A 57,671-nucleotide genomic window follows, 5' to 3' on the forward strand; every position below is an offset into this window, starting at 1 on the left:
GCCGACCCGCCGCCGCGTGGGCAGGACGGCCGAGGCGACGACGGCCGCGACCCCGGCGAGCACCACGATCACGCCGAGCTGGGCGTAGCCGACCGTCAGCGCCAGCAGGACGGTGAGGAAGACGCCATAGAAGACGAACCGGACCCCGGCGCGGCCCAGCTTGCCGAGGCGCTTGCCCGGCGGCCGCGCGAGCCAGCCGCGCCGGAAGGCGTCCTCGTAGAGCGCGTCCGGTGCGACACCGACGTGCCGCCGCCGCAGTTCGGCGAGAGTCACCGGCTCGTCCGGCACGACCGCGTCGAAGACGGCCCGCTCGAAGGCCGTCAGGTGCTCGTCGGCCGGGTTGCGGCGGGCCAGGCGCCAGCCGCCGTCCTCCGCGCTCACCCAGAGGTAGTTGCGGACGGCGAGGTCGAGGACGGTCGCGGCCAGGTCGGCGGGCCCGGGCCCGCCGTGGAGGAGGACACCGGCGTGGCCCGGCAGGACGCCGGCCGGCGACGCGAATTCGCCGCCCTCGGAGACCAGCTCGGCCTTCGGCGGTTCCCCTCTTCCGGCGTCGCGACGGCGGGCGAGCCCGACGAGCCCGGCCGCCACCAGCAGGAACGCGCCGAAGGCCGCCCAGGCCCAGCCGACCGGAGCGGTGAGCACGAACGCACCGGCGACCGTCTTGGCCGGGACCAGGACCTCGTTGTCGGGAACGGTGCCCGCGGGCAGCTCGACGGTCGCCGTCATCCGCTGGCCCGCGGCGAGGTTCTGCTGGCTGAACCGGGTCAGCCCGGCGTGGTCGATCTGCGCGGCACCGCACGAGAAGTCGGAGTCCGCCGGCCCGGCGAGGCAGTCGACGGCCGTCGGGATCTTCGGCGCCGCGAAGGACGCGCGGACGAACTTCAGCTCGGTGTTCCAGCCACCGGCGAGCTCCCAGGTGACCCGGTTCCCGGCGACCGCACCGTCCACTGTGTACCGGATGATCGACGTGCCCGCGGTGAGGTGGACGGTGAAGGCGCCGGAGTCGACGTTCGCCGTCCCGCTGCCTTCGAGCACGACGTCACGGACGCCGTAGACGCGGTCGCGGTGGTGCGGCGCCGGAACCCGCAGCGCGACCCGGCGGTCCATGGTCGCGCCCTGCGGCACCGAAATCGCTTCGGCGACCGACAACGAGCCGTCGCGCTGCACCTTGAGCTGGATCTCGGCGCTCTGCGCCACGGTCGGCAGCGGCGGCTGGTCCACGGGCGCGGCGGCCAGGAAGAGCGCGAGTACCGCCGCGGCGAACACGGTCAGCGCGTCGCGGCGGCGCGGCCGGACTCGGTGAGCAGCCCGTCGAGCGCGGTCAGGAAGGACGGGAAGTGCGTGCCGAACCGCCGCAGGTCGTGCTCCGCTTCCATGCCGCCGTACCAGTACAGCCCGGCCGAGCCGTCGGACGCCGGGTTGAGCCCGGCGAAGGCGCCGAGCCAGCGCTCGGTGTCGCCCAGCACCACCGCGTACGGCAGCGACCGGGAGAACACCAGCTCGCGGTCGGCGGGCGGGATGTCCTCGGCCTTCGCGGTGTGCAGGTAGTCGAGCAGGCCGCGGACCTGGCCGGCCAGCGCCCGGCCGCGCGCCGTGCGGGATGGTAGCAGCGCGGCCGCCGCGGCGACGGCGAGCCCGGCCAAGGCGACGGCGACGCCGAGCAGCGCGTCGCCGACGGTGAAGGTGAGCACCGCGGTGGCGGCGAGGCCGAGCGCGAAGATCCCGGCGCCGAGCCAGGTCAGCCGCCCGCGCGCGGTGTCCGGACGCCGGGAGAACCAGCGCTTGGTGACGACGTCGGCGTACATCGCGTCGCTGATCCGGCGCAGGTCGAGGCCGCCGCGGGCACGCAGCTGCGACACCAGCACGCTGTCGGTGCCCTCCGGCAGCAGGGTCTCGTAGACGGCGCGCTCGAAGTCGTGCAGGTGCTCGTCAGGCGGGTTGCGGCGGGCGATCTGCCAGTCGTGGCCCGGGACTTCCGCGAGCCACAGGTAGTTGCGGACGGCCAGGTCGACCACGGTGGCGCTGATGTCGACGACGTCGACGGTCTCGTCGACGACGGTGCCGACCTGGCCGGGCAGCACGCCGTCGGGACTGGCGAAGAAGACGCGGTCGCCGTCGCGCAGGAGGACTTCGACCGGGCCGGTGGCGGTCAGCAGCGCGCCGGCGTCCTGCTGGCGGCGCCGCCGGACGAAGATCGCGCCGGCGACGAGCAGGACGAGCAGGACGGCGAAGACGATTCCGGTCAGCGGCGTCAGCGCGAAGGCGTTGGCGAGCAGGCCGATGTCGGCGAACTTCGCGTTGGCGGGGACGGTGTTCGCGGGCAGGCCGACGAGGAGGTCGACGCGGTCGCCGGGCCGGACATCGTCCTGTTCGAGCCGGACCACGCCCGTGTGGTCCAGCTCGGCGAGGGTGCAGCGCTGGTTCGAGCCGACCGGACCGGCGAAACAGTCCACAGGGGACAATCCGGGCGACGGGGCGATGAACGACGCGGTGAGCTTCTCCAGCGGCGCGTCGAAGCCGCTCCCCACCTGCCAGCGCGCCTGCCGGCGGCCGCTCTGGTCGGCGATGGCACCGTCCACTGTGTACGTGACGGTCGAGGTGCCGCCGGTGAAGGTGAGGACGAGCTGGTCGCCGGTCAGCCGGCTGGTGGCGGCGCCTTCGGTCTTGACGTCGCGGATCCGGAAGACGCGGTCCTGGTCGTCGCTCGCGGGGACTTTGAGGGGAACGCGGGAGGTCAGCTGCTTGCCGCCGGGAACGGTGACCTTCTCGGTGACGGAGAGAGTGCCGTCGCGCAGGACCTTCAGGGCGACGTCGGCGACGGTGCCGTCAGCCCGCTGGACGTCCTGCCCGGTGAGCAGCTGAGGTTTCTTGGCCTGGTCGGCGGGCAGGTCCGGCAGCACGGGCCCGGCGGAGGGCCCATCCTCGGCGACGGCGGTCCCGGACGTGACCAGCACGCCCGCGGCGACGGCGGCCGCTGTCACCCATTTCCTCGACACAGCACCACACCCTAGAGCACCCGATCTATGCTGACGCCCGGAACGGCGCGATCCGCGCGGGTAGGCCGTTTCTTTCAGGGGAAAACGCACGGGGGGTCCATTTCGATGACGCACGGCCCGCAGGGTCCCGGTCCGCACGACCCGCGCCGCCCGCTGCCGCCGCCCGGAAGACCGCCGCTGCCCCCACCGGCCGCGCGGCCACTGCCGCCGCCGGTGATCCGGCCTCTGTCGCAGGGACCCGTGGGTCCGCCGCCGGGGCGCCCCCCGCAATTCCCTCAAGCCCCGGCCGGGCAGCCGGGTCGTCCCGGCGGATTCGGCACACCGCCGTTCGGCTACCCCGCGCCGCCGCCCGCGCGGGCTCCGCTGCCGCCGCCGGCCGTCTTCACCCCCGGCTATGCCGGGCCGCCTTCCTTCGGTCCTCGCTTCGCCCCCGGCTACACGCCCTACGTCGCCAAGAAGTCGAACGCCGGGGTGATCGTCGCGGTGGCGATCTTCGCGATCGTCGCCGTGGCCGGCGGGCTCGTCGCGGCCGTCGCGCTGAGCGGTGGCCAGTCGCGGCACGTCGCCGACGCCGGCTACTCCAGCACCGAACCCACCGACACCTACTCCCCGACGTACACCACGGAGGAAGCCACCTCCACCACGTCGTCGACCTCCGAAACGACCACCACGCGCACGTCCGAGCGCGAAACGCCGACGTCGCAGACCCCGTCCGGGCCCCGCTCGGTCGTGGCCACCGGCGACAACCCGCTGTTCGGCCAGGCGGATTACGGGCTGCAGAACATCCCGTGCTCGCTGAGCCGCTGGGCGGCCGACCAGAGCAGCGCCACGCGGTTCTTCCAGTCCGGCATCGGCTGCCTGGACGCGGTGTGGTCCCGCATGCTCGGCGCGGCGGACCTGCCGTTCCGGACGCCGAACCTGGCCGTGCCCCAGTCGCTCTCGGAGGCTTCGACGCCGTGCGGCAGCGGCGGCACGACAACCGGCGTCACGCCGTTCTACTGCCCGTCGAACAACACGATCTACCTGCCGATGGACCGGATCGAGATCGACGTGTGGGGCAACCACCCCGGCCCGTACCTGTCGATCCTGGCCCACGAATACGGCCACCACGTGCAGAACCTGGCGGGCATCACCGAGGCGTTCGGCGAGCAGCGCTACGACGCGGGCGCCGACTCGGCGGCGGGCCTGGAACTGTCACGGCGCATGGAGCTCGAGGCGCAGTGCTTCTCGGGGATGTTCCTCGGCTCGTCGTCGATCTCCGGCGGTTCGGTGGACCGCAACATCTACAACGAGGCCTGGAACGCCCAGGACCGCGGCGACGACTACGCCCGCAACGGCAAGCGCGACCACGGCAGCGCCAAGCACAACATTTCCTGGTGGCAGCACGGCGCCACGAAGAACCGGAACCAGCAGTGCAACACGTGGCTCTCGGCCTCGGCCGAGGTCTCTTAGCCCGGGCCCAAAGCGCCCCAATGTGGCGTTGGGTGCGTCCAACGCACCGAACGCCACATTGGGGCGCTTGAGAAGCGGGTCAGCTCGGCGGGGTGAACGGGTTTTCGGGCGCCGGTGCGGTGGCGGACCCTGCCGCCGGCGGAGGAGGCGGCGGAGCTTCGAACCGAGGCTGCGCCATGTAACCGGGGCCAGGCGCGGGCTGAGCCGGCCACCCCGGGTGAGGCTGCGCCGGGTAACCCGGCGCAGGCGGCTGACCCGGCCCGAAAGCCTGGTACGCCGGGAACGCCCGGGCGTGGTCACGGTTGCGCCGCTCGGCCAGCACCGCCGCCAGGAACGCCCACGGCGGCACCCCGGGCGGCACCGGCGTGCCCAGCGCGTTGCCGACCTGCTCCGCGAGGCTCCAGCCGAGCGCGTGCGACGCCTCCGGGCGCAGCTGGCCGAACCGGCCGAGGAACTGGCGGCTCGCCAGGGCGAGGTCGTCCGGGAGCCGGGTCAGGTCGAGCTGGGCCGCCCAGCCTTCGAGGCCCGGTGGCATGGCGATCGCCGGGTAGCCGGCGCTCTGCGGCACCCGCTCGCGGACCACCAGCGTCCCGGCCAGGAAGTCGCCGACACGGCGGCCGTCGGACGAGCACAGCGACACGATCACCGCGACCGCGCCGAACAGCCCGAGCGTCCAGAAGTCCACGATGAACCCGGCGAGCCCGCGCACCAGCGCGTGCCGGAACCGGATCGGGCCGCCGTCGACGCGCACCACGCGCAGCCCGACCGCCAGCTTGCCCAGCGACCGGCCGCGCGAGAGCGTCTCGAACACCACCGGGTAGCCGACCATGACCAGCACCAGGAGCACCAGCAGGATGGCCACGCCGAGCGCTTCGTCGATCCCCGGCAGCGTGATCGCGAGCACCATGAACGCGCCGAACAGCAGGGCGAACTGGACGAGCACGTCCAGCGCCATCGCCAGGGCCCGGCTGGCGAGCTTGGCGACGTGCAGGTCCAGGACGACGGCTTCGCCGGTGACCAGCTCGGATTCCTCGTGCACGACGCCAAGGGTAACGACGGATAGGGTGGTCACGTGGATGTGGACGTCTTCGTCGCGGCGCACGCGGCGGAGTGGAACCGGCTCGGCGAGCTGACGCGCCGCGGCGGCAAGCTGACCGGGCCCGAGGCCGACGAGCTGGTGACGCTCTACCAGCGGACCGCGACGCACCTGTCGATCGTCCGGTCGGTCGCGCCGGACCCGGCGTTGGTCGGGCGGCTGTCCGGGCTGGTCGCGCGGGGCCGCTCGGCGGTTTCCGGAGCGCACAACCCGGCTTGGCGCGAGGTCGCGCTGTTCTTCACGCGCCGGTTCCCCGCCGCGGTCTACCTCTCGCGGCGCTGGTGGATCCCGGCCGCGCTGGCGTCCATCGCGGTGATGGTGGTGATCGCCGTCTGGGTCGCGGGCGACCCGCACGTGCGCGCGGCGATCGCGACGCCGGAGGAGCTGAACGCGCTGACCAAGCCCGGCGGCGAAGCCGAGAGCTACTACTCGACCTCGCCGGCGACGTCGTTCGCGGCGCAGGTGTGGACGAACAACGCGTGGGTGACGGCGACGTGCCTGTTCCTCGGCATCGCGCTGGGCCTGCCGGTGATCGGCGCGCTCTGGCTGAACTCGCTCAACGCCGGCGTCATCATCGGCGCGATGAGCGCGGCGGGCCGCGGGGACGTGATGATCGGCCTCCTGCTGCCGCACGGCCTCCTGGAGCTGACGGCGGTGTTCGTCGCGGCGGGCACCGGGCTGCGGCTCGGCTGGACGGTCGTCGACCCGGGCCGCCGGTCCCGCACCGCGGCGCTGGCCGAGCAGGGCCGGTCGGTGGTGATCATGGCGATGGGGCTGGCGTGCGTGCTGTTCGTCTCGGGGGTCATCGAGGCGTTCGTGACGCCGTCGGGCTGGCCGACGTGGGTCCGCGTCGGCATCGGCGTGCTCGTGGAAGTGGCGTTCCTGACTTACGTCTTCACGCTCGGCCGCCGCGCGGCCCGCGATGGGGAGGTAGGCGACCTCGACGCGCGCGACGCCGGAGACGCCCTGCCCGAGTCCGCCTAGAGCCGTCCCGCGGCTTTCAGCGCCAGGTAGCGGTCCGCCAACGCGGGCGGCAGTTCCTCCGGGACCGCGTCCACCACGCCGACTCCGTGCCGCGCCAGCCGTTCGGTCACGCGCAGGCGCTCGGCCACCGTTCGCGAGGCCGACGCCGCGTCGTAGACCGCTTCCGCGTCCTCACGACCGGTCAGCATCTCCGCCACCCGCGGGTCCGCCACCGACGCGACGATCAGCTCGTGCCGCGCGGTCAGCGAACTGAGCACCGGGAACAGCCCTTCCTCCAGGGGCGCCGCGTCCAGTCCCGTCAGCAGGACCACCAGCGCGCGGCGGCGGGTCCGCCGGAGCACCTCCGCGACCATCCCCCGCGCGTCCGTCTCGATCAGCGACGGCTCCAGCGGCGCCATCGCGTTCACCAGTGACGTCAGCAACGCCGCGCCCGACGAGCCCTGCACCGCCGCTCGCAGCCGCCGGTCGTAGGCCAGCAGGTCGACGCGGTCGCCGGCCCGGGACGCCAGTGCCGCCAGCAGCAACGCCGCGTCCATCGCCGCGTCCAAGCGCGGCGCGTCACCCACCCGGCCCGCCGAAACCCGGCCGGTGTCGAGCACCAGCACGACGTGCCGGTCGCGCTCGGGACGCCAGGTCCGGACCATGACGTCGGCCGCCCGCGCGGTCGCCCGCCAGTCGATCGACCGGACGTCGTCGCCGATGACGTACTCGCGCAGCGAGTCGAATTCCGTGCCCTGGCCCCGGATCAGCACCGCGTTGCGGCCGTCGAGCTGCTGCAGCCGCGCCAGCCGCGAAGGCAGGTGCTTGCGGCTGTGGAACGGCGGCAGCACGCGCACCGTCCACGGCACCTCGTGCGAACCCTGCCGCGCGGCCAGGCCCAGCGGCCCGACCGACCGGACCGTCACCCGCGCCGCCGTCCGGTCGCCGCGCCGGGTCGGCCGCAACGCCGTCACCAGCGCACGCCGTTCCCCCGCCGGGACGCGCACCGCGTGCCGGTCGGCGGCACCCGCGCTCGGCGGCCACGCGTCACGCAGCTGCCCGCGCACCGGGTGGCGGCCGGGGTTGGCCACCACCAGCGTCACCTCGCACGGCTCGCCGAGCCGCACCGACGTGTCGCCGGAGCGCGAAAACCGCAGCGGCCGGACGCTTCCGGCCAGCACCAGGTCGACCACGACCAGCACCAGCAGGGCCCCGCCGACCGCGAGGATCCCGGTGTCCGACGGCACGAGCAGCCCGACCACCAGCGCGCCGAACAGCGCCAGCAGCCCGAGCCTTCCGGTGACGGCCATGTCAGCGCGGCACGGGCACGGACGCGAGCACGCGGTCCAGCACGCCGTCCGCGGTCACGCCCTCCAGCTCGGCCTCCGGCCGCACGTCCAGCCGGTGCCGCAAAGCGGGGCGCGCCAAGGCTTTCACGTCGTCGGGCGTCGCGTAGTCGCGTCCGGCGAGCCAGGCCCAGGCCCGCGCGACCGCGAGCAACGCCGTCGCGCCACGCGGTGAGACGCCGATCCGCACCGACGGCAGCTGCCGCGTCGCCCGGCACAGGTCGACGACGTACCCGATCACCTCGGGCCCGATCGTCACCCGCGCCACCGCTTCGCGCGCCGCCGCCAGTTCCGTCGCGCCCGCGACGGATTTCAGCCCCGCCGCCGCCAGGTTGCACGGGTCGAAACCCTGCGCGTGCCGCCACAGGATGCCGATCTCGTCCTCACGCGACGGCGTCGGCATGGTCAGCTTCAGGAGGAACCGGTCCAGCTGCGCCTCCGGCAGCGGGTAGGTGCCTTCGTACTCGACGGGGTTCTGCGTGGCGATCACGATGAACGGGTCCGGCAGCGGCCGCGACTTGCCGTCGATCGAGACCTGCCGCTCCTCCATCGCCTCCAGCAGCGACGACTGCGTCTTCGGCGGCGTCCGGTTGATCTCGTCGGCCAGCAGCAGGTTCGTGAACACCGGGCCTTCGCGGAAGGAGAACTCGCCGCTGTGCGCGTCGTAGACGATCGACCCGGTGACGTCGCCGGGCATCAGGTCCGGCGTGAACTGCACGCGTGTGGTCTCCAGGTCCAGCGCCGCGGCCAGGGCCCGCACCAGCAGCGTCTTCGCCACCCCCGGGACGCCTTCGAGCAGCACGTGCCCCCGGCAGAGCAACGCCAGGATCAACCCGGTGACGGCGGCGTCGTTGCCGACGACGGCCTTGCCGACCTCGGCGCGCAGCGCGATCAGCGCGTCACGGGCCCCCGTCGCGTTCTCGGTAGCGCTGCTCAAGTTCGTCCTGCCTCTCGTTCCACCCTGTCCAGTTCGCCGGCCAGCCGGACCAGCGCCGGGTCGTCCGGCACCGGCGGGCCGTACAGCACCGCGCCCACGTCGTTCGCCGCGCGTCCGGTGCGCGTGCTCACCGCGGTGACCAGCGCCGTCGCGTCGGCGTCGCGGGGCAGGCCCAGCGTCGTCCGCAGCCGGGTCCGCGCCGCTTCCCGCAGCGTCTCACCCGCGTGCCCGGCCGCTTTCGCCCGCCGGTACAGCCGGGCACGGCCCTCGGCGGTTTCGGCCGCCCGGACGACGATCGGCAGCGGCTCGGTGACCACCGGGCCGAGCCGCCGCGCCCGCCACAGCGCCAGCAGCGCGACCGCGATGAACGCCTGCGCGACGCCGTAGTACCAGCCGTCCGGGATGAGGTCGAAGAACGACTTGCGGGAGTCGTCCAGCCCCGGGTCCGACGCCGCCGGCAGGTACCAGACGAGCGTCGGGTGCGCCCCGAGCAAGCGCAGCGCCAGCGCCGCGTTGCCTTCTTCGGCGAGCCGCGCGTTGGTCAGCGGCGCCGCCGAACCGAGCAGCGTCGTCGTGCCACCCGCGTCGGCGAGCTGCAGCAGCGTGCCGCCGCCGTCCTCGCCGGGGTAGCACGAGCGCGCGCCGGGCGCGGAGTAGCCGGCCCCGCCCAGCGTCACGTTGCCCGCCGCGACCGCCGCGGCGACCGTGCACTGCGGGCTCAGCACGGCGATGGCGCTCTGGCCCGCCTTCTGCACCAGCGGCAGCGAGTCGTGCAGCGTCCGCTCCCCCGGCGTCACCAGGACGACGTCCGCGGCACGCGCCCGCAGCGCATCGAGCCGCTTCGCCGGGACCAGGTCCGGCTGGGTGACGAGCAGCGTGGCGCCTTCGCCGAGCTGGTCGTCCGCCTCGGCCATCGTGCGCGCGGTCCGGACGTCGACGCCCTGGTCTCCCAGGAGCTTCGCGAGCGCGTGCGCGCCGCCCGGTTCGTAGGAGCCGGGTTCGAGCGCGCCGTAGGCCTGCTCCCCGCGGCCGAGCAGGAGCAGGGCGCCGGCGCCGAAGATCAGGGCGACGAGAGCGAGCGGGACGCGGGCGCCGCGCCAGATCCGGCGCAGGTCCGGCGAGACCGAGGTACTCACGAGCCCGCCATGGCGACCGGCCGCTCACGGCGGCAGCGTTCGTCCAGCTCGGTCAGCGCGCGGTACGCCGCTTCGGTGCCTTCGCGGCCGCCGTAGTGGACGTCGTCGAAGAGCCGCGCGCCCTGCCGCAGCTCGTCCGCGACGTTCGGCAGCAGCACTCCGGCCTCGGCGGCGGCTTCGTCGGCTGTCCGGCCCGAGCGGGCGTCGAGCAGCGCGCGTTCCTCCAAGGCCCGCACGACGGCGCGGAAGCGGTCTCGGACGGCGTCGCCGTAGCGGTCCGCGGCCGCGGCTTCGGCGGCCGAGCGGCGGTAGTCGTCGGCGCTCTGGCGTTTCCCGCCGAAGACCACCCGGTCGGCGTGGGACGCGCGGGCGACTTTGCCGGTGCGCAGCCGGATCACGACGCCGAGCACGATCAGCAGGACGACGAGCAGCAGCAGCCCGAAGGCGCCGCCGGGGACCACCGAAGACACGCTGTTCAGCAGCTTTTCCACTTGCTCGCCGAGCCACTGCGCGGCTTCTTGCAAGGGGCTCGGCCGCGCGTCCCGGTACTTCGGGTCCGACAGCTCCTGAGCCGCCGCGCGCCGCGCCGAGTCCCGGTCGATGTCGACCGGGACGTCTCCGAGCAGCAGCGTCACCATGCCTGCGGCGGCTGGACCCCGGCCGCGCGCGCCAGCTCGATGTCCATGCCTTCGCGGCGCATCCGCTGGTCGAGGTAGACGATCACGGTGACGAGCGTGACGAACGGGATCGCGATCGTGCCGGAGATGATCTGCCCGGCCGACTGCAGCAGCAGGTCGCCGGTGCTCGGCACGTACACCTTGCCGGGGTTCATGAACTGGCTGAACAGGCCGGCGCCGACGTTGAACGGCAGCTGGATGATGCTTTCGAAGAACGACTGGATGATGTAGGCCAGGAAGAGGACGCCGAACACGCGCCAGAACGCGCCGGAGACGAGCTTGACCGACCGGGAGAACGCCTCCTTGAACGTCCCGCGTTCGAGCACCAGCGCCGGGGCCGCGAGCGCCCAGAACACCCAGGCGAGCACGCCGGGGATGATGCAGAGCATCAGGCCGACCGTGGTGCCCAGCGCGTAGACGACCGCCACGCCGAACAGCGGCAGCAGCCGCGGCCGCACTTCGCGCCACGCGATCGCGAAGGAGACTTCGCGGCCCAGCGCGGCCTTGCCCATCACCGCGGCCATCAGGCCGGTGGTGATCGTCATCAGCAGCGCCGAGACCAGTGCGGCCGGGATGGCGACGAAGAAGAGGTCGCCGAGCGCGCCGAACATGGCGTTCCACACCTCCGCCGGGGTCGCGCCGGGGCCGGGCGCGGCGGTCGAGGCGAGGCTCTGGAGGTCGGCGAGCAGGAACTTCTGCGTGAGGAACGTGAGCCCGGCCGTGATCACCGCCATCACCGCGCCGATGCCCAGCACGAGCAGCGGGTGACGGCGGATCGCGGTGATCGCGCCGTCGAGGATGTCGCCGATGTTGAGCGGCCGCAGCGCGATCACGCCGGGTTTGCCGAGCCCGTGCGGGCTCCACCGCGGCGCCTGCGCGTACTGCGGGCCGCCGTAGGGCGGCTGTCCCGGCGCCTGCCAGCCGGGCGGCGGCGTGGCCTGCTGTCCCGGTGCCTGCCAACCGGGCGGCGGAGCGGCCGGGGAGTCCGGGGCCTGCCATCCCCGCGGCGGGGTCGCCGATGACGCGGCGTGATCTTCGGCCGGTTTCGGTTCACCCGATCCAGGGGCGGGAGCCTGGGGGAAACCCTGGCTCGGTGTCGGCGTGTCGGCGCCCTCTCCGCCGGGCGCGCCACCGGTGTCTGTCATCGAAGCCCCTCGCCTGCAGTACCTGCTTGACGACACTCTCTCAGAGCCGGTCACACCCGGCCAGACCTGGGGTGACGTCCGCGGGCCGTGACCGCACGCGCACGGATGGGTGCGAGAGGACCCATTCCCCCGATATGCTGAACGGCGGATCGGGTACCCCCGGTCCGTACCGAGACCCTTCGGGACTGCCTAGATGACGCAACCGCCCCACGGCCAGGTACCGCCTCGCGGAACCGTCCAGCCGCCGCCGGTGCCGGATGCGCAACCGGATCTCCCGTGGCTGGGCCGTCCTCACACCGTGTCCGCCCCGAAGCGCCGTTCGCCGGCGGCGGTGATCGGCGTGTGCCTCGGCGCGGTCGCCGTGCTGGTGCTCGGCCTGGTCGCGATCGTGGCACTCAACCGCGCCGAGACGCCGCTGGCCAATGCGAACTTCCGCGACGCCCCGACGTCCCAGGACGTCCCTTCGCAGCTGCCCGGCGGCGCGGGTGCGCCGGCGTCCGGGCCGCCCAGTCCCTCGGCCTCGCTGTCGGCGCCCAGCGCGACCGGCCCGCAGAAGATCCTCAAGCTCGCCGACCACCCGATCCTGCAGGACCCCAACGCCGGCCTGCAGAACCGCACCTGCACCCTCCCGGCCTGGCAGAGCACGCAGGCCGGCGCGGAAGCGTTCTTCACCGCCGCCAGCAAGTGCCTCGACGCCGCGTGGGGCCCGTTCCTCGAGGCCTACCACCTGCCGTTCACGCCGCCGGCGCTGCACTTCCCGACCGGCGCGAGCTTCGAGACCGAGTGCGGCACCATCCAGGTCGGCATCGCGACCGCCGCGTACTACTGCGAAAACAACCTGTACGTCCCGTTCCGCGGCCTGCAGACCGACCAGTACGGCAACAACCCCGGCGTCTACCTGGCCCTGTTCGCCCACGAGTACGGCCACCACGTCCAGGAGGTCGCCGGGCTGATGGACGCGGCCTGGCAGAAGATCTACGAGGCCGGCCAGAACAGCCCGGCCGGGCTCGAGATGTCGCGGCGCAAGGAGCTGCAGGCCCAGTGCTTCTCGGGGATGTTCCTCGGCGCGCACGTCGACCAGGGCGGCACGATCAGCCGCGACATGTACAACAAGGCCTGGAACGACCAGGAGACCCGCGGCGACAACACCTCCCGCAGCCACGACCACGGGACGAACGCGCACTACGCGTCCTGGTGGCGGGCGGGCGCGACGAGCAACCGGATCGCCGACTGCAACACGTTCGCGGCGCCGTCGTCCGAGGTCAGCTGACCTTTGCGGGCTTCGGCCTCGCTGTTCCGGGACGCAGCGGGATGCTCAGCCAGAGGTAGACGAACATCCCGCCGGAGAAGCAGGCGAACACCAGCAGCGCGAGCCCCAGCGGGCGCCGCGCGTCGGACGAGCCCGTCGACGTGTCCGCGGCGGTGACGGTGACCGCGCCCTGGTCCGGCAGCACGTCGGGCACGCTGACCTCGACGCGTTCGTCCTGCCCGTGCCCGCAGCCGTTGAGCCTGCCCTCGTGGGTCTTCCCGGCGACGGTGAACTTGACGGTCTCGACGGCGTCCGGCCGGTCGCACGGCGCCGGCTTGGTCACCTCGGCCTGCACCGGCGCGCCGGCGACGTCGCTCGTGATACCCAGCAGGCCGGGTCCGGCCAGCCAGGCGAGCAGCACGACGAGCACGCCCGCCGCGGCGGGGATCGCCACCGTGGGCCACTTCAGGGCGAGGGATCGCGGGGGCACTTCGCCATGGTTCCAGATCCCGCGGCCAAAACCCAGGTGCCCTGGTCGGACGTCAGCGCTGCGCTATTTTGTCCGTCTGCGTCACCTTTTTGACGTACAGGAGCTTGTCGCCGGGCTCGATGGCGTCGGCCTGCGGGGCGTCGACGCGGTAGAGGACGCCGTCGCGGACCACGCCGAGCACGAGGTCCGGCAGGTGCCGCGGCGACCCGCCCTCCTCCGACGGCTCGACCGGCCGCTCGGCGATCGCCAGCCCGGACTCGGGCGTGAGCAGGTCCTCCATGATGTCCACGACCAGCGGCGTCGACGTCGCCATGCCGAGCAGCCGCCCGGCCGTCTCGCTGGAGACGACGACCTGGTTGGCCCCCGACTGCTTGAGCAGGTGGACGTTCTCCGCCTCCCGCACCGACGCGACGATGTGCGCCTTGGGCGCGAGCTCACGCGCGGTCAGCGTCACGAGCACCGCCGTGTCGTCCCGGTTCGGGGCGACGACGACCGCGCGCGCGTGCTGCACCGCGGCGACGCGCAGGACGTCGGACCGGGTGGCCGAGCCGTGCACGGCGACGAGGCCGAGCGCGCTCGCCGCGTCGAGGGCCTGCTGGTCGGTGTCGACGACGACGATCTGGCCCGGGGCGACGTTCTCGTCGCCGAGCAGCGCGTTGACGGCGGACCGGCCCTTGGTGCCGAACCCGACGACGACCGTGTGGTCGCGCACCTTCGTCCTCCACTTCTGGATCTTGAACGCCTGGCGGGAGCGCTCGGTGAGCACTTCCAGGGTGGTCCCGACCAGGACGATGAGGAAGAGCACCCGCAGCGGGGTGATCACCAGGACGTTCACCAGCCGGGCGGACGCCGTGACGGGCGCGATGTCGCCGTAACCGGTCGTCGACAGCGAGACGGTGGCGTAGTACAGGCTGTCGAGCAGGGACAGGCCGTCGCCGTTCGCGTCGCGGTAGCCGTCGCGGTCGACGTAGACGATGATCACCGTGGCCAGCAGCGCGAGCAGCGCGCCGATGATCCGCTTCACGATCGAGCGGAGCGGGCTGACCGTCAGCTCGGGCATCCGCAGGACGCCCACGAGCTCGTGGTCCGGCCGATCGGTCAGACTGCCCAGCGGCAACCGTTTCAGGGCTTTCATGCTGGCTCGTGTCGAGCGTCACTCACGCCCGGAGGATAGCCGAACCGGACACCGCGCCGCCGCGTGAAACGATGAGTTCATGGCAATCTCGCAACGGCCCGCGCACTTCCTCGCCGGACTGCTGACCGTCGGCGGTCTCATGCACTTCGTGAAGCCGAAGCCGTACGACGCCCAGATCCCGAAGCAGCTGCCGGGTTCCCCACGGACGTGGACCTACGCCTCCGGCGTCGCGGAAATCGGCGTCGCCGCGGCGATCGCCGCACCGCGCACCCGCCGCCTCGGCGGGCTGGCCGCGGCGCTGCTGTTCGTCGGCATCTTCCCGGCGAACGTGAAGATGGCCGTCGACGCCCACCGCAAGCAGGCCCCGGCGAAGCTCCGCGCGATCACCCTCGGCCGTCTCCCCCTCCAGTGGCCCCTGGTCACCTGGGCCCTGAAGGTCCGCGACAACGCCTGAGCTGTGATTGAAGCGCCAACTCGCGTGATTGGAACGCCAACTCGCGTGATTGGAGGGTCGACACGGCCTTGGCCCGAAACCCGCGCCGTGTCGTCGCTTCAATCACGCGTGTCGACTCCCCAATCACGCATGTCGACGCCCTGATCACGCCTCGGGGAGGTCGCGGAGGAGGCGGCGGAGGGCTTCGGGGTCGAGGAGGTCGGCCGGGCGGATCGTTCGGTTGGCGCGGACGTAGTGGAAGGCCGCGCGGACCTGGTCCACCGGGACGTTCTTCAGTGCCGCCCACGCCATGCGGTACGCCGCCAGCTGGACTGACAAGGCCGGGAGACGCGACTCCGCCGGGACTCCGCCGGTCTTCCAGTCGACCACCGTCCAGCCGCCGTCGGGGTCGGCGAAGACCGCGTCCATGCGGCCGCGCAGGGTGATGCCTTCGACGTCGGCCGAGAACGAGACCTCCACCGCCACCGGCACCCGCGACGCCCACTCGCTCTTCTCGAACTCCGTTCGCAGCTCCTCGAAGTCCGCGTCGGGCGCTTCGCCGAAGTCGGCCGCGCCCGGGAGGTCGTCGATCTCGATGAGCTGGTCGCCGGCGAACCGGCGTTCCAGCCAGCCGTGGAACTCCGTGCCCCGGCGGGCGAAGCTGTTGGGCTCCACCGGAAGCGGACGGCGCAGGTCCGCCGCCAGCCGGCCGGCGTCGTCGGCCAGGGCGACCAGCTGGCTCACCGAAAGCCGCGAAGGCAGCGGGACGCGGTTGACGTGGTCGTCCTTGCGCGCCCACTCTTCCAGCAGGACGTCGGTGTCCGTCATCCAGCCGTCCGGATCGTCCTCTTCGGACTCTCCGGACTCGTCGGGTGCCTCGGCTTCCGGCTGCGCGGCGAGCGCTTCGGACACCAGTTCCACCCCGGTCTGCATCCCGGTGCGCCGGTCGGCCAGGGGATCCACCGGCCACCGGGACGCCCGCGAATCCGACACGAGCGGGTTTTCGTCTTCCTTGTCGGGCTCCGGTGCCCACTCGGCGAGCTGCCCGACGCCGGTTTCCCGCAGCACGTCGGCGATCTCCGTCAGGAACTCCGACGGCCCCTTCGCCCGGCTGCTGCTTTCGTTCCACCAGTGCCCGGACACGATCAGCGCGTGCTCCGACCGCGTCAACGCGACATAGCAGAGCCGCCGCTCCTCCGCCTGCTCCCGCTCGACGAACCCGGCTTCGTGCAGCTCGAGTCCTTCTTGGACTTCCTTGCGGTCGTAACCCTCGGCGATCCGCAGTTCCGGCAGGTCCGCGGCGTCACCCCGCAACGCGGCGGGCAGCGACGTCGCGGTCCGCAGCCACGACGACGACCGCCGCCGTCCCGGGAACACCTCGTGCACCAGGTGCGGGACGGCGACGACCTCCCATTCGAGCCCCTTCGCCGAGTGGACGGTGAGCACCTGCACCCGGTCCGGGACGACCTCGACCTCGCCCGGGGTCAGCCCGTCCTCGGCGTGCGCGGCGGTGTTCAGATAGTCCACAAAGGACAGCAAGGTCGCCGTCGGCGCCGTCTCGGCGTAGTCGGCGACGACTTCGGCGAACGCGTCCAGGTGCGCTCGTCCCGCGGATCCCGGCCGCGCCAAGGATTCCACGTCCAGCAGCATCGTGCGCTCGACGTCGGCGACGAGCTCCGGCAGCGACTGGTCGAGCCGCCGCCGCAGCGCGGCCAGCTCCCAGCCGATCCGCCGGATGCGTTTGTAGCCCTCTTCGGAATACCGCGCGGGATCCCCGGGCTCGTCGATCGCGTCGATCAGCCCCGCCTGTTCGACGCGTTCCACGACCAGGTCCGGCGTGTCCGGCTTCTCCGGGCTGGAAAGCTCCCCCGCCCGCCGCCACAGCGCGGCGACGTCGGCGGCCGCGAGCCGCCAGCGCGCACCGGTCAGCAGCCGGGCGGCCGCACTGCCGGACAACGGGTCCGCCAGCACCTTCAACGTCGAAACGAGGTCGGCGACCTCGGGTTCGTCCAGGAGCCCGCCGAGTCCGACGACCTCGACCGGCAGCCCGCGCGCCCGCAGTTCGGCGGCGATCGGTGCCATGTCGGCGCGGCGCCGCACCAGCACCGCGGCGGTCGGCGGCTTCCCGGCCCGCTCCTGGTGGGCGTACCAGCGCCGGGCGAGCGCGTCGGCCACCCACGCGCGCTCGGCGCGGACGTCCGGCAGCAGCGCGCACGCGAGGTCCGCGGGCCCGGCGCCCTCGCGTGCCCGCAGCCGTTCGACGCCGAGGCCGCGGGCCCGCAGGGGTTCGGCGATCGCGTTGGCGAGGTCGAGGATCTCCGGTGGGTTGCGGAAACTGGTCAGCAGCCCGAAGTCGTGCGCGGGGACGAGCCGTTCGCCGTCGAAGCGCGGGAAGTCCGTGGTGAACCGGGGCAGGTTGGCCGCACTGGCGCCGCGCCAGCCGTAGATCGCCTGCGCGGGGTCGCCGACCGCGGTGACCGGCATCGGCGGGTTCTCGACGCCGCCGAACAGCGCCCGCAGCAGCACGCGCTGGGCGTGCCCGGTGTCCTGGTACTCGTCGAGCAGCACCGCGCCGAAGCGCTCGCGCTCGCCGCGTACGACCGACGGGTACCCGCTCGCCAGCTGCGCGGCCAGTGACATCTGGTCGGCGAAGTCCAGCGCGCCTTCGTTGCGTTTGCGCCGGTGGTACTCCTCGACCAGCGGCAGCAGCGCGAGCCGGAAGTGCTGCGCCGCCATGACTTCGGTGAGCTTCTGCGGCAGCGCGGCCCGCTGTCCCTTGACGCGCGGCGCGTTCTCGATGACGCGGCACATCCACGTCGTGTACTCGGCGAGCTGTTCGGTGGAGATCAGGTGCTCGCCGAGCTCGCCGGCCAGCTGCAGGACATCCGCCGTCACCGTCGGCGGGACGCGGTCGGTGTCGAGCTCGTTGTCCCATGTGGACACCACGCGGTGCGCGATCTGCCACGAGGACGTCTCGGAAAGCAGCCGGACGCCGGGTTGCACGGGCAGCCGGAGGCCGTGCTCGGAAAGCAGCCGCCCGGCGTAGGCGTGGTAGGTGAGCACTGTCGGCTCGCCGGCGACCACAGTGGACCGCAGCCCGCCGGTGGGGTCGAGCCGGTCGAGCAGCCCGGACCCGGCGAGCCGCCGCAGCCGCGCGCGGACGCGTTCGCCGAGCTGGCGCGCGGCCTTGCGGGTGAAGGTGAGGCCGAGGACGCGGTCGGGGCTGACGATGCCGTTGGCGACGAGCCAGACCACGCGCGCGGCCATGGTTTCGGTCTTGCCTGCCCCGGCCCCGGCGACGACCAGCGACGGCTCGACCGGCGCGGCGATCACCGTGGCCTGCTCGGGCGTCGGCCGGTGCAGGCCGAGCGCGTCGGCGAGTTCGGCGGGCTCGACGGGGTTGGCGATGAGCAGCGGGCTCACGCGTCCACCTCGACCGGTCGTGAGTGAGAAACAGTGTTAGAACACCGTTTCTCACTCACGACGTCTTTGGCCTGGCTCATGGGCCCGGCACCTGCCGTCCCTCGGGGCGCAGCGGGCAGCAGCCACGGGCCGGGCAGCGGTCGCAGTCCGGGTTCTCCTGGGCCTGGTAGTCCGGACCGGTCGCCGACTCGGCGGCCCCCCGCACCAGATCCAGCCACTGCTTCCCGCCCACCTCGTCGAGCGGCGGCTGCGCCCGTTCGGTCGCCCCGGTCTTGTTGTTGGCCTTCGCCACGTACACCAGCCGCGCGCCGCCCGCCTCGGTCCGGCCCTCGATCGCGCCCAGCAGCACCGCCAGCTGGTACGCCGCCAGCTGCGGGTGCGCCTCGGCCTCCGCGCCGGACACCGGGACCTTGCCGGTCTTGATGTCGACGATCACCGGCCGCCCGTCGGAGTCCAGCTCGACCCGGTCGACGCGCCCGCGCAGCAGCACCCGGACGTCGTCCTCACCGCCGACCGGCAGCTCGACCTCGATGTCCTGCTCGACGCCGGCTTCCTTCAGCTCCGCCCGGCTCTGCTCCAGCCACGTCGTGAAGTTCCGCAGCATCTGCTCGACGCGCCGCCGCTCGCGCCGGGAGAACCACGGCGCTCCGGCGTCGACGCGCACCCAAGCTTCGTCCAGCGCGGCCTGCAGCTCGGGACCAGTGCTGCCGGACGCCACCGCCTGCGCCAGCCCGTGCACCAGCGTCCCGGTCACCGCCGCCAGCTGGGCCGGGTCGCTGCCGCCGTGGCGCTCGATCATCCAGCGCAGCGGGCACTTCGTCAGAATTTCCACTGTGGACGGTGAGATCCGGATGAGGTCGCCGGGCGGGTGCACCGGCTCGTCGCTGGATGCCGGGAGCAGGCCGTACCACGTCGAAGGGTGCGCGCCGGGTACCCGAGCGTCGGCCAGGCGCGCCAGCTGTTTCGCCGCGCGACGCCGCCGCGCGGGGTCGGCCTTGTCGTCGCAGACGACCTCCCGCAGCTCCCCCACCAGCTCGGCGAGCACCAGCGACCGGCCCGGCGGCTTCATCCGCGAGTCGAGACCGCCGTCGTCGGCGCCGTTCTCCTCCAGGTCGTCGAGGAACCGCGACGGCTGCTCGTCCTCCCCCGACACCGCCGTCACCAGCAGCGTCTGCTTCGCCCGGCTCATCGCGAGGTAGAACAGGCGCCGCTCTTCGGCGAGGATCGGCGCGGTCTGGGAGACGGCGTCGTCGTCGACGCCGGCCATCAGGTCCTTGAGCCGTTCCACGCCCAGCACCGACCCCCGCAGCCGCAGGTCCGGCCAGGCGCCTTCCTGGACACCCGCGACCGCCACGACTGTCCACTCGCGACCGGCGGCGGAGTGGGCGGTGAGCAGCGAGACGCCGTCGGACGGGACGGCGGCCGGCGCCAGGGTGTCGCCCGCGATCCGTTGCGCGCCAAGGTAGTCCGCGAAGGAAGCGACGCTCGCGCGGGGCAACCGGTCCACGTACCGGCCGGCCGCGTCGAACAGCGCCACGACGGCGTCGAGATCACGATCGGCCTGCGCGCCCAGTGATCCGCCGCGCCCGGCCTGCTTGAGCAGCTTCTGCTCCAGCCCGCTTTCCCGCCACAGCTGCCACAGCACCTGCTCGACGCCGTCGCCGCGGGCCACGGCCTGGTGCGTGAGGCGCAGCAAGCCGCCGACGCGCCGCACCGGCTCGGCCTCGGCGTCGGCCAGCCCGGCGAGGATGTCCCCGCCCCGCAACGCTTCCACGAGCAGTTCGTCGCTCGACCGCTGCCCGCCGCCGGCCAGTTCCAGCCGGCGCAGGCCGCGCCGCAACCGGCGCAGCGCCAGGGGATCCGCGCCGCCGAGCGCGGACGACAGCAGCATTTCGGCGAGGTCGACGTCGAGGAGTTCGGGTGCGGGCGCGAGCTTGAGCACGGCCAGCAGCGGCCGCACCGCCGGCTGGCGAGCCAGCGGCAGCTCCTCGGTGGCCGAGCCGATCGGGACGCCGGCGGCGCGCAAAGCCCGTTGCAGCACCAGGAAAGTCCGCGCCGGCGACCGGACGAGCACGGCGATCTCCGACCACGGCACGCCGTCGACGAGGTGCGCGCGGCGGAGCTGGTCGGCGATCCAGCTCGCCTCGGCGGCCGGGGTCGGCATCACGCGGACCCGCACGTTTCCCCCGGAGGCACCCGCGGGCGGGAGGATCTTGCGGTGCGGCGACGCGCCCGGCAGCGTCGCGCCGATCTTCGCCACCGCCAGGCGGACGGCCGGGGCGAGCCGGTGGGCCGTCGTCAGCGTGACGGTCCGGCTGCCGTCCGGGTCGGCGTCGGCGAACAGGCTCGCGTCGGCGCCACGGAAGGAGAACACGTTCTGATCGGGGTCACCGGCCACGACGAACTCGGCGGCGGTGTGCCCGATCACCCGGACCAGGCTGGTCTGCAGCGGGTCGAGGTGGTGGGCGTCGTCGACGAACAGGTGCCGCACGCGGGTGCGCTCGCGTTCGCGCAGCTCGTCGTCGTCCTCCAGGGCGAGCAGCGCGGAGGTGACCAGCTCGGCGGCGTCCAGCGCGGGCGCGCTCGCCACGCCGAGGGCGTTGCCGCCCGCGCCCTGCAGCTGCGTGACCTCTTCGTACTGCGCCCAGAACTGCCCGGCGGCCACCCATTCCTCGCGGCCGCGGCGGCGGCCCAGCTCGGCGAGGTCCTCCGGTCCGAGCCCGCGCTCGGCGGCACGCATCAGCAGGTCGCGCAGCTCTTCGGCGAAGCCGGGGACCATCAGGGCGGGCCGCAGCTGCTCCGGCCAGTACCCGGCGCCTTCGTCGAGGTCACCGGCCAGCAGCTCGCGGACGACGACGTCCTGCTCGGCGCCGGCGAGCAGCCGGGGCGGGGGGAGCTCTTCGGCCATCGCTTCGAGCCGCAACAGCGAGTAGGCGTAGGAGTGCACGGTGCGCACGAGCGGTTCGCGGACGGTCCGGGGCAGCGGCCGGGCCTGGTCGGGATCGGCGGTGAGCCGGCGCGTGATGTCGGCGCGCAGCACGTCGGCGGCCTTGCGGGACGTGGTGAGCACGAGCACGCTCTCCGGATCGGCGCCCTCGGCGATCCGGCGGGTGGCGGCCGAGGCCAGCAGCGACGTCTTGCCGGTGCCGGGGCCACCGAGCACGCGGCGGAACCCGCCGGGCGCGGAGAGCACCCGCCGGGCGCCTTCGTCCCAGGTGAACGTGGGTGCGTCCGGGAGCGGGGTGCGCACCAGCCGCGCGTCCGCCTGCGCCGTTCGCCTCCCGTTCACCCCGCGATGGAACCACGCCCGCTCCCCCGTGTGGTGCACCGGCACGGCTTAGCGGGGGTGCGTTCGGCGAAGGTGTCGCTGCGTGCGCCGGGCGGCGACGGAAAGTGTCGTACCCGTGCGGCAGAGTGTCGGTATGGACGACGTTCTGCACGAGCGCGTGCGGGAAATCATCGAGTCCGTGCCACCCGGTACGGTCGCGACGTACGGCGACATCGCGGCGCTCGCCGGAGCACCCTCACCGCGGATGGTCGGCGCGATCCTGGCCGAGGACGGGCACGACCTGCCGTGGCACCGGATCCTGCGCGCGAACGGCACCCCGGCGCCGCACCTGGTCCACGACCAGCTCGAACGGCTGCGCGCGGAAGGCGTGCTGGCCGACGGCCAGCGCGTCGACCTGCGGAAGTACCGCTGGAAACCGGACGGGGAGGAGGACGACGGCCCCGAGGGACTGTTCTAGGACTGCGCCGCGCCGAGGGCCGTGACCAGCAGTTTCACCAGTGCCCCCAGCCGCTGGCGCTCCGGCTGCAGGGTCTTGACGCCGGCCTCCTCCAGCGGCGCCGCCGTCACCGGCCCCACGCACGCGCACACCAGCGGCCCGCACATCGCGGCCAGCAACTCGTCGTAGCGTCCGTAGGACCGGGCCAGCGCCAGGAAGTTCGCCGCCGCCGGGGCGCTCGTGAACGCCAGCGCGCCCAGGTCACCGGCGATGGCCGCGTCGATCAGCTCGTGCACCGGCCGCACGTCCGGCGGGGAGTACCACCGGTACGGCTGCACCTCCAGCAGCGTCGCCCCGGCCGTCACCAGCGGCGAAGTGTGCTCGGGCAGCGGCGTCCCGTGCAGCTGGACGGCGACCCGCGCGCCGCTGATGTCCGCGGCCGCCAAGGCACCGAAGAGTTCGGCGTTCGATTCGGACTCGGCCGAATAGGACTCGCGCAGCCCCGCGCCGCGGATCGCGCCGACGGCCTTCGGGCCGCGGGCGTAGATCCGGGACTCGCCCAGTGTGGACAGCAGCCGGTCGCGCAGGCCCCAGTCCTCCGCCGCGGCGAGCCAGCCGCGGAAGCCCGCGCCCGTCGTGACCACCGTGAACCCGATCGGCGCGGCGAGCACGGCTTCGGTGCCCGCCCGCAGCTCGGGGTCGCTGTCCAGCGGCACGATGGTGATCGTCGGCGCGTGCCGGACCTCGGCGCCGGAGCGTTCGAGGGCCGCGATGAACTCGCCGGCCCGGCGTTCGGCCGTGACGCCGATGGCGATCCCGCTCAGCTCACCCATAGATCGCGCTCATCTCCTCGATCGCTTCCGCCAGCTCCGCCCGCAGGTCCGCCGGTTCGAGGACCTCCAGGTGCGGCCCGAAGCGCAGCAGCTCGCCGATGGCCGGTTCGCCCGGCTCCACCGGCAGCTCCACGGTGAGCCAGCCGTCCGCGTCGGGCTCGTTGCGGCACTCGCGCAAAGCGCGGGTGCCGACCGAACCTGCGTAGAACGGTACGAGAGCCTGCGCACGCGGCGACAGCCGCACCACCGCCACGCGCGGGAACATCCGGCGTTCGAACTGCTCGGACCACTCCTGCCAGTACCGCGCGAGGTCGAACCCGGCGGGCCGCTCGAACACCTCGCCGAGGTCCGTCAGCTCCAGCACCCGGGAGATCCGGTAGGTCCGGTCGGTGCCGTCGCAGCGGCCGGCGAGGTACCAGTTACCCGCCTTCAGGATCAGTCCCAGCGGCTCGACCTCGCGCTCGACGACGCGCTGCCCCCACCGCTCGTAGCGGATCCGGATCCGGTGCGACGACCAGACGGCGTCGGCGACGGCGGACAGCGCCGGCAGGCTTTCGATGCCGCGGTGCCAGCCGGGAACGTCCAGGTAGAAGCGCTCGGCGACGCGTCCGGCGCGGTCGCGCAGCTCCGACGGCAGCGCGGCGTACAGCTTGAGCTGAGCGGCCGCGAGGACCGTGCCGAGCCCCAGCTCGGCCGCGGCCACGGGCAGCCCGGCCAGCGACAGCGACTGGGCCTCTTCCTCGGTCATCCCGGTCAGCCGCGTCCGGTAGCCGTCGACCAGCCGGTAGCCACCGGTCCGGCCGCGGTCGGCGTACACCGGGACACCGGACGCCGAGAGCGCGTCGATGTCCCGGTAGACCGTGCGCACCGAGACCTCGAGCTCCTCCGCCAGCTCCTCGGCCGTCATCCGGCCGCGGTTCTGCAGCAGCAGGAGGACGGTCAGGAGGCGGCTCGCGCGCATGGTCCGATTCTGGCAGAAATACCTGACACAAGCTGACAGGTAAGCCCGGCAGAGTGTCCCCCATGAACGCATTCACCATGAAGAACTGGGACGAGAAGATCGTCAGCGGCACCGAAGGTGGCCCCCGGGTGGCGTACGCGCACGCCACGATGGCGTACGACGGCGTCATCGAGGGTGAATCGATCTGCGACCTTCTGCTGTACTACGCGGGCGAAGGCTACGAGAGCGGCACGACGACGTCGCCGAGCTTCGAGCGCTTCGAGGGCAAGATCGACGGTCGCGAAGGGACGTTCGTCGTGCGGCACGAGTACACGTTCGACGCGAAGGGCATCGCCTCGACGTTCACCGTGGTCCCCGGCTCGGCCACCGGCGAGCTGGCCGGGCTGACCGGCAGCGGCACCGTCGGCGGCGCGATGGGCGAGGAGAAAATGGGGTACACCTTCGAGTACACGTTCTAGGAGTCGCACGTGGACCGTCGCCAGGTACTCGCCTACCGCATCGCCGAGCACGGCCTGCACCGGACGGCGCGGGACGCGGCCGAACTGGCCGTCGTCCGGGCCGGGCTGCAGGACAGCATGCGCGACACCGCGCTGCTCGCCCTGGTGGCCCGGCTCGACGGCCCGGTGTCCCTCGAGGAGGACGACCGGCTCGTCCTGGCCTGGACGTTGCGCGGCGCGCCGCACTACCACCTGCGTTCGGACCTGCCCGAGGTGATCCGCGCGCTGGTGCCGCTGGACGACGCGGACGCGCTGGCGCGGATGCTGTGGCAGCGCAAGGAGATGGCGGCGACGGGTCTGTCCGCGCGCGAAGTGGTGTTCACGGCGGCGGCCGCCATCCGGAAGGTGGTCACGGAACCGATGACGAAGGGCGCCGTTTCGGGGGCGGTGACGAAGGTGCTGCCGCCGTCGTTCTCACGGTGGTGCCGGGGCTGCAACGCGACGCACATCCAGGAGCAGCTGATGCGCATCGCGGCCCCGCACGGCGGCGTCCGCCTGGTCACGGGAGCATCCCCGGCGACGCTGGCCCCGCTGGAGGGCCGCGGCCGGCTGCGCCGCACCCCGGATCCGGCGGCCGCGACGGCTTCCGTCTCGCGGTACCTGGCCCTCAACGGCCCGGCGACCCCGGGTGAAGCGGCGGAGTACGTCGGGACGGCTCGCGCGGTGGTGGACCGGACGTGGCCACCGGACCTGGCGACGGTGAAGGTGGAGGGCAAGGTCCGCCACCTGCCATCGTCCCGGCTGGCGAACTTGGAGAACCCCCCGGAGCCGGACGTGGTCCGGCTGCTGCCACCGTGGGACCCGTTCATCCAGGCCCGCGACAAGGCCCTGCTGGTCCCGGACCCGGCACGGCGCAAGGAAGTCTGGAAGATGCTGGGCAACCCGGGAGTCCTGCTGGCGGACGGCGACATCGCGGGAACGTGGCGCACGAAGAGCAGCGCCGCGAAGCTGACATTCACGGTGACGGCGTTCGACCCGCTACGCCCGGCGGTCCGCGAGGAAGCGGAGGCCGAGGCGGCCCGGGTGGCGGCGGCGCGGGGGTTCGAGAAGCACACGGTCACCTGGGTCGGCTGAGCCGGCCCCCCGGCCCCACCGTCGCGAACGGCACGCCGAAGACACAACCGGCACCCCACCCAGACCCCTCCCCGCAACCCCGATACGAAGCCGAAACACGGACGGTAGTGCCGGGTCAAGGCACGCTTTCCCGCCTTGACGCGGCACTACCGTCCGTAGTCACAATTGGGCTTCGGGGTGGTGGGTCTCAGCACGCAAAGCCGCTCAGGCGTCCACCGCCAGCCGATACCCCCGCTTGACCACCGTCTGCACGACCTTCCCGCCCCCCAGCGAAGTCCGAAGCCGCCCGATGGCCGTCTCGACCGCGTGCTCCTCACCGCCCCCGGGCAACGCCGCGATCAGCTCACGCCGTGACACCACCCGACCCGGCGAAGCCGCCAGCGCCCGCAGCAGCGCCATCGGCGCCGGCGCCACCTCTCGCCACTCGCCGTCCACAATGGCCGCCTGGCCGCGAAGCTCGATCGAGTGCCCTCCGGCCCGCAAGCGCGGCGACCGCGCCACCAAAGTCTCCGACACCGTCCGGGCCAGTGCGCCGATGCGGGCCCGGTGCGGCTGGACCGTGGGCACCCCCAGTGCCGCCAGCGGTGCCGCCGTGATCGGGCCGACGCACGCCGCCACCACCGGGCCCGACAACGCCGACACCAGGCCCGCCAGCCGGCCCGTGCGGCGGGCCAGTGCCACCAGCGAAGCCGCCGCCGGGGCGCTCGTGAACGGCAATGCGTGGATCGATCCGTCCAGGACCCCGTCCAGCAGCCGGTCCACCGGGCCCGGGTCCACCGGGCCGACCCAGCGGTACACCGAGATCTCGATGACCTCCGCCCCGGCCGCCCGCAGCGTGTCCACGAAGTACGGCAACGGCTCGCCGTGCAGCTGCACCGCGATCCGCATCCCCTCGACCCCCGACGAGAGCAGGTGCTGCAGCAGCTCCGCGTTGCTCTCCGACGCCGGTGAGTACGACTCCGAAAGCCCTGCCGCGCGGATGGCGCCCGTCACCTTCGGACCGCGCGCCAAGAGTGAAGACGCCGACAAGCGCGAGACCAGCGCGTCTCCCAGCCCCCAGCCCTCGGCCGCCTCCAGCCAGCCTCGGAAGCCGATGCCGGTGGTCGCGACGACCGCGTCGACCGGCGAGGAAAGCAAAGTGGTGGTCGCCGCGTGCAGCTCGGTGTCGTCCGTCAGCGGCACGATCCGGATCGCCGGGCCGTAGCGGACGCTCGCCCCCTTGCGCACCAGCAGCGCGCCGAGCTCGTCAGCCCGGCGCGCCGCGGTGATGCCGATCACGAAACCGGCCAGTGGGAGCACATCGGTCATGGACTCTCCACTTCGACCACGCCCTCTCGCACGCGCACCTCGTACACCGGCACCGAAACGTCCGAAGCGTCCAGGCACTGTCCACTGTCGAGCGCGAACCGTTCCTTGTAGACCGGCGAGGCCACCACCGGAACGCCGCCCGCGTCGCCGACGATGCCCCGCGAGAGCACCGCCGCGCCGCTGCACGGGTCCCAGTTGGACAGTGCGTACCACCGGTCGCCCGGCAGCCGGAAGATCGCCACCTGCACGCCGTCCAGCAGCGCGGCGACGCCCGAGTACTCCGGCACGACGTCCGCCGCGCACACCGCCGTCCAGGTTCGTTCGATCGACGTGGTCATCGCCGCACCTCGCTGTTCGAAAATCCAGGAACTCCCAGCATCACGGGGACTTTCTGCGCCCGCTCCTCGCGGAACGAGATGGCCGGGTCGGGCGCGCCCGGCGCGTTGACGAAGGACGTGAAGCGGGCCAGCTTCTCCGGGTCCTCCAGGACGCCCTTCCACTCGTCGGCGTAGTTGTCGACGTGCTTGGCCATCGCCGCGTCGAGGTCTTCGCAGATGCCCAGCGAGTCGTCGACGATCACCGCGCGCAGGTGGTCGAGCCCGCCCTCCATCTCCTCGATCCACGGCGCCGTGCGCTGCAGCCGGTCGGCGGTGCGCACGTAGAACATCAGGAACCGGTCGATGGTCCGGATCAGCGTCTCGCTGTCCACATCGGACACCAGCAGGTCGGCGTGCCGCGGGGTCGTGCCGCCGTTGCCGCCCACGTAGAGGTTCCAGCCGTTCTCCGTGGCGATGATGCCGAAGTCCTTGCTCCGCGCCTCGGCGCACTCCCGGGCACACCCCGAAACGGCCGACTTGAGCTTGTGCGGCGAGCGCAGGCCGCGGTAGCGCAGCTCCAGCTCGATCGCGAGCCCGACGCTGTCCTGGACGCCGTAGCGGCACCACGTCGACCCGACGCACGACTTCACCGTGCGCAACGCCTTGCCGTACGCGTGCCCGGACTCGAACCCCGCGTCGACGAGCCGTCGCCAGATCAGCGGCAGCTGGTCCACCGTGGCCCCGAAGAGGTCGATCCGCTGACCGCCGGTGATCTTGGTGTACAGCCCGAAGTCACGGGCCACCTCACCGATCACGATCAGCTTGTCCGGCGTGATCTCGCCGCCGGGGATCCGCGGCACCACCGAGTACGTGCCGTTGCGCTGCAGGTTCGCCAGGTACCGGTCGTTGGTGTCCTGCAACGTCATCTGCTCGCCGCCGAGCACGTGCCCGTTGCCGAGGGTGGCCAGGATCGACGCCACCGCCGGCTTGCAGATCGCGCAGCCGCTGCCCGAGCCGTACCGGCCGATCAGCTCGCTGAACGTCGTGATCCGCGTGGCCTGCACGATCTCGAACAGCTCCGCGCGCGACTGGGGGAAGTGCTCGCAGAGCGCCTTCGACTGCTCGACACCGGCCGCGCTGAGCAGCCTGCCCAGCAGCGGGACGCACGAGCCGCAGGCGGTACCCGCGCGGGTGCACGCCTTCAGCTTCGGGACGGTGTCGCAGCCTTCCTCGTGGATGGCCTGGTTGATCGCGCCTTTGGACACCGCGTTGCACGAGCAGATCTGCGCCGCGTCGGGCAGCGCGTCGACGCCGACCGCGGCGCCGCCGCCCGCCGGGGCGAGGATCGCGCCCGGCTCGGCCGGCAGCGGGCGGCCGACCAGCGCCCGCAGCGTGTTGTACTCGGTCGCGTCGCCGACGAGCACGCCGCCGAGCAGCGTCTTGCCGTCGTCGGTGACCACGAGCTTCTTGTACGTCCCGGCGACCGCGTCGTTGACGGCGACTTCCAGGGCACCTTCGGTCTGAGCGTGCGCGTCACCGAAGGAGGCGACGTCGACACCCATCAGCTTCAGCTTCGTGGACGTGTCCGGCTCGGGGAACGTCCCGCTGCCGCCGGTGAGCTGCGCGGCGACGATCTCCGCCATCGCGTAGCCGGGCGCCACGATGCCGTACACCTTGCCGTCGACCGACGCGCATTCGCCGATCGCGTAGATCGACGGGTCGCTGGTGCGGCAGGACGCATCCGTGAGGACACCGCCGCGCGGGCCCAGCTCCAGGCCGGACTGCCGGGCGAGGTCGTCCCGCGGCCGGACACCGGCCGAGAACACGACCAGGTCGACGTCCAGCTCGGTGCCGTTGCCCAGCTTGGCCAGCAGCCGCGAGCCGTCGGCCTCGATGGCGTCGGTCGAAGTTCCCGTGTGGACGGTGACGTCGAGGCCGGTGATGAGGCGCCGCAGCAGCGAACCGCCGCCCTCGTCGACCTGCAGCGGCATCAGCCGCGGCGCCATCTCGACGACGTGCGGGGAGAGTCCCATGTCCCGCAACGCCTTCGCGGCTTCCAGGCCGAGCAGGCCACCGCCGATGACGACGGCCGAGCGGCGGCCGCGTCCCGGCTTTTCGACCGCGGCCGCGCGGATCGCGTCGAGGTCCTCGATGGTCCGGTAGACGAAGCAGCCGGGCAGGTCGTGCCCGGGCACCGGCGGTACGAACGGCCGCGAGCCCGTGGCCAGCACCAGGGCGTCGTACGAGACGACCGCGCCGGACGCCGTGGTGACCGTGCGAGCGTCCCGGTCGACTGAAACGGCCAGCTCGCCGAGCCGCAGGTCGACGTGCGAATCGCCCGCGTAGTCCGAGCCGGGCAAGGCCAGCGCGGCCGGGTCCCAGGTGTCCACGTAGGAGGTGAGCGCCACCCGGTCGTACGCCGGACGCGGCTCCTCGGACAGGACGACGACGTGCCAGTTTCCTTGGGGGTCTTCCGCGCGCACCGCCTCCACGAGCCGATGGGCGACCATGCCGTGTCCGGCGACGACCAGGGTGGGCATCTCAGACCTCCGCTCCCGCGAGCGCCAGACCGCGCTCACTCGTGGGCTGTTCGGCGGGCTTGCGCAGGTAGACCGCCCAGGTGACGGCGAAGCACAGCCCGTAGAAGACCAGGAACCCGATGAAGGCGGGCACGCCGCTCTTCGCGTCGGCGAAGGACTGCCGGAACGCGAGGTTGATGAACAGGCCGCCCTCGGCGCCGATCGCGCCGGCCAGGCCGATCAGCGCGCCGGAGAGGCGACGGGCCTTGAGCAGCTCGGCCGCTTCCTCGGCGCCGTTCGCGATGGCGATCTTCGCCTTGGCGCGGAAGATCGCCGGGATCATCTTGTACGTCGAGCCGTTGCCGATGCCGGCGAGCACGAACAGCACGATGAAAGCGACCGTGAACAGCGTCAGGGACTTCGACGTCGACGCCAGGATCAGCACGACCGTCGCCGCCGCCATCCCGATGAAGGTGGCGAACGTGATCTTGCCGCCGCCGATCCGGTCGGACAGCCAGCCGCCCGCCGGCCGCGACAGCGAACCGAGCAGCGGGCCGAGGAACGTCACCGCGGCCGCCTGCAGCGGGGTGCGGCCGAACTGGTTCTGCAGCACCAGCCCGAAGGCGAAGCTGTAGCCGATGAAGGACCCGAACGTGCCGACGTACAGGAACGACATGACCCAGGTGTGCGGTTCCTTGACGACTTCGCGCATCGCCTTGGTGTCGCCCTTGACGGTGGCGAGGTTGTCCATGAAGAAGTACGCGCACAGCGCGGCGATGACGATCAGCGGCAGGTAGATGAAGAGCACCAGCCGTGGCGCGGTCGCGCCCGCCGTGCCGATCACGATGAGCCCGATCACCTGGATCGCCGCGACACCGAGATTGCCGCCGCCGGCGTTGAGGCCCAGCGCCCAGCCCTTGTGCTTCTCCGGGTAGAAGGTGTTGATGTTCGTCATCGACGACGCGAAGTTGCCGCCGCCGACGCCACCGAGGGCCGCGACCAGCAGGAACGTGCCGAGCGAAGTGCCAGGGTGCAGCACGATCGCGGCCAGCGTGGTCGGGATCAGCAGCAGCAGGGCCGACACGACCGTCCAGTTGCGGCCGCCGAACTTCGCCACGGCGAAGGTGTAGGGCAGCCGCATCAGGCCGCCGATCAGCGTCGGCGTCGAGACGAGCAGGAACTTGTCGGCGGCGGAGAAGCCGTAGTCCTTGCCCATGAACAGGACGATGACCGACCAGAGTGTCCAGATCGAGAAGCCGATGTGCTCGGCGAAGACCGAGAACCAGAGGTTGCGGCGGGCGACCTTCTTGCCCGTGGATTCCCAGAACTCTTCGTTCTCGGGTTCCCAGTGTTCGATCCAGTGCTTTCCTTGGTGGGCCACGGCGTTCTCCTTCGTGCGGCGGTTCGTGGTGGTCATTGCGCGGCGAGCCAGTTGGCGATGCCGCCGACGGTGTCGGAGCACCCGCCGCATCCCGTGGTGGCTCGCGTGGCCCGCGCCAGTGCGGGAGTGTCGGTCGCCCCGGCCTTCCAGGCCTCGATCAGCCGGCCCTTGGTGACGTTGTTGCAGCGGCAGATCACCGCGGCGGCCGGCAGGTCGGCCGGGCTGGCCGCCGGGGTGGCGCCGGTGGGCAGTGCGCGGCCCAGCAGGACGCCGAGCCGGTCGTCGGGCAGCAGCGTGCCGCGGTCGTGGAACTGGGTGATCGTCGCGGCCGCGTCGGGCAGGCCGAGCAGGATCGCCCCGGTGACACGGTTTTCGCGGACGACGAGCTTGCCGTACCGCCCGCCGGTGGGGTCGTTGAACGTCAGCACCTCGGCGCCGCCGTCGGACGCTTCGAGCTGGGTCTCGCCCAGCGCGGCGAGGTCGATACCGCGGGCCTTGAGCCGGGTCACGGCTGTCGTGCCGCGGTAGCGGGCGGCCGCGTTCGTGCCGGTCAGGACGTCGGCCAGCACCGACGCCTGTTCCCATGCGGGCTGGATCAGCCCGGCCGGGGCGCCGGGGTGGCGGGCGCAGTCGCCGAGGGCGTGGATGCGGCCGTCGCTGGTGCGCAGCGTGTCGTCGACGAGGATGCCCATGTCGACGTCGAGCCCGGCTTCCGTGGCCAGGCTCGTCTCGGCGCGGACGCCGGCGGCGACCACGACCAGGTCGGCCGGGACGAGGCTGCCGTCGTCGAGCTTGAGCCCGTCGCCGGGCAGGTAGCGGGCGGCGGTGGCACCGAACTTGAACGTCACGCCCATGTCGGTGAGCTGGCGGGCCAGCACGTGCCCGGCGGCCGGGTCGAGCTGGCGTTCCATGACGTGGCCGAGCGGGTGCACGACGGTCACCTGGTTGCCGCGCCCGGCGAGGCCGCGGGCGGCTTCGAGGCCGAGCAGGCCGCCGCCGAGCACCGCGACCGGCGCGCCGAAGCGGGCGGCGTCGAGGATCTTGGCGCAGTCGTCGAGGCTGCGGAAGGCGACCACGCCCGGGCCGGCTTCGAGCCCTTCGACCGGCGGGATCCACGGGTTGGCGCCGGTGGCCAGGACCAGGGCGTCATAGTCCACTGTGGACCCGTCGCCGAGTTCGACACAGCGCTTCTCGCGGTCGATCCGGGCGACGTCGACGCCGAGCCGCAGGTCGATGTTGTGCCGCTGGGCCCACTCGTCGTCGTGCAGGCGGACGCTTTCGGCGCTCATCCCGCCCGCGACGACCGCGGACAGCAGCACCCGGTTGTAGGCGGCGTGCTTCTCCGCGCCGAGCACGGTCAGCCGGACGCGCTCGGCGATCGGGTCACGGCGGCGGATCTCGTCGGCGAGCCGGGCGCCGGCCATGCCGTAGCCGACGATGACAACTTCACGGGGGCTCATGCGGCACCATCCACGGTAGACAAGGACACGGCACACACCTTGAACTCCGGCATCCGGCTGACCGGGTCGAGCGCCGGGTTGGTGAACAGGTTGGCGCGCTGCTCACCGGGGAAGTGGAACGGCAGGAAGACCAGGTCGGGCTTGAGCGACTGGGCGAACCGGACGCGTGCCACCGTCTCGCCGCGCCGGGAGCGGACCACCGCGCGGTCGCCCTCTTCGAGCCCGGCGCGCTTGGCGGTGTCCGGGTGGACCTCGACGAACGCCTCCGGGACGACCTCGTTGAGCTCGCCGATCAGCCGCGTCTGCGCGCCCGACTGGTAGTGCTGGAGCACGCGGCCGGTGGTGGCCTGCAAGGGGAACTCGTCGTCCGGGACCTCGGCGGGACCGGTGTGCTCGACCGGCACGAACCGCGCGCGGCCGTCGGGGTGGGCGAACGCCTCGAGGAACATCCGCGGGGTGCCGGGGTGGTCGTCCTCCGGCACCGGCCAGTGCAGCGCCTCGCCCGCGCGCAGCCGGTCGTAGCTGACGCCGGAGTAGTCGGCGATCCCGCCCTTGGACGCGATCCGCAGTTCTTCGAACACCGTCTCGGCGTCGGCCGGGAACCGGCCGTCGGGCTGGCCGAGCCGCTCGGCGAGCCCGGCCAGGACGTCCAGGTCGGACCGGACACCCGGCGGCGGGTCGAGTGCCTTGCGGCGCAACAGGACCCGGCCTTCGAGGTTGGTGAGCGTGCCGTCCTCTTCGGCCCACTGGGTGACCGGCAGGACGACGTCGGCCATCGCCGCGGTTTCGGACAGCACGAAGTCGGCGACGACCAGGAAGTCCAGCGCGGCCAGCCGGTCCTGGACGCGCTGCGAGCGCGGCGCCGAGACGACCACGTTGCTGCCGAACACCATCAGCGCCTTCGGGCCGTTCTCCTGCCCGAGCGCTTCGAGCAGTTCGGTCGCCGAACGGCCGGGGCCGGGCAGGCTGTCCGCGTCGACTCCCCACACGCCGGCGACGTACTCGCGGGCGGCCGGGTCGTCGAGCTTGCGGTAACCGGGCAGCTGGTCGGCCTTCTGGCCGTGCTCGCGGCCGCCCTGGCCGTTGCCCTGCCCGGTGAGGCAGCCGTAACCGGAGCCGTTCCGGCCCGGCAGGCCGAGGGCCAGTGCGAGGTTGATCCAGGCGCCGACGGTCGCGGTGCCAGTGGCGTGCTGTTCGGTCCCGCGAGCGGTGAGGACGTAGGCGTTGCGCGCGTTGGCGAGCTTCGCCGCGGCGAGGCGCATGTCGGCGGCCGACACGCCGGTGACGCGCTCGGCGCGTTCCGGCCACCAGCTCGCGGCGATCCGCCACATTTCCGCGAAGCCGCTCGTCCGGTCGTCCACATAGGACTGGTCGAGGTGGCCGTCGGCGACGACGGCGTGCAGGATGCCCAGCGCCAGCGCGAGATCCGTGCCCGGCGCGGGCGCCAGGTGCAGGCTCGCCAGCTCGGCGGTCGGCGTGCGCCGCGGGTCGACGACGACCAGGTCGACCCCGCGCAGGTGCTGGGTGAACGGCGGCATCGTCTCGGCCGGGTTCGCGCCGGCGAGCAGCACGACGTCGGCGTTCTTGAGATCCGTGACGGGGAACGGCATCCCGCGGTCGGCCCCGAAGGCCTTGATCCCCGCCGCGGCGGCCGACGACATGCAGAACCGGCCGTTGTAGTCGATCTGCGAGGTGCCGAGCGCGACGCGGGCGAACTTGCCGAGCAGGTAGGCCTTCTCGTTGGTCAGCCCGCCGCCGCCGAAGATCGCGGTGGCGTCCGGACCGTGCGCGTCACGGATTTCGGCGAGTTTCCCGGCCACGTGGTCGAGGGCGAAGTCCCAGCTGACGGGCTCGAGCGCGCCGTCCACCCGGATCATCGGGGTGGTCAGGCGCTTCGGCGACGTGAGCAGGCTGCCGGAGGTCCAGCCCTTCTGGCACAGGCCGCCGGCGTTCACCGGGAAGTCCCGCGGCGTGACGCGAGCGCCGTCGAGGCTCATCCCGCACTGCAGCGCGCAGTACGGGCAGTGGGTGTCGACCTGCGGCATCGGGCACCTCCTCGGCGTTTCGGGCGTGCCCTGACGCTAAGGAGGCCGTGTTAACCGGATTCGACCGAATGTTTCAGGCAGTTGACATTGCGGCGGTTTACGCGGCGCCCGGCCGGTGAGATCGGCGTCCACGGACCGGGACTCCGGAGGTCAGCGGCGCTTTACCCGAGATGTCCCGCGATCTTGCGACCTCGGTCACAAGACTCCGGACACCTCGCGCGCCGCCGCGCGCAGACCGTCCAGCGATGCCTGCGTCGACCTCGGATTCAGCGCGTTGGCCGCCAGCCGGAACAGCACCGCGCGCAGCAGCAGCTGCGGCCACTCCGGCAGGTGCGCCCAGCGCTCCAGGAGGTCGCGGCCCGCGCCGCCCCAGGCGAGCGCGTCGACCGCGACGATCGCCGCGCCGTACTCGCCCGGCCGGTAGTACGGCACGAAGTCCACCACGCCGGGGACGTCGTCGCCGTCGAACAGGAGCGCGGCCAGCAACTCGCCGTGGGCCACCTGCGACGGCAGCCGGATGGGGCGGCGGGCGCCGGCGAGGACCTCGAACCAGCGGCCGCCCTTGGTCTCCTCGAGCGGGACCTCCAGCTCCTCCCAGGCGATGCGGTCGGCGACCGCATCGACGTCGGTGCGCGCGTCGAGGAAGTCCGGCCGGGGCAGGCCGACCGTGGCCCGGTGCAGCTTCACCGCCGCCAGCACGGACGCGTCACCGCGGTGCTCCGGCGTGCCGGGGACGAACCGCGACGCCGTCCAGCCGCCGACGATCCAGCGGCCGTCGGTGGACCGGACCGGCTTCGCGACGCGCAGTCCCGGCTCGCGGACGTAGTCGAGCGCGTGAGCGGTCCACAGCGTCCTGACCTTGTCCGTGACCGGCTTGAGCACGAGGTCGCCGCAGCGCCACGCCGCCGAGTCCGGCAGGCGTTCGCCGCCGTCGGCCGGGCCGCCGAAGGCCGCGCAGACGTGCGCCGGAGGACGTTCGAGGGTTGACCGCACGGCCGTGACGTTACCCGGCCGGGTGTTCCACGATCGAGAAGACGCGCTGGTCACACACGGTTTTGCCGACGGCCCGAAATGCCGTGAAGGCCGCCTCCGGAGCCGGAGACGGCCTTCACGGGCGCCACTGTCAGTAGGTCGGCAGGCTCGGGTCGATCTGCTTCGCCCAGGCGAGCACGCCTCCGCCGAGGTGCGTCGCGTCCTTGAAACCGGCCGCGTGCAGGGCGGCGAGGGCCTCGGCGGACCGGGCGCCGGACTTGCAGTGCAGGACGATCGGCTTGTCCTGCGGCAGCTCCGCGAGGGCCTCGCCCGAGAGGATGCGGTCCTTCGGGATCAGCGTCGCGCCCTTGATGTTGACGATCTCGTACTCGTGCGGCTCGCGGACGTCGATCAGCGCGAAGTTCTCGCCGCTGTCGAACTTGGCCTTGAGCTCGGCCGGGGTGATCGTGCTCCCCGACGCCGCCTGCGCCGCCTCGTCGGAAACGACACCGCAGAACGCCTCGTAGTCGATCAGCTCGGTGATCTTCGGCGTGTCCGGATCCTTGCGGATCTTGACCTCGCGGTACTTCATGTCCAGCGCGTCGTAGCTGATCAGGCGGCCGAGCAGCGGCTCGCCGATGCCCGTGAGCAGCTTGATCGCCTCGGTCACCATGATCGAGCCGATGGACGCGCACAGCACGCCCAGCACGCCACCCTCGGCGCAGGAGGGGACCATGCCCGGGGGCGGCGGCTCGGGGTAGAGGTCGCGGTAGTTGAGGCCCTTGCCGTTCGGCGCGTCCTCCCAGAACACGCTGACCTGGCCCTCGAACCGGAAGATCGAGCCCCAGACGTACGGCTTGCCCAGCAGCACCGCGGCGTCGTTGACCAGGTAGCGCGTGGCGAAGTTGTCGGTGCCGTCGACGATCAGGTCGTACTGCTCGAAGATCTCCAGCGCGTTCGACGAGTCCAGCCGGTCGGTGTGCAGGTGCACCTTGACCAGCGGGTTGATCTCCGCGATCGACTCCTGCGCGGACGCGGCCTTGAGCTTGCCGACGTCGGACTGGCCGTGGATGACCTGGCGCTGCAGGTTCGACTCGTCCACGACGTCGAAGTCGACGATGCCGAGCGTGCCGACCCCGGCGGCGGCCAGGTACAGCAGCGCGGGGCTGCCGAGGCCGCCGGCCCCGATCACCAGGACCTTGGCGTTCTTCAGCCGCTTCTGCCCGTTCACCCCGACGTCCGGGATGATCAGGTGACGGCTGTACCGAGCCACCTCTTCCTTGGTGAGCTCGGCAGCCGGCTCGACGAGCGGCGGCAGTGCTGACATGGGTCCTCCATCTCGCGCGTATCGCGTCCATCCCACTATGCACAACGCGCGGGGGCAAATATGCCTTCCCGCGTCCGGATGCTGGGACTCGCTAGGAAGCCGGCTTGGGGTTCGGCCACGCGTTGGGCACGCAGGTGCGGCCGTCCTTGGCGACCTTGCCCTTGTCACCGCCGGGGATGTCGTTGAGCATCGAGACGTAGTCGTCGGAGACCCCGAAGGACTGCTGCATCATCACCGGCGCGGGCAGGCCGTCCCCGCCGCAGCCGACGTGCTGGTTGCCCAGGGCGTGCCCGACCTCGTGGTTGATGGCGTACTGCCGGTAGCCGGTCATGTCGGCGTTGAACGCCTTGGCGCCGCGCACCCAGCGAGCCAGGTTGATCAGCACCCGGCCGAGGCTCTTGCGATAGCAGGAGGCCTCGAACTTGATCTGGAACCCGCAGGCGTCCGGCCGGTGGGTGGTCTCCGGCGTGGTGAGGCTCACCTTGAAGGACGGGTTCGGGAAGTTGCCGTCCACCCGCTGGAACGCGATCTTGCCGTCCCACGTCCAGCCCTGGGCCGGGTTCGACAGGGTGCCCTGGACGGTGGCCGCGAAGGCGTCGTCACCGGCGTAGCTCGACGGGTCGATGCCGTCCTCGACCTCGATGGTGTACGTGTACAGCTTTCCGGTGCCGACCTTCGGGCCGGTGCCCGGGATGACGTGCCACTTGCCGGTGCCCGCCTGGGTGAACGGGATGCCCTCGGGCAGGTCCGCGGTCGGCACCTTGAGGTCGACCGGGGTGGCCGGGTTCTCCGGGATGGCTTGCTCGCCGTTGCCGTCGATGGCGCCGCCGGAGCTGTCGCCGCCCGCCGATTCGACGCCGGCCGCGGTGCCGCCGGTGCCGCCCTGCTCGGCGATCGGCTGGGCCGGGCTGTTGGCGGTGTTGACCACGACGAGCACGGTCAGCACGACCAGGATCGGCAGCGCGTAGACGCGCCAGCCGTAGGTCTTGGTGAGCTTCATGAGGCCGGACTTCGGCGGCGGTTCCGTCCGCTCCGGCTTGTCCGGGACCTGCGGCTTCCACGACGCGCTCAGCGGCTCGGCGGTGGTCCGCCGCCCACCCGGGCGGTAGCGGTCGTCGTCGACGCGCTGGGCAGGTGTCTTGGACGGGCGGTACTGGCCGGTGCGAGGGTGGTCCTCGGTGCCGGGCGTCCGGCGGGCCGACGCGCGGTGGGGCGTCCGGCGATCCTCGCCTCGCGCGTCCTGCTTCACCCGGTCCACCGCACCAGGGTGCCACAGCGCCACCGAACCGTTATCGGCGACTGGCGGATCATCGAGTGAACTCACCGTCCCCCGATCGGGCTACCAGGTGCCCGCTTCGACGTGCTCCCACATGCCCAGCACGGCCTTCGCGACGACGACCGGGCGTTCCATCTGGGCCACGTGCCCGGTCCGCGGGAGCACTAGCAGCCGGGCCCGTGGGATCGCCCGGGCGGTCCGCACGGCCCGCTTCACGGAGATGACGCGGTCGTCGCGGCCCCAGACGACCAGGGTCGGCGCCTCGACCCGCGGCGCGACCGACCACAGCGACGCCTTCCCGAGCGTCGACCACGCCCGGAAGATGGCGAACGTGCTGCGCGCCATCGCGGGCGCGGCCCAGGCGAACCCGGCGCGAGCGCCGTGTTCCTCGGTCAGCTCGTCGAGCCGGCTTTCTGGGAACCGCGAGGGGTCCGCGAAGCACAGCTTGATGACCTGCGCGGCGCGTTCGCGCGGGCCGAGCGCGGCCAGCTGGGCCCGCACCCGCGCGCCGACCAGCGGCAGGTAGGCCAGCGCCATCCGCGGGTCCGACAGCCGACGCGGGTCGGGCCGCCGGTCGGGCACCGCCGGCGAAATGAGCGTCAGCGTCTTCACCAGTTCCGGCCGCTGGGCGGCGACCAGCAGCGCGATCGCCCCGCCCATGGAGTTGCCGAACAGGTGCACCGGAGCGCCCACGGCCTCGATGTGCCGGGCCACGACATCGGCGTGCGCCTGGAGCGTGAAGTCGAAGCCCTCTTCCGGCTCGGAGCAGCCGAAGCCGGGTAGGTCGGGCGCGGTGCCGCCGGCGACCGGCGCGAGCAGCGCGGCCAGGTCGGTCCAGTTCGTCGACGAGCCGCCGAGGCCGTGGACGTACACCGCGGGCACGTCGTCCGGCCCCGGCGTCCGGCGGACGTGGAGCCGGGCCGTGCCGACCTCTTCGAAGGCCGCCGGCCAGGGCGGCGGGACGGGGTCGAGCGAGGGCAGCGCCCTGTTCGAGAGCGGCACCTGGGTCAGCGGCGGCCGGGCCCGCACGGGGGTCTTCACGGGTCCAGAATGCCCGACCCTTGGCGCGGCACACGTACCGGCGAGTAATCTTCAGGGCGACTTCACGCGGTGGCGACCCCGCCCGTCGAAGAAACGATGACGGGAGGACGAGCATGACGGAGATGACGCGGCTGCAGCAACGTGGGGTGCGGCTGCCCCGGACGGAGCGCCGGGCCCAGCTCCTCGCCGCGGCGCAGCGGGTCTTCGCCGAGAACGGCTACCACGCCGCCGCGATGGACGAGATCGCCGAGGTCGCGGGCGTCTCGAAGCCCGTGCTGTACCAGCACTTTCCCGGCAAGCTCGACCTCTACATCGCGCTGCTGGAGAGCCACGTCGACGAGCTGGTCAAGCGCGTCCAGAACGCGCTGGACTCGACGACCGAGAACAAGCAGCGCGTCCCGGCGACGGTCGGCGCGTTCTTCGACTTCGTCAGCAACGACGCGGGCGCGTTCCGGATGGTCTTCGAGTCCGACCTGCGCGGCGAGCCGTCGGTGCAGGAGGCGGTCGACCGCGCGACGTCGGCAAGCGTGGACGCGATCACCGAGACGATCACCGCGGACGCGGGCCTCGACGAGGACAAGGCGCGGCTGCTGGCGGTGGGGCTGGTCGGGATGAGCCAGGTCAGCGCCCGGTTCTGGCTGCAGCACCACCAGTCGATGAGCCGCGAGGAAGCCGTGGCGTTGACGGCGAACCTGGCCTGGCGCGGCATCGGCGGCGGCTTCCCCCTCAAAGACTCCTGACCCGGACCAGCGCGCTGATCCGGCGGGCGACCTCGAAGGGACGCTCCTGCGGCAGCATGTGCCCGGCGCCCGGGTACCGCACGAACTCCGCGTGCGGCAGCTCGTCCGCGATCACCTTCGCGTGGCCGAGGGGGCAGAGCCGGTCCTTCTCCCCCGCCAGCACCACCGACGGCACGTCGCACAGCGCGCCGAGGCCGCCGACGCCGCGGTGGGACGCGATCGCGTCCAGGAACATCCCCGCGCTGGCCGGGTGCGCGCACAGCAGCTGCTCGACGACGCTGTCGACCTGCTCGCGCCCCGGGCGGGCACCGAACACCAGCCGCCGCGCGACCGAGCGGACCAGTCCCGGCCGCAGCCGCAACGTCTCGCTCCGCAGGCCCGCCAGCAAGCGCGCCAGCCTCGGCTCGACGCGCGTCACGCTCTTGCCGACCAGGCCCGGGAACCCGAGCGTCAGCTGGTCCATGTCCCCTGACGACGTCGCCACGAACGCCGCGCCCGCCAGCCGCTCCCTGACGAGGGAAGGGTGCCGTTCGGCGAGGACCATCAGCGTCATCCCGCCCATCGAGTGCCCGGCCAGGACCAGCGGGCCGTCCGGGACGCGGGCGGCGATCAGCTCGGCGAGGTCGTCGGCGAGCCGCGCGATCGTGGCACCGCCGGGCCGCGCGGGTGCCGAACCGCCGTGTCCGCGCAAGTCGTAGCGCAGGACCCGCAGGCCGGGGTCGAGGTGTGGCAGCACGAAGTCCCACGTCCGGTGGTCCTGCGTCCAGCCGTGGACGAGCACCAGCGTCACGGCGGAATCGGCCGGTCCCGACAGCGAGACGTGCAGCGCGGCGCCGTCGCTCGCGACGAACCGGCGCCCGGGCGAGAGGACGGTCGTCATCGGCTCGCCGGGAGCAGGAACGACTTGCGCCAGAAGTACTTCCCGGGCAGCCCGACCAGGCCGGACTCGGCCAGGAACGGCATGATCTTCTCGCCCGCCCACGCGATCGTCCCCTGCCAGTGCGGGTTGTTCAGTGCTGCTTCGACGCCGTCACGCGGCCGGATGCCGACCGCCTTGTAGACGTCCGGGTTGATGAACGCCCGCGTCACGAAGTACGAGATGAGCGCGATGATGAACTGCTGGTAGCCGATCTCGGCCTTGGACAGCTTCGCCATGCCGCGGGTGACCTCTTCGCGGGCGAAGGTGACGTGCCGGGCCTCCTCGAGCACGTGGATCCGGTTGACCATCCGGACCAGCGGCTGCACGCCTTCGTCGTTCATCTGCTCGCGCTGCAGCCGGTCCAGGACTTCCTCCGCGACCAGGATCGCGCCGTAGCGCGCCGGGCCGTAGGAGATCGTCGGCATCAGCTTCGCCAGGCGCCGCAGCCACGGCACCGGGCCGTACGCGGGGCAGCCGATCCGCGACGCCATCCGCGCGAACATCGTCGAGTGCCGGCATTCGTCGGCGATCTCGGTGAGCGCGAACTGGGCGTGCGCGGACGTCGGGTCCTCTTCGTAGACCTCCTTGAGCAGCATCTGCATGAGGAGGATTTCGAACCACAGCCCGGTGGCGGCGACGCTGGCGACCTCGTGTTTGCCCAGCTCGATGCGCTGTTCGGGGGTCAGCTTGTCCCAGAGCTCGGTGCCGTAGAGCGAAGAGCGCTCCTCCAGGATGAAGCGCTTGCCTTCGACCAGCGGCGCGCCCCAGTCGATGTCCACGTCGGGGTCGTAGAACTTGTTCGCCGACGACTTCAGCAGGCGGTCCGCGGTCTTCTCGCGATCCGGTTCCTTCAGCGTCCGCGTCATTGCCGACACCCCTTCCGCGACGTGTAACTTGAGGTAACAGTTACCTGTGCGTAGCATGACTCTCGTGATCGAACGTGTCAAGCGCACCAAGCAGGCCGGAAAGTCCTCCCGCGACGAGGAGGCGACCGGCGACGCCCGCCGCGACCGCTGGCGCAAGCACCGGATCGCCCGGCGCAAGGAGTTCGTCGAGGCGGCGCTGCGGGCGCTCGACACGCACGGCCCCGACCTCGGCATGGAGGACGTCGCCGCGGAAGCCGGCGTCACGAAGCCGGTGCTCTACCGGCACTTCGACGACAAGGCCGACCTCTACGTGGCCCTCGGCCAGCGCGGCACGGAAATCCTGTTCGAGCGGCTGATCCCGGCGATCAACGCCGAGCTGGCGCCGGTGCCGCGGATCCGGATGGCGCTGGACGCGTTCTTCACCGTGATCGAGGAGCACCCGAACCTCTACCGGCTCCTGGCGCACGGCCGGCCGGAGAAGCCGGTCTCGTCGGACGTCGTGGCGGAGGACAAGGAGCTGATCGCGACGGCGCTGACCGCGCTGCTCGGCGACTACATGCGGATGTTCAACATGGACTCGGGCGCGGCCGAGCCGTGGGCGCACGGCATCGTCGGCATGGTCCAGAACACCGGCGAGTGGTGGCTGGACCGCCGGTCGATGAGCCGCGACGCGGTCGTCGAGTACCTGACGCAGATCATCTGGGCGGCCATCGACGGCCTGACCAGGCAGCACGGCGTGGTCATCGACCCGAACCTGCCCCTGGAAGTCAACAAGGTGGTCCAGCTGGGCCGCGCGGATTCGCTGAAGGAGACGTCATGAGCGGGCACGACGAAGACGGCTACAGCGGCGAAGCGACCCTGGTGGTCGACGGCGTCTCACTGAGGGCGACGGTCGAGCTGCGCGGCTACTTCCAGCCGATCGACGGCTATTACCGCTGGTACGGCCGGGTGGCGGCGAACGACGAGCTGACCCGCCTGGCGGGCGGCAAGAAGAAGCCGGTTTCGATCCAGGCCGGCACGCACTCGGCGACCGGCGAGCTGTCGGACCCGGACCCGTGGGGCCGCTACCGGATCACGGGCACGAGCACCCCGCCGTTCCACGTCCCCACAACTCTCGAAGAACTTAACGCCTGACCCAAACGCCCCAATGTGGCGTTGGTTGCGTCCAACGCACCCAATGTGGCGTTCGGTGCGTCCAACGCACCGAACGCCACATTGGGGCGCTCTTGTCTGTCAGTCGCCGACGCCGAAACCGACCTTGCGGACGTCGGACGGGGCGATCTCGACGTACGCGATGCGGTCGGAGGGGACGATGTACTTGCGCCCCTTCTCGTCGTTGATGCGGAAGAGCCCGTCACCGGCCGTCAGGGCCTCGGCGACCAGCTTCTCCACCTCTTCGGGAGACTGGCCACTGGACACCACCAGCTCGCGCGGCGTGTCCTTGATGCCGATCTTGACCTCCACGTGGGACCTCCGCTGGAAATTCGTAAGGGATGTGCCGGCCAAGGCTAACCGAACCGGCTCGTTCCGGTGGCGCATGTCCGCGCCCGACCGCGTCGTCACTTCCGGGTACTCCATCGGGTTCAGCCCAGGCCGAGCGCCTGCATGCGCTTGGTGTGCCCCTGTTGCAACCGCCGGAACAGCGCGGCGATTCCGGAGAGGTCGCCCGAGCCGTTGATGATGAGCTCGGCCAGCCCGTCGCGCTCGGCGACGACGTACTGGGCCTGGGTCAGGGCCTCGCCGAGCAGGCGGCGGCCCCACAGGGCGAGCTTGTCACGGGTCTTGGGGTCGGCTTCGATGCCGGCCGCGACTTCGCGTTCGGCGAACGCGGAGTGGCCGGTGTCGGCGAGCACGGTGAGCACGAGGTCCTTGGTCTCGGGGTCGAGCCAGCTGGCGATCTCACGGTAGAGGTCGGCGGCCAGCCCGTCACCGACGTAGGCCTTGACCAGCGACTCCAGCCACGACTTCGGCGGCGTCGAAGCGTGCCAGGCGTCGACCTGGGCCACGAACGGCGCCATCGCGTCCTCGATCTTGACGCCGTGCGCGGCCAGGTGCGCCGACAGCAGGCCGTAGTGACCGATCTCGGCGGCCGCCATGGTCGCCAGCGCGCCGCGGCCGGCCAGCGTGGGCGCGCTGCGCGCGTCCTCCGCCAGCCGGTCGAACGCGGACAGTTCGAGGTAGGCGATCACACCCAGAAGGTCGACTACGCCTTCTGAGATCTCTTTCGGCTCGGTCACGGGGGCAGGGTATCGCCGAAGCGCCCGGGCGTGCCGCGACGAGACCGATCACACTGGTTCCGGCGTGCCGGGTACTGTCGAAAAACTGCTGACCAGGTACACTGGCGTCCGATATCAAGCTTCCGTACGCCATACCGGCGTCGGGAACAGGCAGGTCACGCGGCTTGCCGACGTACTGCAATGTGCGTGCACGCCTCTTCCGGCATTCCCGGGACGGACCGGTTCCGCGCTCCAGTTCAGCGCCAGGGACCAGGGTTTACTCCCGGTCGAGTGTCGAGCGGACCCACGGCTGTGCGCGCTGGTCACGAGAGAGGCGATCACCCTGACCGCAGAAATTCCCACAACCGAACAGACCCCCGCCGTCGCGCTGGAGCACAGCGAGACCGGCCCGGCCGCGCTCGACGTGTCGCACCCGCTGCAGGCGGGTGTCGAGGTCGAGCCCGAAAACCCGACCTTCGCGTCCTTCGGCGTCAAGCCGGAGATCGTCAAGGCCCTCGCCGAGGCCGGCATCGAGCGGACCTTCGCGATCCAGGAGCTCACGCTGCCCCTGGCCATGGCCGGCGACGACCTCATCGGCCAGGCCCGCACCGGCATGGGCAAGACGCTGGGCTTCGGCGTCCCGCTGCTGCACCGCGTGGAGGTCCCCGGCGACGGCACCCCGCAGGTGCTCGTCGTGGTGCCGACCCGCGAGCTGTGCATCCAGGTCGCCAACGACCTCAAGGGCGCCGGCAAGCACCTCGGCATCCGGACACTGGCCATCTACGGCGGCCGCCCGTACGAGCCGCAGATCGAGGCGCTCCGCAAGGGCATCGACGTCGTGATCGGCACCCCGGGCCGTCTCCTCGACCTGGCCGAGCAGCAGCACCTGGTGCTCGGCAAGGTCCGCGGCCTGGTGCTCGACGAGGCCGACGAGATGCTCGACCTGGGCTTCCTGCCCGACATCGAGCGCATCCTCCGGATGGTGCCGGACGAGCGGCAGACCATGCTGTTCTCGGCCACCATGCCCGGCCCGATCATCACGCTGGCCCGCACGTTCCTGAACCAGCCGACGCACATCCGCGCCGAGGAGAACGACGCGAGCGCGATCCACGAGCGCACCGCCCAGTTCGTCTACCGGGCGCACTCGATGGACAAGCCCGAGGTCATCGCCCGCGTCCTGCAGGCCGAGGACCGTGGCCTGACGATGATCTTCAGCCGCACCAAGCGCACCGCCCAAAAGGTGGCCGACGACCTGGTCGAGCGCGGTTTCGCCGCCGCCGCCGTGCACGGCGACCTGGGCCAGGGCGCGCGTGAGCAGGCGCTGCGCGCGTTCCGCTCGGGCAAGGTCGACGTGCTGGTGGCGACCGACGTCGCGGCCCGCGGCATCGACATCGACGACGTCACGCACGTGATCAACTACCAGTGCCCGGACGACGAGAAGACCTACGTCCACCGCATCGGCCGCACCGGCCGCGCGGGCCGGACCGGCGTCGCGGTCACCCTCGTCGACTGGGACGAGATGCCCCGCTGGAAGCTGATCTCGGACACCCTGGGCCTCGACAAGCCGGAGCCGGTGGAGACGTATTCGTCGTCGCCGCACCTGTTCGAGGACCTGGGCATCCCGGAGGGCACGAAGGGCCGGCTGCCGCTGGCCAACCGCACCCGGGCAGGCCTGGCCGCCGAGGAAGAAGAGGACCTGGGCGGCAAGCGCCGCGGCCCGCGTGGCCGTGGCAAGCCCGACGAGGCCGCTTCGGAGGACGCGCCGCGCAAGCGCAGCCGGACCCCCCGCAAGCGCACCCGCGGTGGTGCGCGGTCGGCCGAAGAGGTCGAGGCCGCGGACAACGCGGCCGCTTCCTCGTCTTCGGAAGAGGCTCCCGCCTCCGAGGGCCGCACCCGCGCGCGTCGCCGCACCCGCGGCACCGCGCCGGAGGCGACCGGCCCGGCCACCGAGAAGGAGGCCGGCGACAACGCCGAGCGTCCGGCCCGGCGGCGCCGCCGTCGCCGTCCCGCCGCGACGTCTGATACACCTGCGTCGGCAGACTGAGGCCTACGCAGCGGGGGTCGGGTAAGTGAGCGACGAGGAGAAGGCGCCGGAAGCCGCGCCTGAAGAGTCTTCCGGCTACGGATCGGAAGACGTCCTCGAAGAGACCGAGCCCGCTCCCGCCCCCGCCCCGCGGGTCAAGGCGCGCCGATCGCCTTGGAACCGCGGGCGGGACCGGGTGCTCGCCGCGCTGATCGCGGTGACCGTGGTGGCCGTCGCGCTGGTCATCGGCGTGACGAGCGACAGCGCGGCCACCGACCGGACCGAGGCGGCCCCGCCCCCGCCGTTGCCCGCGGCGCCCGACAAGGTGCCGGGATCGATGGCCGAGCTGTGGAGCGCCCCGAGCGGCGCGACGCCGGTCCCGGTGACGGCGGGCGACGCGGTGGCCACCGCGGACGGCGGCGAGGTCGCCGCCCGCGACCCGCTGACCGGGCAGATCCGCTGGCACTACTCGCGTGACCTGCCGTTGTGCACGGTGAACGAGACGTGGGGCCGGATCAACGCCGTCTACCACAAATCGCTGAACTGCAGTGAGGTCACGCAGCTCGACCCGGCGACGGGCCGGATCACCGCCCAGCGCAACGGCAACGCCGAGCTGGGCACGCAGCTGGTCAGCGACGGCTCGCACGTGACGGCCACGGGCAAGAAGCTCCTCGACACCTGGCGCGACGACCTGGTCAAGAGTGCCGAGTACGGCCAGGTCCCGGCGCTGGTCAACGCGGGCAAGCAGCCGCGCACCGGCTGCACGTACGGCACGGTCGCGGCGGCGTCGGGCAAGGTCGGCGTGATCGAGCGCTGCCCGGGCGACCCGGCCGACCGCCTGACGGTGTACAAGGCGACACCGGAGAAGGACGACGAACCGCAGGTCAGCTTCAGTTCGGTGCTGGCGGGCAAGCGGGCCCGCGTGATCGCGATGTCCGGCGACCTGACGGCCGTGGCGCTCCCGGACCAGAAGCTCCTGGTGACTTTTAACGGCGACGGCACCCAGCGCGCGGCGTACCCCTTGGACGTGCCGGCCGGCGATCTGGCGGCCGACCCGCCGGCGGGAGTCGAGGCGACGACCCAGACAGCCCAGAACGTGTACTGGTTCAGCGGTTCGAAGGTGCTGGCGTTGTCACGTGACGATCTTTCGCCGCGCTGGACGTTGAGCAGCGCCCAGGGCCCGGGAATCACGTTCGCGCAGCAGCTGGTGGTCCCGATCAAGGGCGGCCTGGCGGTGCTGAACGAGAACGACGGCTCGACGATCCGCACGGTCGGCGTCGACCGCCGCGGCTACACCGGCGTGGTCCGCCTGGGCGCGGCAGGCCCGGTCCTGCTGGAGGAGCGCGGCACCACCCTCACAGCCTTGAAGTAACGACGAACGCGCGAGTTTCGGCCGCCGACGTGCCCGGGCGAACCCGAACTCCCGTGCGCGGAGAGGCATCTCGTGTGATCGAGCGGGCATCACACGTGATTGGCGGGGCATCACACGTGATTGAGGGGGCATCTCATGTGCTGGAACGCGGGACTCGCGTGATCGGAGCCGGAAGTCGCGTGATTGGGGGCGGGACTCGGGTCAGGTGAGCCAGAAGAGGGTCAGGGCCGAGACCGTGAACAGCACCACCGCTACGCCCGCCCCCACCGCCGGGAGACCGTTGCGGCGGTCGGCGACGCGCTGGGCCAGCACGGCCAGCACCGCGGCCACCGGGTGGCCGATCAACAGCGTCGCGCCCGGACCGGGTGCGCCCGTGTACAGGCAGATTCCCGCCACTACGAGCACCCCGGCCGCGAGGACCGTCAGCCCCGCCGCGAGCGAGCCGGTGAAACCACGCCACCAGCGGCCGCCGCTCTTGGCCGGAGCCGGAGCTTCCGGCTCGGCGGGCTCCGGTTCGATCCGTTCGGGCTCGACCCGCTCCTGCGGCGCCGTTTCGGGCTCGGAAGCACCGCGCTGCTGCGGTGGAGTTCCGGCCTCGGGGGCGTCGGCGGCGAAGGGCACTGTGGCCAGTTCGTCGGTGTCCGGTGAAGCCACGTTCCCTCCCGTTCAGGGCGCGAGCAGGTCCCAGGGCTGCGCCGCCGGGGCCGCTTCCTGCCCCGCCGCGCAGCTCGGCCTGAAGTCGCACCAGGCGCAACGACGGTCCGGGCGGGCCGGGAACAACACGTCCCCGTCGCCGCCCGCGTCCAGGGTATCCGTGGCCAGCCTGAGGTCTCCGGCGGTCTCGCCGGCGCGTTGCAAGTGCCGGCGCAGGCTCTCCGGCGTGTGCTCCGCCGCCGCGATCGTGCCGGTCGGCAGGTGGTGCAGCTCGACCGTCGTGCACGGCATCCGCAACGTCCGCGCCGCGGCGACCGCATACAGCGCAAGCGCTTGCGACGCCCGCGCTTCGTACTCGTCCGGTGGCCGGCGGCCCGTCTTGTAGTCCACGATGACCAGCTCGCCGTCACGCGCGTCGATCCGGTCCGCGCGCCCTTCGATGATCATCGAAGGGCGCTCCCCCGGCGCCGGGCTGACCGGCGCCGACACCCACCGCTCCAGCCCGACCGGGTCGTGGCTGACGTCGTTGTCCTCGACGTACTCCGCCACCCAGCCCTTGGCCCGCGCCCGGTACCGCGCCGCCTGCTCGTCGCTCTCGAAGCCCGCGTCCTTCCAGAACTCGGCCACCAGCGCCATCGCCCGCTGCGGCACCCGCTTGAGCACCGGCAGGTCGAACAGCGCCCGCAGCGCGTTGTGCACCACCGCGCCGAGCGTGCTGTGCGCCCACGGCCCGGTGCGCTGCGGCGTCGGCCGTTCGAGGTACGCGAGCCGGTACCGGCGCGGGCAGTCGTCGAAGGTCGCCAGCCGCGCCGGCGACACCTTCGTCAGCCGCACCGGTTGCGCGACGCCGAAGTCGAACCCCATCTGCTCCTTCACGCCGCCCACGCTACGCACCACCACCGACACTTTCCGCGCGGGGCGAGCCCGCCCCGCGCGGAAAGCTCGGCTACCGCACTACGAGCACCGTGTGGGTGCCACCGGACACGGCAAGCGTTCCGGCGGCCCGCACCGCGCGGCCGTCCAGCAGGACCAGGCGACCGGCCGGGACCACGAGAGTGCCCGACGTCCCGCGCGGAGCCGTGACCGTCAGCGAAAACACCGAACCCTGCTGCGCCCACGAAGCCGACAACGCGCCCTTCGGCGTCGGCACCGCTCCGCGTGCCCAAGAAACGCCGCCCGGGTTCGGCGCGACCTTCCACGTCGCGAAGCCGGGCGACGTCGGCGAGACGCCCAGCAGCTCGTTGGTCAGCGCCGGGACGACACCCGTCGACCAGCCGTGCGCGGCCGACGTGTAGCCCTGTTCGTACTGCGAGCCGCCCTCGCCGATGCCTTCCCACGCCGTGATTCCGGGGTCGTGCGCAGCCATCCAGCCGTACATCCGCTTGATCTGGTCGATCGCGGACGCCGCCTGCCCGCTCCGGAACCGCGCCTGCAGCTCAGGGAACGACGTGAACGCGTACACGCGCTTCGTGCCGTCGGACACGAGAGTGTCGTTGTCCATGAACGGGTTCCCGTACGGCAGCGCCCCGGCCGCCAGCCGCGCCAGCGCCGAAGTCGCCTGCGACGGCGAGGCGATCCCGGCCAGGATCGCGTGGCTGTTGCCGTCCTGGCCGTGGCGCACCGCGCCCGTCGCCGAGTCGAGGTACGCGCCCGCCGCCGGATCCCACAAATAAGCGTTCACCGCCGCGGCCACGCCGGAAGCGCGCGAAAGCCACCGGTCCGCGTCCGCCGCGTGCCCGGTCGCCCGCGCCAAGCCCGCCGCGCCCTGAAGAGCGCGGACGTACAACGCGTTGTAGTACGTCACTTCGCCCGTACGCGGCAGGAACGCGTAGTCGCCGTAGCCGCCTGTGCCGTTGAGGCCCTTCGCGAGCAACCCGCGCGAATCAGTGACCGACGGATACCACGTGTCGAGCGTCTTCACGAGGTGCGAGTAGTACGAAGCCGCGTACGCGGTGTCGCCGCTGTAGAGGACATAGTCCCAGCTCGACGTCACCCACCAGAGCGGATAGTCGAACAGCGGCAGAGTGTAGTTGTTGATCGACGCCGGCGGGATCCAGCCGTCCGCGCGCTGGTGGTCGGCCAGGTCGGCGAGGACGTTCCGCGCCGCCGTGCCGTCCTGGTGGGTCAGGTACTGCGTCAGGCCGGACACCGCGACGTCGCCGACGTACGGGTCCCGGTCGCGCTTGGCGCCGTCGTGCAGCACCAGCTTCCCGTCCAGCGACGGCGAGAACGCGCCGCGCGGGTCCACATCGGACTCCCGGAAGGTGTCCATGCCCAGCTCGTTCGTGTAGGAAGCGGCATACCAGTAGCGGTTGAGGTCTTCGTCGGACGACTCGAACCAGCCGCGGTAGGTCGACGGCGTGCCGAGGAACGGCGTGAAGTCGAGCGAGACGCCGCTGATCCGCACCTCACCGGACGGCTGCGCGAGCGGGGCGTCCGACGCGAGCGCGTCGAGGCTGATCCGCAGGTAGCGGAAGCCGTGCAGGCCGTCCGCGCACACCTGCGTGCCGCTCTGGCACCCCTTCGTGTCACGCCAGACGGTCGGCGTCGCGGGCACCGCGTACTGGTCGCTGCCCGGCCCGCCGGAGAAGTCCGAACGCGTGAAGTCGGAGCGTTCGCCCAGGTACTGCTGGGTTTCGGAGAACGACAGCCGCACCCCCGGCCGGTTCGCCGACGCGCCCGCGAAGGCGATCTTCGGGTAGCCAGCGACGACCTTGCCGAAGTCGAGCACCGCGACCGGCACCGGCGGATCGGCGACCAGCCCCGGCCAGACCTCGCTGACGCGGCTGAACTCGCCGGACGGGGTGTTCTGGTCCTTCGTCACGGTGATCCGGACCTGCGTGGTGGTCACCGGCCGGTCGAAGGCGACCGCCCGCTGCACGGCGGTGTTGCCGCCGACCGTCGCGGCCACCCGCCACGCCCCGGCGTCCAGCACTTCGACCGTGAAGTCCTGCGGCACTCCGTCCACATTGGACAAGAGGGTGACGCCGGGGAGCGCGACCGGCGCGGCCGCGGTGATCGTCAGGACGTCCGGGTAGGCGCCGATCGTGTCGTCGTTCCAGAACGTCTCGGTGTTCCCGTCGACGGCGTTGCCCGGGTCGTACGTCCGCGGCTGGCCGTTTCCGCCGTTGTTCGGCGCGTGGAACGACGACGCGGTGGCCGTGGTCCCCGCCGGCCACACCGGCTTCGGTGGCGGCGCCTGCCGTTTGAACGTCGCCACCCCGCGCCCGAGCAGGCCGTTCGGGTTCGAGACGTCACCGCTGGTGGACAGCACCTTCACCGGCCGGACGTCCCGGGTCGTGGGTGCGACGACGTACTTCTGCCAGCCGGGCGCGGCCGTGGCGGGCGCGGCGGCCACGCCGCTCGCCACCAGGACTGCCACCGGCAGGAACGCTCTGAGCCACTTCATCGAGGCCTCCGCAAGGCGTTTGAATCGTTTCAACCGCTGAGCTGAGCTTCAGGCTGCGGGAGAAGTGCCAACGATGTCAACGAACCCGGCTCATCCTGTCCGATCGGACAACCGGGGTGAAGGCGTCAGCCGGCGCCGGAGATGAAGCCGCGGACCGAGTTCGCGACGAGCTCGACCGCGATGGCGGCGAGCAGCAGACCGGCCACCTTGGCCAGCAGCGTGATGCCGCTTTCCTTGATCAGCCGGATGACGAGCCCGGAGTAGCGCATGCAGAGGTAGATGACGAAGTGGGTCGTGACGATCGCCAGCGCCAGCGCGATGTACGCGCCGAGGTGGCCGTCGGCCTGCCGGACGAACACGATCGTCGCGGCGATCGCGCCGGGGCCGGCCAGCAGCGGCGTGCCGAGCGGCACCAGCGCGACGTTGACGTCCTCGGCCGCCGCTTCGGGCTCGTGGCCGTTGCTGGTGAGCAGCTGCAGCGCGATCAGCAGGAGCAGCAGCCCGCCCGCGCCCTGCAGCGCCGGAATGCCGATGCCGAGGTAGGCCAGGATCGCCTGGCCCGCGACCGCGAACAGGGTGATGACCAGCAGCGACACCAGGACGGCCTGCCGGGCGGCGCGCGCCCGCGTCGCCACCGGCTTGCGGCCGACGAGGCTGAGGAACACCGGCACCGTGCCGGGCGGGTCCATGATGACGACCAGCGTGATCGTCGCGCTCATGAAGAGCTTCACGTCGAAGAAGTCGGCGATCGCCATGTCAGCCCTTCACGACCTGACTGCCGGTTGCCCGCGCGACCAGTTCCTCGAACTGACCGGGGTCGGTGGTGCACTCGCCGAGCGCGATCGTCTTGTTCGTGCCGTGGTAGTCGCTGGAACCGGTGACGAGCAGGCCGAGCTCGCGGGCCAGCTCACGGGTGCGGGCCCGCGTCGGCGCGTCGTGGTTCGGGTGGTCGGCCTCGACGCCGGTGAGCCCGCGTGCGGCCAGCTCGGCGAGGGTGTCCTCGCTGATGGTGGCGCCGCGGCTGAAGGCGAAGGGGTGCGCGATGACCGTCACACCGCCGGCCGCGACGATCATGTCGATCGCTTCCCCGACCGGGGTGTCGCGCCGGGGGACGTAGTAGCCGCGGCGGGGGCTCAGGTAGTCGGCGAAGGCCTCGTCGACGGACTTGACGAGCCCGGCCCGGACCAGGGCCTGGGCCAGGTGGGGGCGGCCGGGCGGCGAGTCCTCGGGCAGCAGGCCGAAGATCTCGTCGGCGTCGATCGGGAGGCCGTCGGCGGCCATCCGCTCGGCCATCCGGCGCAGCCGCGTGCGGCGTTCGAGCCGCAGCCGGGTCTGCTCGGTGACGACGGTCTCGGCCGTCGGGTCGAAGAGGTAGGCGAGCAGGTGGACGCTGATCTGCCTGCCCGTGTCGGGGTCGATCGACACCGTGGAGAGCTCGGCGCCGGGCACCAGCGTCAGGCCCGGCGGCACCGCCTCGGAGGCGGGCGCCCAGCCCGCGGTGGTGTCGTGGTCGGTGATCGCGACGACGTCGAGCCCGGCTTTCACGGCCGCGGCGACGAGCCCGGCCGGCGAGTCGGTGCCGTCGGAAGCGGTGGAGTGGGCGTGCAGGTCGATGCGCATCATGTCCATTGTCGACGATGCGCTACGTCACACGTGCGGCGGGACGCCTCAGCCGACCGGCTTCTTCCCCCGGGCGGCCCGCTGGGCCTTGATCATCGAGAAGCGCTCGGCCTGCTTCTGCTTGTCGCCGAAGACGAGCTCCGAGATCGTGTCGTAGAACTCTTCGGGACGCGGGATGTAGTCGATCCGGTTCAACGCCTGGATCTGACCGGCGGACTCGACCACCATCGTGCCGTAGCCCATCATCCGGCCGTTGGCGGTGCGGACGTAGCTGAGGTCCGTGACCTTGCTGATCGGCATCATCAGCACCTTGGTGGTGAACACGCCGGTGGTCATGACGAACCGCTTGTCCGTGACCACCAGCCGTTCGACCCACCACTCGATCACCACGTAGGCGAACCGCAGGACGACGAGCAGCGCGACGTACCAGAGGATGTTCTGGCCGATGTACAGCGCCGGCGGCAGCAGGTAGGACACCAGGACGCAGACGGCCAGCAGCGCGGCCGCCTCGAAGGTGTCCCACAGCAGCACCGCCCAGTGGCGGCGGATCCGGATGACCCGCCGCTCGGTGTCGAGGAGGTACTCGTCGGGATCGCGTGGCGCGAACATGGTTCGAGGGTAGCCCCCGATCAGCCCTTGAACACGCTGCTGACGAAGGTGATCACCGATTCGGCCGAGTCGCGCAGGAACTGGATGATGTTGCCGACGAGGCCCGCGGCCTGGCCCGGCTGGGCAATGACGAAGAACAGCACCAGCGCGATACCGGCGAGGCCCGCAATCTTCTTCACGTTCACCGTGATCAATCCCGTCTCTTACGGTGACACCGGACAAGTGGCACTTAACTTGTACCGCACTGGACAGGGGCACGGGAGGGAAGTCCCGCGCTCGGGTCAGCACGCGGTCCGAAGTGTACCGTACGGCTACTCTCCGTGTACAGGACATCCGTTTTCAGTTCGGTCACGTCTACCCTTCGGGACATGGCACACCCCGCGAGCACCACGGTCCGCTGCGTCGGCGGCATCGCTTTCGACTCACGGGGCCGCTTGCTGCTCATCCGGCGCCTGAACGAGCCCGGATCGGGGCTGTGGTCCCTGCCCGGCGGCCGCGTCGAACCGGGCGAATCGGACGAAGTGGCCGTGGTCCGGGAGCTGCGGGAGGAGACCGGGCTGGACGTGATTCCGGGCACATTGATCGGCACGGTGACGCGAGGGCCGTACGCGATCTACGACTACGCCTGCACGGTGGCGGGCGGCGTTCTCACGGCGGGTGACGACGCGTCGGAGGCCCGTTGGTCCGATGCGGCGGACCTGTCCACGCTCGAGGCGGGCGGAGAGCTGGTGGATCTGCTTTACGTGACGCTTCGTGACTGGGGTGCCCTGCCGCGGGCTTGAACGGCCCGCCACTTCCGGCCCCGCCCCGGAAGCCTCCCCCGCCCTCCCTGGGGGGCGTCCCCAAGTCCAGTCTATCGGCGCCGGCCGACGAAACCCGCGGGAACGCCGCTGCTCAGCCCAGTTGTCCACAAGACGGCATCCCTGTGGGCAACCGGCCCGCCACAGGCAAGCCGCTAGAGCGGCAGCCAGGTCATCCGCTGCCCGTGCGGCGCCGTCCGGGCCAGGGCGTGGGCCTCCGGCTTCCCGTCCTCCCACCGGACCACGCCCAGCGTCGCCAGCCCGTCCGCACCCGACAGATCCGACCGCCCCGGCAGCACGATCTCCAGGCCCGCGCCGTAGAACTCCTCCGACACCCACCACACCGGCCGCGACTTCGCCAGCGAGGCCAGCTCGGCGACGAACGCGGCACGCCGGTCGGCCGGGAAGTAGGCCAGTGCGTGGCTCGTCACCACCACCAGCGGCCCGTCCAGCGTCGCCGCCGCCGAGGCGAGGTCGTCCACGCCGTCGCCCGTGATCAACCGCGGCCGGTGGCGGGTCTGCTCCGCCGCCGCCGTGCGCAGGAGCCTGATGCGGTCCGGCTGGTCCGCCCAGACGCACGCCTCCAGCCAGGCCAGCTCGTCCTCGTCCGACAGGTCCACCGGGGCCCGGTCGAGCCCCGCCCGGTCGAGCACCGCGAGCTTCTTCGGCAGCTTGGGCGTCACCGCGCCCGGGGCCAGGTCCAGCGCGCAGTGCAGGCCGACCGCGGCCTTCGCCGGGCCCGCCGTCAGCTGGTCACCGCCGTCGCACTGGTAGCGGTAGCCGAAGCGGTCCAGGCCCAGCAGCAGCCCCGCGCTGCAGCCCACCTCCAGCAGCGAGACCTTCCCGCCCGCTTCGCGAGCCGCCCGCGCGACACCGGGGTACAGCAGCGCTGCCCGCCGGACCTCGTTCGTCTGCGTGTACCGCGAGGCGATCAGAGAACGCGCCTTGTCCGCCCGCTCCAGCAGGAACGACCGGAACAGCGGCCAGGTCTCGGAGTCGACGCCGTCGAAGCCGCCCAGCGACGGGTAGTACCGCGAAAGCGGGTGGATCGGGTCCGCCTGCACGAGCCGGTGCGCGGTCGCCATCAGCAGCGTCCCGCGGACCTCGCCGTCGCGGGCCACCGACAGCAGCCCCGCCACGTCGTCGTCCTCCGCCGCCTGCAGCGCCAGGTGCTCGTACAGCGGCGACACCCCGCGCGCCTCGGCTTCCGCGAACGTGCGCAGTACGCCCTTGATCCCGTCCAAGTCCATCAGAGCCTCATTCGTGCGGCACCGGCCGGCCCGGCTGCTCCCCGCCGCGAGTCTCCCCGTAGGAGCGCTTCGGCACCATCACCTTCCGCCGGAAGATGCACACGATCGTGCCGTCCTGCTTGTACCCGCGGGTCTCGACGTACACGACTCCCCGGTCGTCCTTGGACTTCGACGGCGTCTTGTCCAGCACCTCGGTCTCGCCGTAGATCGTGTCGCCGTGGAAGGTCGGCTTGACGTGCTTGAGCGACTCGACCTCCAGGTTCGCGATCGCCTTGCCGGAGACGTCGGGCACGGACATCCCGAGCAGCAGCGAGTAGACGTAGTTGCCGACCACGACGTTCTTGCCGAAGTCGGTCGTCTCCTCGGCGTAGTGCGCGTCCAGGTGCAGCGGGTGGTGGTTCATCGTGATCAGGCAGAACAGGTGGTCGTCGTATTCGGTGACCGTTTTGCCCGGCCAGTGCTTGTAGACCGCACCGACCTCGAACTCCTCGTAGTACCGACCGAACTGCACTCGTCTCTCCTGTTCGCGTAACACCGCGTGAGGCTGGTACGACACGCATCCGTAGTGAGGAGTACCCTCAACCATCGGTAGTTCGCGCGTCAACGCGAGCCCCACCACTGTTGCCCCCGGCCCGAAGGAGGTGAGGAACTCGATGAGTAGTGGCGATAGTCCGCTCCCTAGTAGTCCCAGCGTTCCCACCTCACCGGCCGGCCGGCTCATCTCCTGGTAGGCCTTCTCTCCTCCGGGAACGCTGGTGTGTCGCCGGGCGGACGCATTTCCGCCCCTGGTCAGTCGTCTCGCACGACCACGCACGACACCAGGAGATCCCATGCCTGCCATTCCCTCGCTCGGCGGTCTTCGCGGCCGCGGCAACAAGGGCGCCGTTCCCGTCCGCCCGATCCCGGTGCCGCTGTCGGCGTACGTCGTCGACTGCGCGGTCTACGTCGCCGGTGAGCGCCTGCCCGGCCGCTGGACCCACTCCGAGGCGATCAAGGAGGTCCGGAAGCGCCACGAGGGGTTCGTCTGGATCGGGCTGCACGAGCCGGACGCCCAGCAGATCCAGGGTGTGGCGGACACGTTCGGGCTGCACGAGCTGGCGGTCGAGGACGCGCTCGAAGCACACCAGCGGCCGAAGCTGGAACGCTACGACGACACGTTGTTCCTGGTGGTCAAGACCGTGCGGTACGTCGAGCACGAGTCGCCGACCACGGCGAACGAGATCGTCGAGACCGGCGAGCTCATGGTCTTCCTCGGCCGCGACTTCGTGATCACCGTGCGGCACGGGAACCACTCGGGGCTGGCGCGGCTGCGCCGCGAGCTGGACGACGACCCGGAGCGGCTGCAGCTGGGCCCGTCCGCGGTCGTGCACGCGATCGCCGACCACGTCGTCGACCACTACCTCGACGTCACGGGCCGGATCGAGAACGACATCGACGAGATGGAGGCGCAGGTCTTCGCGCCCCGCTCGCAGGTCAGCGCCGAGCAGATCTACCTGATGAAGCGGGAGGTCCTCGAGCTGCGCCGGGCGGTGGTGCCCCTGGCGACGCCGGTGCAGCGCCTGGCCGAGGGCTACACGCGGCTGGTGCCGGACGAGGTCCGCTCGTACTTCCGCGACGTCGCCGACCACCTCACGACCGTGTCGGAACGGGTCGCGGCGTTCGACGAGCTGCTGTCCACACTGGTCGACGCGACCGTCGCGAAGATTTCCCTGCAGCAGAACACCGACATGCGCAAAATCACGTCGTGGGCGGCGATCATCACCGTGCCGACGATGATCGCGGGCATTTACGGGATGAACTTCGACTACCTGCCCGAACTGCACTGGAAGTTCGGGTACCCGCTGGTGATCACCGTGATCCTGGCGATCTGCCTGTTGCTGTACCGAATATTCCGGAAGAACGGCTGGCTCTAGGTCCCCCTTTCTTTTCCCACCGGATTCCTTCGGAGACACGTCATGTCCAGGATGTTGTCCAACCTC

At 72.0% G+C, this 57,671-nt stretch carries 51 protein-coding genes (1 of these 51 running past the window's edge); 14 read left to right on the plus strand and 37 right to left on the minus strand.

Annotated features, from left to right (window positions below):
* Both CF165_RS17545 and CF165_RS17550 read right to left on the minus strand, forming a co-directional pair.
* Positions 1-1,266, minus strand: the 5' portion of a protein-coding gene (locus tag CF165_RS17545) for a DUF2207 family protein (RefSeq protein WP_093948610.1). Its footprint begins 303 nt before the window's first position; only the first 1,266 of its 1,569 coding nucleotides appear in the window; the start codon lies at positions 1,264-1,266; its stop codon lies off the left edge, out of view.
* Between the two features lie 2 nt (positions 1,267-1,268).
* Entirely contained in the window at positions 1,269-2,996 is a 1,728-nt protein-coding gene (locus tag CF165_RS17550; protein WP_093948611.1) for a DUF2207 family protein, read from the minus strand.
* Between the two features lie 240 nt (positions 2,997-3,236).
* Between CF165_RS17550 and CF165_RS17555 the strand changes: the two genes are divergently transcribed.
* Positions 3,237-4,448, plus strand: coding sequence for a neutral zinc metallopeptidase (locus tag CF165_RS17555; RefSeq protein ID WP_240521648.1), 1,212 nt, complete (start codon positions 3,237-3,239; stop codon positions 4,446-4,448).
* 79 nt (positions 4,449-4,527) lie between these two features.
* Here CF165_RS17555 and CF165_RS17560 read toward each other — a convergent pair whose 3' ends face one another.
* Positions 4,528-5,487: an RDD family protein gene (locus CF165_RS17560; RefSeq protein ID WP_240521649.1), complete on the minus strand. Its 960-nt coding sequence runs from the start codon at positions 5,485-5,487 to the stop codon at positions 4,528-4,530.
* 33 nt (positions 5,488-5,520) lie between these two features.
* On the opposite strand from CF165_RS17560, the gene CF165_RS17565 reads away from it, so the two are divergent.
* Positions 5,521-6,528, plus strand: a complete 1,008-nt coding sequence (locus CF165_RS17565; protein WP_093948613.1) for a stage II sporulation protein M — start codon at positions 5,521-5,523, stop codon at positions 6,526-6,528.
* Here CF165_RS17565 and CF165_RS17570 read toward each other — a convergent pair.
* From CF165_RS17570 to CF165_RS17590, 5 genes are read right to left on the minus strand one after another with little or no spacing between them, the layout of a single operon-like run.
* Positions 6,525-7,817: a DUF58 domain-containing protein gene (locus tag CF165_RS17570; RefSeq protein WP_093948614.1), complete on the minus strand. Its 1,293-nt coding sequence runs from the start codon at positions 7,815-7,817 to the stop codon at positions 6,525-6,527. The two genes, CF165_RS17565 and CF165_RS17570, sit on opposite strands and share 4 nt — an antisense overlap.
* A 1-nt stretch (position 7,818) precedes the next feature.
* Positions 7,819-8,790 carry an AAA family ATPase gene (locus tag CF165_RS17575; protein WP_093948615.1) on the minus strand — a complete coding sequence of 324 codons (972 nt, stop codon included), beginning with the start codon at positions 8,788-8,790 and terminating at the stop codon, positions 7,819-7,821.
* Positions 8,787-9,926 carry a DUF4350 domain-containing protein gene (locus tag CF165_RS17580; RefSeq protein ID WP_093948616.1) on the minus strand — a complete coding sequence of 380 codons (1,140 nt, stop codon included), beginning with the start codon at positions 9,924-9,926 and terminating at the stop codon, positions 8,787-8,789. The genes CF165_RS17575 and CF165_RS17580 overlap by 4 nt, the downstream gene beginning before the upstream one ends.
* Positions 9,923-10,564, minus strand: a complete 642-nt coding sequence (locus CF165_RS17585) for a DUF4129 domain-containing protein (protein ID WP_093948617.1) — start codon at positions 10,562-10,564, stop codon at positions 9,923-9,925. Before CF165_RS17585 ends, CF165_RS17580 begins: the two co-directional genes overlap by 4 nt.
* Positions 10,558-11,748, minus strand: coding sequence for a hypothetical protein (locus tag CF165_RS17590; protein ID WP_093948618.1), 1,191 nt, complete (start codon positions 11,746-11,748; stop codon positions 10,558-10,560). The genes CF165_RS17585 and CF165_RS17590 overlap by 7 nt, the downstream gene beginning before the upstream one ends.
* 250 nt (positions 11,749-11,998) lie before the next feature.
* Here CF165_RS17590 and CF165_RS17595 point away from each other — a divergent pair, with 250 nt between their 5' ends.
* Entirely contained in the window at positions 11,999-13,018 is a 1,020-nt protein-coding gene (locus tag CF165_RS17595; RefSeq protein ID WP_093948619.1) for a neutral zinc metallopeptidase, read from the plus strand.
* Here CF165_RS17595 and CF165_RS17600 read toward each other — a convergent pair.
* Both CF165_RS17600 and CF165_RS17605 read right to left on the minus strand, forming a co-directional pair.
* Positions 13,011-13,451 (minus strand): P-loop NTPase family protein, encoded by a 441-nt coding sequence (locus tag CF165_RS17600; protein ID WP_093948620.1) that lies wholly within the window; start codon positions 13,449-13,451, stop codon positions 13,011-13,013. The genes CF165_RS17595 and CF165_RS17600 overlap by 8 nt on opposite strands.
* A gap of 88 nt (positions 13,452-13,539) precedes the next feature.
* The gene (locus tag CF165_RS17605) at positions 13,540-14,622 is read right to left on the minus strand and encodes a potassium channel family protein (protein WP_093948621.1); all 1,083 of its coding nucleotides are present in this window, start codon (positions 14,620-14,622) and stop codon (positions 13,540-13,542) included.
* 79 nt (positions 14,623-14,701) lie between these two features.
* Here CF165_RS17605 and CF165_RS17610 point away from each other — a divergent pair, with 79 nt between their 5' ends.
* A complete protein-coding gene (locus CF165_RS17610; protein WP_093948622.1) occupies positions 14,702-15,076 on the plus strand; it encodes a DoxX family protein in 375 nt (124 codons plus the stop codon).
* A gap of 144 nt (positions 15,077-15,220) precedes the next feature.
* Here the strand turns inward: CF165_RS17610 and CF165_RS17615 are convergent, their stop codons facing one another.
* Positions 15,221-18,478, minus strand: coding sequence for an ATP-dependent helicase (locus tag CF165_RS17615; protein ID WP_093948623.1), 3,258 nt, complete (start codon positions 18,476-18,478; stop codon positions 15,221-15,223).
* A gap of 76 nt (positions 18,479-18,554) precedes the next feature.
* Positions 18,555-21,728, minus strand: a complete 3,174-nt coding sequence (locus CF165_RS17620; protein ID WP_093948703.1) for an ATP-dependent helicase — start codon at positions 21,726-21,728, stop codon at positions 18,555-18,557.
* A 172-nt stretch (positions 21,729-21,900) separates the two neighbouring features.
* Between CF165_RS17620 and CF165_RS17625 the strand changes: the two genes are divergently transcribed.
* Positions 21,901-22,224 (plus strand): MGMT family protein, encoded by a 324-nt coding sequence (locus CF165_RS17625; RefSeq protein WP_093948624.1) that lies wholly within the window; start codon positions 21,901-21,903, stop codon positions 22,222-22,224.
* Here CF165_RS17625 and CF165_RS17630 read toward each other — a convergent pair.
* Together CF165_RS17630 and CF165_RS17635 are read right to left on the minus strand one after the other, a co-directional pair.
* Positions 22,221-23,036: a uroporphyrinogen-III synthase gene (locus CF165_RS17630; RefSeq protein ID WP_093948625.1), complete on the minus strand. Its 816-nt coding sequence runs from the start codon at positions 23,034-23,036 to the stop codon at positions 22,221-22,223. The genes CF165_RS17625 and CF165_RS17630 overlap by 4 nt on opposite strands.
* Entirely contained in the window at positions 23,029-23,997 is a 969-nt protein-coding gene (locus tag CF165_RS17635; RefSeq protein WP_093948626.1) for a helix-turn-helix transcriptional regulator, read from the minus strand. The genes CF165_RS17630 and CF165_RS17635 overlap by 8 nt, the downstream gene beginning before the upstream one ends.
* Positions 23,998-24,059: 62 nt before the next feature.
* Here CF165_RS17635 and CF165_RS17640 point away from each other — a divergent pair, with 62 nt between their 5' ends.
* Positions 24,060-24,455, plus strand: coding sequence for a DUF3224 domain-containing protein (locus tag CF165_RS17640; protein WP_167441488.1), 396 nt, complete (start codon positions 24,060-24,062; stop codon positions 24,453-24,455).
* A 9-nt stretch (positions 24,456-24,464) separates the two neighbouring features.
* Positions 24,465-25,568, plus strand: a complete 1,104-nt coding sequence (locus tag CF165_RS17645; RefSeq protein WP_093948628.1) for a DNA glycosylase AlkZ-like family protein — start codon at positions 24,465-24,467, stop codon at positions 25,566-25,568.
* Between the two features lie 204 nt (positions 25,569-25,772).
* Here CF165_RS17645 and CF165_RS17650 read toward each other — a convergent pair whose 3' ends face one another.
* The 10 genes from CF165_RS17650 to CF165_RS17695 form a co-directional block, all read right to left on the minus strand.
* Positions 25,773-26,876, minus strand: a complete 1,104-nt coding sequence (locus CF165_RS17650; protein WP_093948629.1) for a uroporphyrinogen-III synthase — start codon at positions 26,874-26,876, stop codon at positions 25,773-25,775.
* Positions 26,873-27,214 carry a nitrite reductase small subunit NirD gene (gene nirD / locus CF165_RS17655; protein ID WP_093948630.1) on the minus strand — a complete coding sequence of 114 codons (342 nt, stop codon included), beginning with the start codon at positions 27,212-27,214 and terminating at the stop codon, positions 26,873-26,875. Before nirD ends, CF165_RS17650 begins: the two co-directional genes overlap by 4 nt.
* Positions 27,211-29,733: a nitrite reductase large subunit NirB gene (nirB, locus tag CF165_RS17660; protein WP_093948631.1), complete on the minus strand. Its 2,523-nt coding sequence runs from the start codon at positions 29,731-29,733 to the stop codon at positions 27,211-27,213. The genes nirD and nirB overlap by 4 nt, the downstream gene beginning before the upstream one ends.
* A gap of 1 nt (position 29,734) precedes the next feature.
* Positions 29,735-31,129 (minus strand): nitrate/nitrite transporter, encoded by a 1,395-nt coding sequence (locus CF165_RS17665; RefSeq protein ID WP_093948632.1) that lies wholly within the window; start codon positions 31,127-31,129, stop codon positions 29,735-29,737.
* Positions 31,126-32,553 carry an FAD-dependent oxidoreductase gene (locus CF165_RS17670; RefSeq protein WP_093948633.1) on the minus strand — a complete coding sequence of 476 codons (1,428 nt, stop codon included), beginning with the start codon at positions 32,551-32,553 and terminating at the stop codon, positions 31,126-31,128. Before CF165_RS17670 ends, CF165_RS17665 begins: the two co-directional genes overlap by 4 nt.
* Entirely contained in the window at positions 32,550-34,598 is a 2,049-nt protein-coding gene (locus CF165_RS17675; protein WP_093948634.1) for a molybdopterin oxidoreductase family protein, read from the minus strand. Before CF165_RS17675 ends, CF165_RS17670 begins: the two co-directional genes overlap by 4 nt.
* Positions 34,599-34,793: 195 nt before the next feature.
* A complete protein-coding gene (locus tag CF165_RS17680) occupies positions 34,794-35,591 on the minus strand; it encodes a TIGR02569 family protein (RefSeq protein WP_093948635.1) in 798 nt (265 codons plus the stop codon).
* A 130-nt stretch (positions 35,592-35,721) separates the two neighbouring features.
* Positions 35,722-36,897, minus strand: a complete 1,176-nt coding sequence (gene moeZ / locus CF165_RS17685) for an adenylyltransferase/sulfurtransferase MoeZ (RefSeq protein WP_093948636.1) — start codon at positions 36,895-36,897, stop codon at positions 35,722-35,724.
* 91 nt (positions 36,898-36,988) lie between these two features.
* Positions 36,989-38,155: a DUF3152 domain-containing protein gene (locus tag CF165_RS17690; protein WP_093948704.1), complete on the minus strand. Its 1,167-nt coding sequence runs from the start codon at positions 38,153-38,155 to the stop codon at positions 36,989-36,991.
* An 81-nt stretch (positions 38,156-38,236) separates the two neighbouring features.
* Positions 38,237-39,214: an alpha/beta fold hydrolase gene (locus CF165_RS17695; RefSeq protein ID WP_093948637.1), complete on the minus strand. Its 978-nt coding sequence runs from the start codon at positions 39,212-39,214 to the stop codon at positions 38,237-38,239.
* 113 nt (positions 39,215-39,327) lie between these two features.
* Here CF165_RS17695 and CF165_RS17700 point away from each other — a divergent pair, with 113 nt between their 5' ends.
* Positions 39,328-39,954, plus strand: a complete 627-nt coding sequence (locus CF165_RS17700; RefSeq protein ID WP_020643611.1) for a TetR/AcrR family transcriptional regulator — start codon at positions 39,328-39,330, stop codon at positions 39,952-39,954.
* Here CF165_RS17700 and CF165_RS17705 read toward each other — a convergent pair.
* Together CF165_RS17705 and CF165_RS17710 are read right to left on the minus strand one after the other, a co-directional pair.
* Positions 39,941-40,834, minus strand: a complete 894-nt coding sequence (locus CF165_RS17705) for an alpha/beta fold hydrolase (protein ID WP_093948638.1) — start codon at positions 40,832-40,834, stop codon at positions 39,941-39,943. The genes CF165_RS17700 and CF165_RS17705 overlap by 14 nt on opposite strands.
* On the minus strand, positions 40,831-41,739 hold the full coding sequence (locus CF165_RS17710; protein ID WP_167441489.1) for an AurF N-oxygenase family protein: 909 nt from the start codon (positions 41,737-41,739) through the stop codon (positions 40,831-40,833). Before CF165_RS17710 ends, CF165_RS17705 begins: the two co-directional genes overlap by 4 nt.
* Before the next feature lie 55 nt (positions 41,740-41,794).
* On the opposite strand from CF165_RS17710, the gene CF165_RS17715 reads away from it, so the two are divergent.
* Positions 41,795-42,559, plus strand: coding sequence for a TetR/AcrR family transcriptional regulator (locus CF165_RS17715; RefSeq protein ID WP_093948640.1), 765 nt, complete (start codon positions 41,795-41,797; stop codon positions 42,557-42,559).
* On the plus strand, positions 42,556-42,873 hold the full coding sequence (locus CF165_RS17720; protein WP_093948641.1) for a DUF4873 domain-containing protein: 318 nt from the start codon (positions 42,556-42,558) through the stop codon (positions 42,871-42,873). The genes CF165_RS17715 and CF165_RS17720 overlap by 4 nt, the downstream gene beginning before the upstream one ends.
* Before the next feature lie 99 nt (positions 42,874-42,972).
* Here CF165_RS17720 and CF165_RS17725 read toward each other — a convergent pair whose 3' ends face one another.
* Positions 42,973-43,203, minus strand: coding sequence for a DUF3107 domain-containing protein (locus CF165_RS17725; RefSeq protein ID WP_013223016.1), 231 nt, complete (start codon positions 43,201-43,203; stop codon positions 42,973-42,975).
* Positions 43,204-43,322: 119 nt separating this feature from the next.
* A complete protein-coding gene (locus CF165_RS17730) occupies positions 43,323-43,976 on the minus strand; it encodes a ferritin-like fold-containing protein (RefSeq protein ID WP_093948642.1) in 654 nt (217 codons plus the stop codon).
* 403 nt (positions 43,977-44,379) lie between these two features.
* Here CF165_RS17730 and CF165_RS17735 point away from each other — a divergent pair, with 403 nt between their 5' ends.
* Together CF165_RS17735 and CF165_RS17740 are read left to right on the plus strand one after the other, a co-directional pair.
* Entirely contained in the window at positions 44,380-45,999 is a 1,620-nt protein-coding gene (locus tag CF165_RS17735; protein WP_240521650.1) for a DEAD/DEAH box helicase, read from the plus strand.
* A gap of 25 nt (positions 46,000-46,024) precedes the next feature.
* Positions 46,025-47,350 (plus strand): Rv3212 family protein, encoded by a 1,326-nt coding sequence (locus CF165_RS17740; RefSeq protein WP_205660892.1) that lies wholly within the window; start codon positions 46,025-46,027, stop codon positions 47,348-47,350.
* Between the two features lie 201 nt (positions 47,351-47,551).
* Here the strand turns inward: CF165_RS17740 and CF165_RS17745 are convergent, their stop codons facing one another.
* From CF165_RS17745 to CF165_RS17775, 7 genes are all read right to left on the minus strand, one after another.
* Positions 47,552-48,004 (minus strand): hypothetical protein, encoded by a 453-nt coding sequence (locus tag CF165_RS17745; RefSeq protein WP_093948643.1) that lies wholly within the window; start codon positions 48,002-48,004, stop codon positions 47,552-47,554.
* Between the two features lie 12 nt (positions 48,005-48,016).
* Positions 48,017-48,868, minus strand: a complete 852-nt coding sequence (locus CF165_RS17750; protein WP_167441493.1) for a RecB family exonuclease — start codon at positions 48,866-48,868, stop codon at positions 48,017-48,019.
* Between the two features lie 82 nt (positions 48,869-48,950).
* The gene (locus CF165_RS17755; RefSeq protein ID WP_093948645.1) at positions 48,951-51,413 is read right to left on the minus strand and encodes an alpha-L-rhamnosidase-related protein; all 2,463 of its coding nucleotides are present in this window, start codon (positions 51,411-51,413) and stop codon (positions 48,951-48,953) included.
* Between the two features lie 125 nt (positions 51,414-51,538).
* Entirely contained in the window at positions 51,539-52,168 is a 630-nt protein-coding gene (locus CF165_RS17760; protein WP_093948646.1) for a MarC family protein, read from the minus strand.
* Between the two features lies 1 nt (position 52,169).
* On the minus strand, positions 52,170-53,033 hold the full coding sequence (locus tag CF165_RS17765; RefSeq protein WP_439098509.1) for a PHP domain-containing protein: 864 nt from the start codon (positions 53,031-53,033) through the stop codon (positions 52,170-52,172).
* Between the two features lie 48 nt (positions 53,034-53,081).
* Positions 53,082-53,642 (minus strand): PH domain-containing protein, encoded by a 561-nt coding sequence (locus tag CF165_RS17770; protein WP_020643599.1) that lies wholly within the window; start codon positions 53,640-53,642, stop codon positions 53,082-53,084.
* Between the two features lie 20 nt (positions 53,643-53,662).
* Positions 53,663-53,827: a hypothetical protein gene (locus CF165_RS17775; protein ID WP_167441484.1), complete on the minus strand. Its 165-nt coding sequence runs from the start codon at positions 53,825-53,827 to the stop codon at positions 53,663-53,665.
* A 183-nt stretch (positions 53,828-54,010) separates the two neighbouring features.
* On the opposite strand from CF165_RS17775, the gene CF165_RS17780 reads away from it, so the two are divergent.
* On the plus strand, positions 54,011-54,424 hold the full coding sequence (locus CF165_RS17780; protein WP_093948649.1) for an NUDIX domain-containing protein: 414 nt from the start codon (positions 54,011-54,013) through the stop codon (positions 54,422-54,424).
* A gap of 173 nt (positions 54,425-54,597) precedes the next feature.
* Here the strand turns inward: CF165_RS17780 and CF165_RS17785 are convergent, their stop codons facing one another.
* Entirely contained in the window at positions 54,598-55,692 is a 1,095-nt protein-coding gene (locus CF165_RS17785) for a DUF2332 domain-containing protein (RefSeq protein ID WP_093948650.1), read from the minus strand.
* A 7-nt stretch (positions 55,693-55,699) separates the two neighbouring features.
* Positions 55,700-56,203 (minus strand): MaoC family dehydratase, encoded by a 504-nt coding sequence (locus tag CF165_RS17790; protein WP_093948651.1) that lies wholly within the window; start codon positions 56,201-56,203, stop codon positions 55,700-55,702.
* A 319-nt stretch (positions 56,204-56,522) separates the two neighbouring features.
* On the opposite strand from CF165_RS17790, the gene corA reads away from it, so the two are divergent.
* Positions 56,523-57,605: a magnesium/cobalt transporter CorA gene (gene corA / locus CF165_RS17795; RefSeq protein ID WP_093948652.1), complete on the plus strand. Its 1,083-nt coding sequence runs from the start codon at positions 56,523-56,525 to the stop codon at positions 57,603-57,605.
* Positions 57,606-57,671 lie beyond the last annotated feature (66 nt).

It is taken from the genome of Amycolatopsis vastitatis, assembly GCF_002234595.1.
GTDB lineage: Bacteria > Actinomycetota > Actinomycetes > Mycobacteriales > Pseudonocardiaceae > Amycolatopsis > Amycolatopsis vastitatis.

Coding starts and splice junctions, on each gene's coding strand:
- CF165_RS17570 (WP_093948614.1), bottom strand. CDS start 7,817: ATGGCCGTCACCGGAAGGCTCGGGCTGCTGGCGCTGTTCGGCGCGCTG.
- CF165_RS17585 (WP_093948617.1), bottom strand. CDS start 10,564: ATGGTGACGCTGCTGCTCGGAGACGTCCCGGTCGACATCGACCGGGAC.
- CF165_RS17590 (WP_093948618.1), bottom strand. CDS start 11,748: ATGACAGACACCGGTGGCGCGCCCGGCGGAGAGGGCGCCGACACGCCG.
- CF165_RS17605 (WP_093948621.1), bottom strand. CDS start 14,622: ATGAAAGCCCTGAAACGGTTGCCGCTGGGCAGTCTGACCGATCGGCCG.
- CF165_RS17610 (WP_093948622.1), top strand. CDS start 14,702: ATGGCAATCTCGCAACGGCCCGCGCACTTCCTCGCCGGACTGCTGACC.
- CF165_RS17625 (WP_093948624.1), top strand. CDS start 21,901: ATGGACGACGTTCTGCACGAGCGCGTGCGGGAAATCATCGAGTCCGTG.
- CF165_RS17630 (WP_093948625.1), bottom strand. CDS start 23,036: ATGGGTGAGCTGAGCGGGATCGCCATCGGCGTCACGGCCGAACGCCGG.
- CF165_RS17635 (WP_093948626.1), bottom strand. CDS start 23,997: ATGCGCGCGAGCCGCCTCCTGACCGTCCTCCTGCTGCTGCAGAACCGC.
- CF165_RS17640 (WP_167441488.1), top strand. CDS start 24,060: ATGAACGCATTCACCATGAAGAACTGGGACGAGAAGATCGTCAGCGGC.
- CF165_RS17650 (WP_093948629.1), bottom strand. CDS start 26,876: ATGACCGATGTGCTCCCACTGGCCGGTTTCGTGATCGGCATCACCGCG.
- nirD (WP_093948630.1), bottom strand. CDS start 27,214: ATGACCACGTCGATCGAACGAACCTGGACGGCGGTGTGCGCGGCGGAC.
- nirB (WP_093948631.1), bottom strand. CDS start 29,733: ATGCCCACCCTGGTCGTCGCCGGACACGGCATGGTCGCCCATCGGCTC.
- CF165_RS17665 (WP_093948632.1), bottom strand. CDS start 31,129: ATGACCACCACGAACCGCCGCACGAAGGAGAACGCCGTGGCCCACCAA.
- CF165_RS17670 (WP_093948633.1), bottom strand. CDS start 32,553: ATGAGCCCCCGTGAAGTTGTCATCGTCGGCTACGGCATGGCCGGCGCC.
- CF165_RS17675 (WP_093948634.1), bottom strand. CDS start 34,598: ATGCCGCAGGTCGACACCCACTGCCCGTACTGCGCGCTGCAGTGCGGG.
- moeZ (WP_093948636.1), bottom strand. CDS start 36,897: ATGTCAGCACTGCCGCCGCTCGTCGAGCCGGCTGCCGAGCTCACCAAG.
- CF165_RS17700 (WP_020643611.1), top strand. CDS start 39,328: ATGACGGAGATGACGCGGCTGCAGCAACGTGGGGTGCGGCTGCCCCGG.
- CF165_RS17705 (WP_093948638.1), bottom strand. CDS start 40,834: ATGACGACCGTCCTCTCGCCCGGGCGCCGGTTCGTCGCGAGCGACGGC.
- CF165_RS17710 (WP_167441489.1), bottom strand. CDS start 41,739: ATGACGCGGACGCTGAAGGAACCGGATCGCGAGAAGACCGCGGACCGC.
- CF165_RS17715 (WP_093948640.1), top strand. CDS start 41,795: ATGACTCTCGTGATCGAACGTGTCAAGCGCACCAAGCAGGCCGGAAAG.
- CF165_RS17720 (WP_093948641.1), top strand. CDS start 42,556: ATGAGCGGGCACGACGAAGACGGCTACAGCGGCGAAGCGACCCTGGTG.
- CF165_RS17750 (WP_167441493.1), bottom strand. CDS start 48,868: ATGGGGTTCGACTTCGGCGTCGCGCAACCGGTGCGGCTGACGAAGGTG.
- CF165_RS17755 (WP_093948645.1), bottom strand. CDS start 51,413: ATGAAGTGGCTCAGAGCGTTCCTGCCGGTGGCAGTCCTGGTGGCGAGC.
- CF165_RS17760 (WP_093948646.1), bottom strand. CDS start 52,168: ATGGCGATCGCCGACTTCTTCGACGTGAAGCTCTTCATGAGCGCGACG.
- CF165_RS17765 (WP_439098509.1), bottom strand. CDS start 53,033: ATGCGCATCGACCTGCACGCCCACTCCACCGCTTCCGACGGCACCGAC.
- CF165_RS17770 (WP_020643599.1), bottom strand. CDS start 53,642: ATGTTCGCGCCACGCGATCCCGACGAGTACCTCCTCGACACCGAGCGG.
- CF165_RS17780 (WP_093948649.1), top strand. CDS start 54,011: ATGGCACACCCCGCGAGCACCACGGTCCGCTGCGTCGGCGGCATCGCT.
- CF165_RS17785 (WP_093948650.1), bottom strand. CDS start 55,692: ATGGACTTGGACGGGATCAAGGGCGTACTGCGCACGTTCGCGGAAGCC.
- corA (WP_093948652.1), top strand. CDS start 56,523: ATGCCTGCCATTCCCTCGCTCGGCGGTCTTCGCGGCCGCGGCAACAAG.